This is a genomic window from Muricoccus nepalensis, from assembly GCF_006438825.1.
In the GTDB taxonomy this organism is placed as follows: Bacteria; Pseudomonadota; Alphaproteobacteria; order Acetobacterales; family Acetobacteraceae; genus Roseomonas; species Roseomonas nepalensis.
In genome coordinates, this window is record NZ_RCZP01000006.1 from 165,416 (window position 1) to 209,514 (window position 44,099).

Genomic DNA, 44,099 nt, shown 5'->3' on the forward strand with positions numbered 1-44,099 from the left:
GTTGGCCATGGTGATGAGGGCGAGGATGGCCATGGCCGCGGCCGCCAGCGCGCCCTCCACCGTGACGGGGATGCGCGGCGGGGCCTCCCCGAGCTGAAGGCCCGGGGACTGGATGTCGGCGTGTTCGGTCATGGGGCCTGTCTGGACGAGCGGGGCATGGGCGGCCCCGCTCATAAGGGTTCTAGCCCACGCGGGCGATGGCGGCCTCGGCCTGGCGAACGAGGTCGGCGCCGACGGTCGCCGCCCACTTGTCGAAGACCGGGCGGGTGGCCTGCGCGAAGGCGCGCTTCTCGGCGGGGGTGAGGTCCACCACCTCCACGCCCCGGCGGGCGCATTCGTCGAGGGAGGAGCGGTCGCCGTTGGCGCCGAGGCCCTTGCGGGCGGCGTTGTTGCCGGCCTGCCCGGCCTCGCGCGCGGCCTCCACCACGATCTCGCGGTCGCGCGGCTCGAGGCTGGCGAGCACGGGCTTGGACAGGGAGACGATTCCCGCGTCCGCGCAGTAGTTCCAGAGCGTGAGGTGCTTCTGGGCGAGGCTGTCCATGCGGAAGCCGAGGAAGAGGTTCACCGGGTTCTCCTGCCCGTCCACCGCGCCGGTCGAGAGCGCGGGCTGGAGGTCGGCGAAGGACATCTGCACGGGGTTGGCGCCCATGGCCGTGTAGATCTCGGAGAAGATGGCGCCGGCCGCGAAGCGGATCTTGAGGCCGCGGAGGTCCCCCGGCGCGCGGATGGCGCGCTTGGAGTTGCTGATCTCGCGGAAGCCGTTCTCGCCCCAGGCCAGCGGCTCGATGTCGCGCGCGGCGAGCGAGCGGAACAGCGCCTGCCCGACCTCCCCGCCCACCAGCGCGTCGAAGGCGGCCGTGTTGGGCATGAGGAAGGGAAGGGAGAAGAGGTTCATCTCCCGCACTTGGGGGGAGATGTTGATGGTGGAGAAGACGGCGCCGTCGATCACGCCCTGGCGGATCGCCACCAGCTCCCGCGTCTGGTCGCCGCCGACGAGGGAGGAGCCGGGGTAGACCTTGAAGTTCAGCCGCGCCTCGGAGCGCTGGTTCACGAGGTCCGCCCAGACGAAGGCCGATTCCGAGAGGGCGATGGGGCGGTTGCCGACGACGCTGATCTTGTATTCCGGCTTGTAGCGGGGCTGCGCCCGCGCGATCGTCGGCAGGGCGAGGGCGGGCAGGGCGGCGGCCGCGCCGAGCAGGCCGCGGCGGTTCAGGCGGGGGGGCATCGCTTCCTCACGAACTTGTTGCGCGCAGTTTGCGAGCGCGCGCGCCCAGCAGCAAGACCTGGCAGCAAGACCCGGCGGCCTGACCGGAAGGCCGGCTTGGCGCGGCGCCGCCCCGGGGCGACACTCCGGCATGACCGAACGCGAGAAGATGCTGGCGGGGCTGCCCTACAACGGCATGGACCCGGACCTCCTGGCGGCGCGCCGCCGCGCCCGCGCCCTGGTGCAGCGGATGGACGCCCTGCCGCCCGAGGACGAGGCCGCTCGGCGCGCGGTGCTGGAGGACCTGCTGGGCGCGATCGGGCGGGCGACCCAGGTGATGCCGGGGTTCCGCTGCGACTACGGGGGCAACATCCGCCTCGGCGCGGACAGCTACGTGAACTTCAACTGCGTCTTCCTCGACTGCGCGCCGATCACGCTCGGGGATTCCTGCCAGGTGGCGCCGGGCGTGCAGGTCCTGACCGCCACCCACCCGCTGGAGCCCGGGCCGCGCGCGGCGGGGATCGAGAGCGCGCATCCCGTGACGATCGGGCGCAACGTCTGGCTCGGCGCCGGCTGCCTCGTGCTGCCCGGCGTGACCATCGGGGACGACACGGTGGTGGGGGCGGGGGCGGTGGTGAACCGCGACCTGCCGGCGGGCGTGCTGGCGGTGGGGAACCCGGCGCGGGTGGTGCGCGCGCTGCGCTAGGCCTGTCTGTGGCTTTCGTCACGGAGCGGAGCCCGGGGGCTCCCTAGCGTCGCCTTGCCAAGGCACCGCGGCGGGGATGGGCCCCGCCGGACGGATTGCCCTGGGGAGGACCTTCGATGCCGCCCATGGTCAATGCCGCCGCCTACTGGACGGGCGTCGCGCTCGAGACGAACCGCCGCGACTTCAGCGTGGTCGAGGTGCCGCCCGGCGCGCCGCCGGTGCCCACCGAGCAGGGCGGGCCGACGCTCAGCGCCCGCGCGCTGGCCCTCGTGCACCTCGCGATGCACGACGCCTACTTCTCCGTGCTCGGCACGCAACCGGTGCCGGGGACGGACCTCACCTGGATGCCCGGCCTGGTGGTGCCGGCGGGCGCCACCAGCCCCGAGGGCGCCCTGGCGGCCGCGGCGGAGGCGATGCTGCGGCTCCTCTACCGGCACGCCCGGCACCAGGAGGCCTTCGACAAGGCCCGCGACGAGTTCGTGGCGGCGGCGCCCGCCTCGCCCGCGGACGAGGCCTGGGGGCGGGAGGTCGCGACCCGCATCCACGAGGACCGCAAGGACGACCTCGGCTTCGTGGCCACGCTGCAGGGGCCGAGCCCCGCGCGCTTCCGCCACCAGCCCGACCCGCGGCATCCCACCCAGGGGCTGCACGGGCAGCAATGGGGCAAGTGCCGCCCCTTCGTCGTGCCCCGGATGGACCTCGCGGCGCCCCCGGGTTGGCCCTCGGCCTTCGACACGGACCCCTACTACCTCGCGGAGCACGACGAGGTCCGCGAGAAGGGCGCCCTCGCCGGGCACACGCGCAGCGCCGACGAAACGGTGAGGGGCATCTTCTGGGCCTATGACGGCGCGGACCGGATCGGCACGCCGCCGCGCCTCTACTGCCAGATCGCGCTGCGCGTGATGGAAGGGCTGGCCGACGGGGCGCTGGACACCGCCGACCACGTCCGCCTCCTGGCGCTGATGACGACGGCGATGGCCGATGCCGGCATCCAGGCCTGGCACTGGAAGTACCACTACGACTTCTGGCGCCCGGTCATCGGCATCCGCCACTGGGACCCCAGCTTCGGGCCCGACACGACGACGGCGGGCACGGCGGCGAGGGCGCATCCCGACTGGCAGCCGCTCGGCGCGCCCGCGACCAACCGGGGGGACCGATTCACCCCGGGCTTCCCGGCTTATCCCTCGGGCCACGCGACCTTCGGGGCCGCCGCCTTCGGGGTGCTGCGCCGCTACCTCGAGGCGCGGGGGGCGGCGCCGGCCGCCGATCCCGGCGAGCCCGACGCGATCGCCTTCGACTTCGTGTCGGACGAGTACAACGGGCGGAACACCGATCCCGACGGCGGCCGGCGCCCGCGGCACCTCCGCCGCTTCGGCAGCCTGTGGGAGGCGACGGTGGAGAACTCGGTCAGCCGGGTCTTCCTCGGCGTCCACTGGCGCTTCGACGGGATCAGCGTGCAGGACCCGGACGGCACCGTGCGGACGGGAACCCCGGCGAGGCCGTCCGAGCTCGGCCCGATCGGCGGCGTCCGGCTGGGGCACGACATCGCGGAGGCGCTGATGGCCACGGGGCTGAAGCGCTTCGCCTGAGGGTGGCGGCGCCTGGTCCCGCGCGCCCCGCGGGATCAGGCGGTTTCGAGGTCCCGCGAGAGGCGGATGAGGTCCTGCGTGTGGGGGTGCACGGCCCGGCCGGTGCGCAGCGCGGCCTCGTCCAGCTCCTCCACCACGCGGCCGCCCTGCATCACCGCGAGGCGGCCGCAGAGGTGGGCGACCACCGCGAGGTTGTGCGAGACGAGGATGCAGGTGAGGCCGCGGGCGGCGCGCAGGTCCGCGAGCAGGTTCAGCACCTCCGCCTGCACGGAGACGTCGAGCGCGCTGGTGGGCTCGTCGAGCAGCAGCACGCGGGGATCGGCGATCAGGGCGCGGGCGATGGCGACGCGCTGGCGCTGGCCGCCCGAGAGCTGGTGCGGGTAGCGGAAGCGAGCGGCGCGGGGCAGGGCCACCTCCTCCAGCGCGCGGAGGATGCGGGCGTCGGCGTCCGCGAAGCCGTGGACGGCGAGCGGCTCGGACAGGATGCGGTCCACCGTCTGGCGCGGGTGCAGCGAGCCGTAGGGGTCTTGGAAGACCATCTGCACGAGGCGGAAGAAGGCGCGGTCGCGCTGGCGGCCGAGCGGCTTGCCGTCGACCGCGATCCGGCCGGTCCATTCGGTGACCAGCCCGGCGACGGCCCGCAGGACGGTGGACTTGCCGCTGCCGCTCTCCCCCACCAGGCCGAAGGTTTCGCCGGGGGCGACGCGGAAGGAGACGCCGCGCACCGCGTGGTTCGTCCCGAAGCGGACGTCGAGCTTGGCAATGTCGATCATGCGTGCGGCGCCAGCCAGCTCGGGTCGCGCCGGAGCGTCGCCAGGCGCTCGCGCTTGTGGTCCAGGCTGGGGAGGCATTCCAGCAGGCCGCGCGTGTAGGCGTGGGTGGCGCGGTGGAGGTCGGCGGCGGGCAGCTCCTCCATCACCTGGCCCGCGTACAGCACCGCCACGCGGTCGCAGAAGCGGGAGACGAGGGGGAGGTCGTGGCTGATCAGCATGAGCGCCATGCCGCGGCGGTCCACCAGCTCCTCGATCAGGCGGAGAATTTCCGCCTGGACGCTGGCGTCGAGGGCGGAGGTCGGCTCGTCCGCGATCAGCAGCTCGGGGTTGGGGGCCAGCATCATCGCGATCATCACGCGCTGGCCCATGCCGCCCGAGAGCTCGTGCGGGTAGGCGTCGGCCACGCGGCGGGGATCGCGGATCTGCACGGCTTCCAGCGCGGCGAGCGCGGCATCCCGCGCCTCGCGCCGGCCGAGGCGCGAATGGGCGCGGAGCGCCTCCGCGATCTGGGCGCCAGCGGTCATGACGGGGTTGAGGCTGTATTTCGGGTCCTGCAGGATCAGCCCGATGCGGCCGCCGCGGAGGGTGCGCATCTCGCGCTCGCTGGCGTGGAGGATGTCGGTGGTGCCGAAGCGCAGCACGTCGGCGCGCACCGTCGCGGAGCCCGGCAGCAGGCCCATCAGCGCGCGCCCCGTGACGGACTTGCCCGAGCCGCTCTCGCCGACGATGCCGAGCTTCTCCCGCCCGATGGCGAAGGAGACGCCGCGCACGGCCTGGGTGACGCCGGTGGCGGAGGGGAAGTCGACATGGAGGTTGCGGACGGCGACGAGCGGCTCGCCCGGGAGGTTGGGGGCGCTCATCGCTGCTTCGGGTCCAGCACGTCGCGGAGGCCGTCTCCGAGAAGGTTGAAGGCGAGGGAGGCCGCGAAGATCGCGATGCCCGGCATCACCGCGACCCACCACTGCTCCAGGATGAAGCGGCGGGCGGTCGCGATCATGGTGCCCCATTCCGGCAGGGGCGGCTGCGCGCCGAGGCCGAGGAAGCCGAGGCCCGCCGCGGTGAGGATGATGGAGGACATGTCCAGCGTCACGCGCACGACGAGGGAGGGCAGGCACATCGGCAGCACGTGGCGCAGCACGACGCGCGCGGGGGAGGCGCCGGTCATGCGCGCGGCGGCGACGTAGTCCGTGCGGCGGATGGTCAGCGTCTCGGCGCGGGCGAGGCGGGCGTAGGGGGGCCAGGCGGTGAGGGCGATGGCGATCACCGCGCTCTCCACGCCCGGGCCCATGGCGGCGACGAAGGCGAGCGCGAGGATGAGGCGGGGGAAGGCGAGGAAGACGTCCGTCACCCGCATCAGCAGCCGGTCCCACAGCCCGCCCGCGTAGCCCGCGACGCAGCCCACCAGCAGGCCGACGGGGGCCACCAGCAAGACGACGGCGACGACCATGCCGAGCGTGATCCGCCCGCCGTAGAGGAGCCGCGACCAGACGTCCCGGCCGAGCTCGTCCGTGCCGAGCCAATGGGCGGCGGATGGCGCCGCGAGGCGGTTGCCGAGTTCCTGGATGCCGGGGTCGTGGGTCGCGAGGAGCGGGGCCAGCAGGATCAGCAGCAGCATGATCAGGATGACGCCGAGGCCCGCCATGGCCAGCGGGTTGCGGCGGAAGGCGAGCCAGGCCTGGTAGCGGCGGCCCCAAGCGGCCTGGGAGCGGGACGCCGGCGCGTCGGTCAGCAGCCAGGCGCGGCGGCCGGAGGCGGCGCCCGCCTGCGGGGGCGGGGGAGCGCCGGCGGCCTCGGGCACCGCGTCCGGCGCGATGGGCTCGAGCGCGGCGGTGGCGGTGGCGGCGTCGGCGAGGGGGGAGGCGCGGTCGCTCATCGCGTGCGGGGATCCAGGAGGCGATAGAGCAGGTCGGCGAGAAGGTTCAGCACGACGTAGATGAGGCCGACCACGAGGGTCGCGCCCAGCACCGCGTTCATGTCGGCGTTCAGCAGCGAGACCGTGAGGTACTGCCCGAGGCCGGGCCAGGCGAAGATGGTCTCCGTCAGCACCGCGCCCTCCAGAAGGCCGGCATAGGTGAGGAAGATGACCGTCACCAGCGGCACGAGGGTGTTGCGGAAGGCGTGGCGCCAGACGATACGCGGCCAGGAGAGGCCCTTGGCGCGGGCGGTGGTCACGTATTCCGAGCGGAGCTCCGCCAGCATGAAGGCGCGCGTCATGCGGGCGATGTAGGCGAGGGAGAAGAAGGACAGCACGCCCGCGGGCTGGATCAGGTGCGCGACGGCGTCCTGGAAGGCCGGCCAGTCGCCCGCGAGCGCGGCGTCGAGCGTCATCAGCCCCGTGCGCGTCTCCACCATGTCCTGGAAGACGATGCCCTGCCGCCCGGGGCCGGGCAGCCAGCCGAGCCAGGCGTAGAAGACGAGGAGCGAGACGAGGGCGAGGACGAAGACCGGCAGGGAGTGGCCGGCGAGGCAGAAGACGCGCACCACCTGGTCCACCCAGCTTCCCTGCCGCGTGGCGGCGAGCACGCCGAGGCCGATGCCGAGGATGGCGGCGACGATGATGGCCAGCGTCGCCAGCTCGAAGGTGGCGGGGAAGTAGCGGGCGATGTCCTCCCAGACGGGGTTGGAGGTCATGACGGAGCGGCCGAGGTTGCCGGTGAGGATGTCCGTCAGGTAGCGCCAGAACTGCGCGTAGAGCGGCTGGTCGAGGCCGAGTTCCAGCCGCGCGCGCGCGACGACATCGGCCGGCGCGCGGTCGCCGACCACCGCCAGCACGGGGTCGATCGGCACCACGCGCCCGATGAAGAAGGTGACGAGGACGAGGCCGAAGAGGATGATGGGGATGCTGGCGGCGGTGGCCGCCAGCGCCCCGAGGCGGGCCTTCATCAGCCCTTGGCGAGCGGGGCGTACTGGGTGCGGTCGCTCAGCACGCCGATGTTGAGGCCCTTGAGGCTGTTGCGCGTGACCGCCACCTCCAGCTCCTGCAGCATCACCGCGAAGGGGCTCTGCTGCTGATGGTCGCGCTGGATGGCCTCGTACAGGGCCACGCGCTTCTCGGTGTCCGTCTCCTTCACGGCGGCGAGCGTGCGCGCCGTCAGCTCCGGGATGGCCCAGGCGGAGCGCCAGGCGAGGGTCTTGTTGCGCGCGTCGTCCCCGTTGTCGGGGTTCATGCTGAAGGCCTCGGCGTTGCTGTGCGGGTCGAAGTAGTCGGAGCCCCAGCGGAGCAGCGCGAGGTCGTGCTGGCGGGCGCGGGTCTTGGTGATGACCGAGCGCATCTCGCCGGGCAGCATGCGCGGGCGGATGCCGATGGCCGCGAGGTTGGCCTGGAGCGCCTGGGCGATGTCGCCGACGGGGGCGCCGGAGAAGAAGTCGAAGGCGCATTCGAAGCCGTCGGCGTGGCCGGCCTCGGCCAGCAGGTGCTTGGCGCCGGCCACGTCGAGCTTGAAGGGCTTCTCGGTCAGCGCGCCCGGCAGGCCCTCGGGCAGGAAGGCCTGGTGGACGGCGTAGTTGCTGGGGACGATGTTGCGCTGGATGCCCTCGTAGTCGATCGCCATCTTGATGGCCTGGCGCACCTGGGGCTTCGCCAGGATCGGGTTCTTCTGGTTCATCGCGACGTAGAGAAGGCTCGCCTTGCGCTGCGACACGACGCTGTAGCGGTTGTCGGTGCTGATGGTGCGGATCTGGTCGGAGGCGAGGTTGCGGGCGATGTCGTAGTCGCCGCGCTGCAGGCCGAGAAGCTGCGCGGAGGGATCGGCGACGTGGCGCATGATGATGCGGCGCGTGGACGGCGCCTGGGCGGCGTTGGGGTTGGCCTCCATGGTCACGGCCTCGCTCGCCCGCCAGGAGACGAGGCGGTAGGGGCCGGAGCCGGCGGAGTTGCCCTTCAGCCAGGCGTTGCCCCAGTCGTCCCCCTGGGCGCGGGCGGAGACGGTCGCCTTCTCCACGATGCTGCCGACGGCCGCCGAGAGGCAGTAGAGGAGGAAGGAGGTGGCGGTGGGCTCGGCGGTGGTCAGCACCACCGTGCGCGGGTCCGTGGCGCGGATCGTTTGCGCCATGTTGTCCTTGGTGAACCCGAACTGGTTGATGATGAAGGCCGGGCTCTTGTTCAGCGCCACCACGCGCTGGAGGGAGTAGGCCACGTCCTCCGCGGTCACCTCCTTGCCGCTGGCGAACTTCTGGGCGGGCTTGAGGCGGAAGGTGAAGGTGCGGGCGTCGTCGCTCGCGGTCCAGCTCTCGGCGAGGTCGCCCTCGATGCGGGAGGGGTTGCTGTTCGGGGTGGTGGTGAGCTTCTGGTAGACGTTGCCGCAGATCTCGCCGCCCGTGTACTCGAAGCTCTCGGCGGGATCGAGCGTGATGATGTCGTCGATCTGCTTGGCCATGACGATGACCCCGGGAGGCGTCTGGGCGTGGGCCGCGCGGATCACCGCGTCCCAGGAGAGGAAGGCGGCGCCGGAGGCGGCGAGGAGGCTGCGGCGGGGGATCATGCTCTGTCTCCGGTTCGAAGGCGGGCGATGCCCGAGGCGTGCCCGTTCCGCAAGGCTTGGATCGCGGCTGGACGGCCTGGATAGCGGCTGGACGCCGCGCAACCCCCGTGCCAATCGCGCCGGCATGGAGTTCTGGCAGAGATTTGAACCCGCGCCCGACGCGCCGCCCCACGGGGACAGCGCGGCGCTGCCCATGCCCGACGGCAGCGCGCTGCGCCTGCCGCTGCGCGACTACGGGGAGGTGGCGGTCACGGGGCTGATCGCCAACCAGGCCTCCTTCGCCGTGCTGCGGCGGCTCGCGGGCTGGATGGCGGAGGCGGCGCGGCCGCTGGGGGCGGAGGTGGTCTGCGGGCTGCCGACCCTCGGCCACGCCCTCGCGCCGCTCGTCGCGGAGGCGCTGGGCCACGAGAACTGGGTCGCGGCCGGCTATTCCCGCAAGCGCTGGTACGAGGAGGGGCTCTCGGTGCCCGTCTCCTCCTCCACGACGCCCGGGGAGCGGCGGGTATGGCTCGACCCGCGCACCCTGCCGCGGCTCGAGGGACGGCGCGTGCTGCTGGTGGACGACGTGATCAGCACCGGCACCTCGGCGCTGGCGGGGCTCGCGCTGCTCGGCCGGGCGGGGGTGAGCCCGGTCGGGCTCCTCGTCGCCATGGCGCAGGGAGATCGCTGGGTGGCGTCCTGGCCTGACGAGGTGCCGGTCCTCGCCGCCTTCGCCGCGCCGCTGCTGCGCCGGGTGCCCGGCGGCTGGGCGCCGGACGAGGCGACGCGCCCCGCCGTCCGCCTGCCGCCGGCCGGGGGCGGGGGCTGACGAAAAGCGTTGCGCCGGCCGCCGCCGCGCTGGTCTGATCCCCCGATCAAGGTGCGGAGGGGCGGGCTCATGCGGCGGCGGTCCATTCTGGCGGCGGGCGGCGCCGCGGCTCTTCCCTTGGGTTTCCCCGCCGCGGCGCGGGCAGAGGAGGCGGTGGACCTCCTCCTCGTGCTGGCCGTGGACGTCTCCCGCTCCATCGACGACGACGAAGCGCGGCTGCAGCGCGAGGGCTACCGCAGCGCGGTGACCGACGCGCGCGTGGTGGAGGCCATCCGCTCGGGCATGACGGGGTCGATCGCGATCGCCTATGTCGAGTGGGCAGGGGCGGACTACCAGCGGCTGGTGATCCCCTGGACGCGGATCGGCAGCCAGGCCGAGGCCGACGCCTGGGCCGATGCCCTCAACCGCGCGCCGCGCGTGGCGCTGTCCTGGACGTCGATCTCGGGCGGGCTGGACTTCTCGATGCGCACCCTTCTCGAATCCCCCTTCGAGGGGACGCGGCGGGTGGTCGATGTCTCCGGCGACGGCGTGAACAACAGCGGCATGCCCGTGGAGGGCCTGCGCGACCGGCTGGTGGCGGAGGGGATCACCATCAACGGCCTGCCGATCATGAACGACCGCCCGACCTTCGGGCGGCCGTCCCCCATTCCGCTGGACCAGTACTACCGGGATTCCGTCATCGGCGGCGACGGCGCCTTCCTCATCGCCGCCGAGGACTTCGAGGCCTTCGGCAACGCCGTGCGGCGCAAGCTGGTGCGGGAGATCGCGGGGCTGCCCGGGCCGGTCTTCGGGTAGCGCGCCTTCCGCTAGCGCTCGATCTCCTCGACCACGATGCCGAAGGCGGCGAGGCCCTCGGCCAGGAGGTCGCCGAGGAGGTCGAGGCTGGCGAGGTAGCCGGCCGGGTCGGCCTCGTGCCGCTCGCGGGCGAGGTTCAGCGCCTCCTCCCACTCGTCGGGCTCGTAGTCGCCGCGGCCGACCCAGGCGAGGGCGATGAGCGAGGCCTGCTCGTCCTCGTTCAGCGCCTCGATCTGCGTGGGCAGGTCCTCGCCGTCGAAGTCGGCCTTGCCCACGGGGTCGGTGTCCGCGTCGTCGTCGTCGTCTCCCTCCTCGGAGGCGCGGGCGGCGTCGATGATGTTGGCCACGGCCGGAAGGGCGATGCCGAGATCGACCTCGCCGTCCTCATCCTCCGGGGGGCCTGGGATTCCGCCGGGTTTGTCGCTCATGGAAAGGGTCCCGCTCGCCGTTTGGTGTTGCTGCCGCCGGCCCAACGCTTGACCCGCCGTTAGGCTGCGCGAAACCCGAGGTCCCGACTCCGCGTTCATTCCGCGAGCTTGATTCAACTCCCTTTAATAACTCTCTGAAATGGTTGAGTTAAGGGGTTCGGCGATGATGAAGATCGGCGCGACGGCATTCTTCGGCTTCCTGGCGCTCTCCCCCGCCGCGCGAGCGGTCGAGGCGCCGGCCTTCGTCAACGCGGCGATGTGCGAGGCCGCGGCCCCGTTCACCGCCGCCACCGCCTTCCTCCGGCGGCAGGTGCGGGCCGAGCGCCCGGTCGCGCGGCGCCCGGCGGCCGTGCGGCCTTCCGCCGTCCGGGCCCATCGCGACGCCGGGCGTTCCCTGCCGCGCCCGCAGCCGCGCCCGGTGGACGAGGCGCCCGCGCTCGACGGCGAGGCGGTGCTGCGGCCGGCGGTGCACTTCTGCGTGACGCCCGCCAACACGGCGGCGGCCGTCCGCTACACCTGACCCAAGGAGGGCGGCCGGAGGAGGCTTCCCGCCGGCCGCGCGCTCAGGCGGCCCAGTCGGGGGCGAAGGCCGGGCTCACGAAGCGCTGGTCCTTCGGCAGGGCGTCGATCTCCGCGACATCCGCTTCCGTCAGCCGTCCCGCGAGGGCGAGGGCCTCGAGGTTGGCCTTCTGCGTCTCGGCGCGGGAAGCCTTGGGGATGGCGTTCACCCCGTCCTGCCGCAGCAGCCAGGCGAGGGCGACCTGGGCGGCGGTGGCGCCGTGGCGGGCCGCGATGGCCTGGACGCGCTCGTCCGAGGCGAGGCGCCCCTGGGCGAGGGGGGCGTAGGCGGTGAGCACGATGCCGTTCGCGCGCGTGACCTCGAGCAGGCGGTCCTGCGACAGCAGCGCGTGGTACTCGACCTGGTTGGCGGCGATCGGCACGCCGGTCTCGAGCGCGCGCTTCAGCATGCCCGCGGGGAAGTTCGCGACGCCGATGGCGCGCGCCAGGCCCTCCTCCCGCAGCCGCGCGAGATCGTGCAGGGCGCGCGGCAGGTCCATGTCGGGCGCGGGCCAGTGGATGAGGTATAGGTCGAGGTGGTCCGTGCCGAGCCGCGACAGCGAGGCCTCGCAGTGCTGGCGGATGCGGCCGAGGTTCTCCCACCAGACCTTGCTGGTGAGGAAGACCTCTTCGCGCGGCAGGCCGGACGCCTTGATGCCGGCGCCGACGGGCTCCTCGTTCTTGTACATCTCCGCGGTGTCCACGGCGCGGTAGCCGAGGGAGAGGGCGGATTCGACGGCGGCCTGGCACTCGGCGCCGGAGAGGCGCCAGGTGCCGAAGCCCAGGCGCGGGATGGAGAGGCGGGGTGTGGTGATGCGATCGCTCATGGCGGGCAAGCTTGGGGACGCGTCAGCGTTTCGCCAAGTCCAGCAGCCCCGCGAAGCCCGTCTCCGTGCCGAAGACGAGCTGCGTGCCGGCCGCGTTCCAGGCCAGCGCGGACACGGGGCCGCGGCCGGGGGCGGCGACGGGCACCACCTTGCCCGAGGCGATCTCGGCCATCAGCACGAGGCCGTCCGCGAAGCCCGCGACGACCACCTCGTGCTGCGGGTGGCAGGCGACACGGGTGCAGATCACGCCGTCGCCGCCCGCGATCTCGGTCGGCGCCTTGCCCATGGGGCCGCCGCCGAAGAAGGGCCAGAGGACGACAGAATCCGCGCCCGACGAGGCGAGCCAGCGGCCCTTGGCGGTGAAGGCGATGGAGGCCGTCTTCGCGGGGTAGCCGGACATGCGCATGTGCTGGCTGTCGGACAGGCGCCAGCCGTGCAGCGCGTTCTCCTGCATGGCCGTCACCACCGCCTGGCCGTCGGGCGCGACCGCGATCGCGTGGTGGCTGCCCTTCCACTCCAGCACGCGCGGCTTGGCCTCCTTCGCCGCGACGAACCAGGCGGAAACGCCGTTGTAGTGCGAGGCGAAGACGCGCTTGCCCTTCGCGTCGAAGGCGATGCCGCCGACGGTGGAGGGGTGCGGGCCGAGGGTCTTGAGCGCCGCGCCGGCGCCGTCGAGCAGGTGGAGGTTCTTGCCGACCGCCGCGGCGCGCAGGCCCGAGGGATGGGTGGTGACGTGGTCCACCCACTTCATCGCGCCGAAACCGGCGACCCTCTCCGTCGCGCCGTCGGGCGCGATGCGCAGGAGCGCGCCGTCGTCGCCGCCGGACAGCAGGCCCTGCGCGACGTCGGGCGCGAGCGACAGGGCGGCGCCGTCATGCGCCTCGATCCGTGTCCAGGCCGCCGCGTGGTCGGCGGTGGCGGCGAGGTGGACGGTGCCGTCCGAGAGGGCGAAGCCGGCGGAGCGGCCCTCGCGCCCGAAGGCCGCGCCCACCACCCAGGCGCCGAGCTCGCGGCCGGTGCCGCGCTGCTCGAGGAGGAAGTCCGCTTCCGCGACGCCGGACATGCTAGGCGGCCACCGTGGATTCGAAGCCGCGGCGCAGCTTCGGGCGGTTGAGGTCGCGGCCGATGAAGACGATGCGCGACTTGCGCGGGTCGCCCTCCTTCCAGGGGCCGATGTAGTCGCCGTCGGCGATCATGTGCACGGCCTGGAAGGCGAAGCGGCGGTCCTCGCCCTGGTAGTGCAGGATGCCCTTCGTGCGCAGCAGGTCCTGGCCCTTGGTCTGCAGGAGCTCGCCGATCCAGGCGTTGAACTTCTCGGCGTCGATGGGCTTCTCCACCTCGAAGGAGACGGACTGCACGGCGCTGTCGTGGGTGTGGTTGTCGTCGCCGGACAGGAACTCGGGCTCGCGCGCCAGGATGCGGTCGAGGCTGAAGGCGTCGCGGCCGATGACGGCGTCGAGCGGCACGTCGGACTTGGTGGCGCGGCGGATCTCGACGGTGGGGTTGATGGCGCGGATGCGGCGCTCGACCTCGTCGGCCTCTCCGGGCGTCACGAGGTCCATCTTGTTGAGCACGATGACGTCGGCGAAGGCCACCTGCTCCTCGGCTTCGGGGCTGTCGCCGAGGCGGGTCAGGAGGTGCTTGGCGTCGACCACGGTGACGATGGCGTCGAGGCGCGTCGCGCGCTTCACGTCCTCGTCCACGAAGAAGGTCTGGGCGACGGGGGCGGGGTTCGCGAGGCCCGTGGTCTCGACGATGATGCCGTCGAAGCGGTCCTTGCGGCGCATGAGGCCGCCGAGGATGCGGATGAGGTCGCCGCGCACGGTGCAGCAGATGCACCCGTTGTTCATCTCGAAGACCTCCTCGTCGGCGTCGATGACGAGGTCCTGGTCCACGCCCATCTCGCCGAACTCGTTGATCACCACCGCGAACTTGCGGCCGTGCTGCTCGGTGAGGATGCGGTTGAGGAGGGTGGTCTTGCCGGCGCCGAGATAGCCGGTGAGGACGGTGACGGGGACGGGCACCGGGGTGGAAGGGGTGTCGGACATGGTGGGGAGCCTCGGGAAGGGGGAGGTCGTGACCTGGCGGCGTTATATAGTAGCGCGGGGGGCGCCGGGCCATGGGGGGGCGAAGGGCCTCCCGGGGGTGCCAAACCGGCGGCGGGTTCGCGCGTTGTTCCCGGCGCCATCCCGCGAGAGGAGCGCCCGATGCCCCGTGGCGACAAGTCCGCCTATACCGACAAGCAGAAGCGCATGGCCGCCCATATCGAGGAGGGCTACGAGAAGCGCGGCGTCCCCGAGGCGGAGGCCGAGGCGCGGGCCTGGGCCACCGTCAACAAGGAGACGGGCGGCGGGAAGAAGAGCGGCTCGGGCCGCGGCAAGCCGCTGAACACCGGGCCCTCGAAGACCGGCGGGGCGCGCGGCGGCGCGGCCTCGGCGGCCCGGCCGGCGGCGATGCGATCCACCTCGGCCAAGAAGGCCGCCTCCTCCCGCACGCCGGAGGAGCGCTCGGCCTCCGCGCGGAAGGCGGCGGCCACGCGGAAGCGGAACGCCGCGGCGAAGGGCTGAGGAGGCCTCCCTCCCGGCGCGGGGACGACGCGGCTAGCGCCGGCCCTCGCCGATGTCCCACCACAGCCCGGCCATCAGGCCCAGCCCCTCGCGGAAGAGGCTACCCAGCCCGTGCTCGTCCGGCCCGTGCTGGCCGCAGCCGCCGTAGGAGTGGGGGATCCAGATCACCGGGACGCCGAGTTCCTGCTTGAAGAACTCCGAGGGGCCGGAGGCGCCGATGGTGGGGATGACGTTCGGCTGGCGGCCCACCGTGCGGGCGAAGGAGTCCTCCACCGCCCGCACCCAGGGGTCGTCCGGGTCGGTGCGGGAGGCGAGGAACATGTCCCGCTCGGTGACCGGGACCACCTCCACCTCGTGGAAGCCCCCCGCGGCCAGGTGGGCGCGGAGGGCGGGCACGACTTGCGCGCCGTCCACGTCCACGGTGTGGCGGAGCTGGAGGCGGGCGCGGGCGGTGCCGCCGACGGCGTTCACCGGGCCTTCGGGCTGGCCGGAGACGCTGGCGAGGACGATGGCGCTGCTCCAGGCGTAGATGCGCTCGGCGTTGGAGAGGCCGGGCTCGCCCCAGTCCTGCTCCGGCACGGGGGCGCCGGGCTGGGGCTCGCTGACGACGGCGCGCGCGGCGGCGGTGACGGCCTCCGGCACCTGGACGGGCGTCCAGCCGGGGACGAGGATGCGGCCGTCCCGGGAGATGATGGAGGCGATGGCGTGGGCCAGGATCACGCCGGGGTCCTTCAGCAGCCCGCCCCAGTGCCCAGAATGGTGCCCGCCCTCCCGCAGCGAGACCACGAGGTCCATGGCGATGCCGCCGCGGGTGCCGAGCATGATGTCGGGCACGACGCGGGAGACGCGGGGGCCGTCGAGGGCGATGAAGACATCGGCCGCCAGCAACTCGCGGTGGGCGCGGATGAAGGGCAGCAGGCCGGGGGAGCCCGCCTCCTCGCCGGTCTCGACCATGATCGTCGCGTTGAAGCCGAGGCGGCCGCCGCGCTCGGCCATGACGGCGGCCATGGCGTCGATGCCGAGCAAGTGCTGGCCCTTGTTGTCCACGGTGCCGCGGCCGTAGATCCGGTCGCCCTCCACGGTCAGCGTCCAGGGGTCGAGGCCGGGCCGCCAGCGCTCGGGCATGGCGCGCACGACGTCGCCGTGGCCGTAGAAGAGCACGGTGGGGAGGGCGGGGTCCTCGAGGCGGGTCGCGACCAGCACGGGGCCGTGGACGGGGTCCGGGTTGTCCAGCACCCGCGTCTCGAAGCCCAGCGCCGCGACCATGGGGCCGAGCACCGCGTGGCAGTAGCGCTCCAGCTCCGACTTCCGCTCGGGCGGGTGGCTCTCGGTCTGGACCGCGACCAGCCGGGCCAGCCGGTCGAGGAAGATACCGTCGTCGTAGCCGCCCTGCGCGCGCGCGATGGCGCCGTCCCTCGTTCCCGTCACGTCCGTTCCTCCTGGGATGGCGCCTAGGGCGCGGGCCGCACGGCGGAGACGCTGAGCATCTCGTCCACGCGCGGCTCGAAGGCGAGCCCCCGCCGGGCGGCGAAGGTGGCCTTCTGGATGTAGAGCGGGACGATGGCGACGTCCTCCATCGCCATCCGCACCGCCCGCTGCAGCAGCGGCTCGCGCGCGGCGGGGTCGGGGGTGCGCCCGGCTTCGTCCAGCACGGCCTCGAAGGCGGGGTTGTCGTAGCGCCGGTTGGCCCGCGCCTCGTCCCGCAGGTTGAGGATGGAGCGCAGCGGGTAGGAGGCCTCGCTGGTGACGGCCGTGCCGCCCATGAGCGAGGCCGTGAACTCCTGCCGGCCCTGGCGCGCGGAGTAGGTGGTCCAGGGCTGGGCGTCGACGACGGTCTGCACGCCAGCGCGCTGCCACATCTGGCCGATGGCCTGCAGCACGCGGGCGTCGTTGGGGTAGCGGTCGTTGGGGCCGTGCAGGGTCAGGCGGAAGCCCCCGGGGAAGCCGGCCTCGGCCAGCAGGCGGCGCGCGGCGGCGAGGTCGTGGACGGGCAGCAGGCCGGGCACGTGGCCGCTCAGCCCCTCCCGTACCACCTGGGCGGAGGGGACGGCGGAGCCCTCCATCACGCGCTCCGCGAGGGCGTTGCGGTCGATGGCGAGGGAGAGCGCGCGGCGCACGCGGGGGTCGCGCAGCGGGTTGGCGGCCAGCTTCTCCCCGCCGGGGCCGGCGGCGAAGGGCGTCTCGTCGCGCCGGCTGTCGAGGTGGAGGAAGACGATCCGGAGGCCGACCGTCTCCTCGACCAGGAGGCGCGGGTCGGCGCGGAGCCGGGCGAGGTCGGCGGTGGGCACGCCGTTGATCACGTCCACGTCGCCGGAGAGCAGGGCGGCCGAGCGGGCGGCGGCGTTGCGGATGGTGCGGTTCACCGCCCGCTCCCAGTGCGGGCGCGGGCCCCAGTAGGCCTCGTTCCGCGCCAGCTCCACCCGCTCCCCCGGGGTGAAGGAGACGAGGCGGTAGGGGCCGGTGCCGATGGCGAGCCGGCCCTCGTTGAAGCCCGCGGTCGTCGCGCCCTCGTGCAGGCGGCGGCTGAGCATGCCGACCCAGGCGAGGTTCGCGGGCACCAGCGGGTCCGGGCCGCGGGTGTGGAGGCGGACGACCAGCGGGCTGACCACCTCCACCCGCGCGATGCTGGCGGTGAAGATCACGAGCGAGCCCGGGGAGTTGGGCACGGTCGGCACGCGCGCGAGGGTGAAGGCCACGTCCTCGGCGGTAAACGGCGTGCCGTCCTGGAAGGTGACGCCGGGGCGGAGGCGGAACTCCCAGGTGTTGGGCGCGACGGGCTCCCAGGATTCCGCCAGGGCCGGGCCGGTGCTGCCGTCGGCCCGCATGGCGGTGAGGCCGTCGAAGATCTCCCGCGTCACCTCGATGATCGGCGTCGCCGTGTAGAAATGCGGGTCGATGCTGGTGACGGTGGCGTTGTTGCCGAAGGCGAGGGTCTGCGCGCGGGCGGGGCCGGCCAGGAGCGCGAGCCCCGCGATCGCCGCCCGCCACGCCGCCCGGCGCATCCCCCTTCCCCGGCTCGCTGCGCCCCCCTCAGGCGATCGCGTGGATCGCGTCGGAGAGGGTGCCGATCAGCCGGTCCACGTGCGGCTTCTCGATGATCAGCGGGGGCGAGAGGGCGACGATGTCGCCGGTCACGCGGACGAGCACGCCGTCGTCGAAGCAGCGGCGGAAGACGTCCATGGCGCGGGCGCCCGGCTTGCCCTCGCGCGGGGCAAGCTCGATGCCGGCGATGAGGCCGAGGTTGCGGATGTCGACCACGCCCGGCGCGGCGCGGAGCGAGTGGGCCGCCTCCTCCCAGTAGGGCTCGATGGCCCGCGCCCGGCCGGGCAGGTCCTCCTCGCGGTGGAGCGCCAGCGTCGCGATGGCGGCGGCGGAGGCGAGGGGGTGGCCCGAGTAGGTGTAGCCGTGGAAGAGCTCGATGCCGGCCGGCGATCCCTCCACCACCGCCTCGTAGACGGCGTTGGAGCAGGCGACGGCGCCCATGGGCACGGCGGCGTTGGTGAGGCCCTTGGCCATGGTCATGATGTCCGGCACGACGCCCAGGCGCTCGGCCCCGAAATCGGTGCCGAGCCGCCCGAAGCCGGTGATGACCTCGTCGTAGATGAGGAGGATGCCGTGCTTGTCGCAGATCTCGCGCAGGCGCTTGAGGTAGCCCACCGGCGGCACGAGCACGCCGGTGGAGCCGGCCACGGGCTCGACCATGACCGCCGCGATGGTGTCGCCGTGGAGGGCGACGAGGTCCTCGAGCTTGTTCGCGAGTTCCACGCCGTGCTCCGGCATGCCCTTGGTGAAGGCGTTGCGGGCGGGGTCGTGGGTGTGGGGCAGGTGGTCCACGTAGGGGAGCATGGCGCCGAACTGCTTGCGGTTGGTGCCGATGCCGCCGACCGACATGCCGCCGAAGCCGACGCCGTGGTAGCCGCGCTCCCGCCCGATGAGGCGCACGCGCTGAGACTGGCCGCGGGCCTTCTGGTAGGCGAGCGCGATCTTGAGCGCCGTGTCCGCGCTCTCGCTGCCGGAGTTGGTGAAGAAGACGCGGTCGATGCCGTCCGGCGTCATCTCGGCCACGCGCGCCGCGGCCTCGAAGGCGATGGGGTGGCCGAGCTGGAAGGTGGGCGCGAAGTCCATGATCGCGGCCTGCTTCTGGATCGCCTCCACGATCTCCCGCCGGCCGTGGCCCGCGTTGCAGCACCACAGGCCCGCCGTGCCGTCCAGGATCTCCCGCCCCTCGGGGGTGAAGTAGGACATGCCCTCGGCGCGGGCGAGCATGCGCGGGTTGGTCTTGAAGTAGCGGTTGTCGGAATAGGGCATCCAGAACGAGTCGAGGTCGTTCGGGCGGGGCGGGGACATGTCGTTCATGGGGGCACCTTCGGGCGTCGGGCGACTTTGGCCCAGGCGGGAGGGCCGAAACAAGGCGCGCGGGGTGAAAAGGCTTGATTTCCTAATATAGGATGGAATACGTTCCTGTCTCGTTCCGACGTCTCGGGTCCGGCAGGAGCATCGCATGGGTCTTCCCCTCATCACCGTGGCAGCCTCCCATTTCCCGGGCATCCTGGGCCCGGTGACGGGGGACCGGACGGGAGCCGTGGCGGCCGCTGTCGCCGAGGCCGTGCGGGAGGTGGCCGGCGCGGCGGACGCCGCCGGGGCCCGCGCCGCGCTCGCGGCCGACGCCGAGAGGGCCGCCCGGCTCCGCGACCGCCTGGCGGGCCTCGCCGCCGGCCTCGCGGCGCCGCCGCCTTCCGGGTGGGGGAGGGGCGGGGAGGCGCCCGCCCTCTCCGAGGGCGTCGCCGGCCCGGCGGGGGGCGGGGGCCTCGCCTGGGGGCCGGCGCTTGTCTCGAGCCTGGTCGTGCTCGGCTTCTTCGGGGTGCTGGGCCTGCTGGTGACGCTCGGCGCGCGGCCCGAGGGCGCCTCCTTCGACCCGCAGGTGGCGAGCGTGATCAACATCACCGTCGGCACGCTCGGCGCCGCCTTCGCGGCCGTGGTGAACTTCTGGATCGGCTCCTCCCAGTCGTCCCGCAGCAAGGACGCGATCGTCGGGCGGCTGCAGGAGGCGCGGATGCAGGGATTGGTGGGGGCGATCCCCGCGGGACCGCCGGCGCCGCTTCCGCGCGTCGCGGCCTTCCCGGCGGCCTCGCGCCGGGCGGAGGAGCGGTTCGAGGCCTGCCTGGACCACGTGCTGGCGGCCGAGGGCGGCTTTGTGAACCACCCCGCCGATCCCGGCGGGGCGACCAACCTCGGCATCACCCGGCGCACGCTCTCCGAGTTCCGCGACGCCGAGGCCAGCGAGGACGACGTGCGCGGGCTGACCCGGGCGGAGGCGCGCGAGATCTACCGCGCTCGCTTCTGGACCCCGATGCGCTGCGCCGAGCTTCCCCCGGGCGTGGACCTCATGGTCTTCGACTTCGGCGTGAACGCGGGGCCGGGGCGGAGCCTGCGGCTTCTCCAGGCGAGCGTCGGGGTAAGGGCGGATGGGTCGATCGGTCCCGTCACCCTGGCGGCCGCGCGGGCTTGCCGGCCGGCGGAGCTGATCGAGCGGCTGGCCGAGGGCCGGATCGCCTACTACCGCGGGCTGCCGAGTTTCGCGACCTTTGGGCGGGGGTGGACGCGCCGGGTGGACACGGTCCGGCAGGCCGCGCTGGTGGCGGCCGCCGAGCCGGCGCGCGACGCGCTGGCGGCTTGAGGGGGGCGGGGGGCGGAGCTTTCGCGCGGGGGCTTCCGTCCTGTCGCCTCAGCGGCTACAAGGGCGGCCGGCGAGGACCCGTAGCTCAGCTGGATAGAGCGTTGCCCTCCGAAGGCAAAGGTCGCACGTTCGAATCGTGTCGGGTCCGCCATATTTTTCAGTGGTTTATTGTAGGTGTCGCTGGCAAGTGGCTGGCGTGGGGTTCCACCTGGGTTCCACCAGGACCGGAATCTTTGGTGCTTACCCTCCTACAGCGACGTGGAAGCAGGGTTAGTAGCGTTTTCGGCGGAGCCGCCCTAAGCAGCTATTCCATTGATCCGATATCAAGCATGACGCCGGAAGATCTCGCCTACCAACAACTCGTTGCGGCTTGGGTATCGGCTGGGGCAGCCGTAGTCCAGGCAATCGGGGCAGTGGCTGCCATCATCTCTGCCGTTCACCTTGCCCGCTCGGCCGAACGACGGGCGTCAGAAGTTCAACTGAATTCTTTGAAGAGAGAGCGCGAGGCGGAAATCGCTCGCACGAATGAGCCGATCCGTTTAGCAATCCGGCTACTGGGGAACATTGAAAGAGAACTCGTCAACCAGATCGCAAACTTATCCGCGATGAATTTGGATGAGTTACCAAATTATTCGTATAACTCTCGTGCTGTCGCGCATGCTCAAGAAATGTTAACCGATCTCTCGAAGAAAATTTTCAACGCTGAGGCATCGCTGGTCCTGGCGCAATCAAGTGAGAGGTTGAGAGCGCTTACTGCGAACCCGGAATTCGCCAGCCCACCTTTGGTAATTCGACGCCTCAGCCGTTACCTGAACGAATTTAATGATCTTTCGGCTAAACTGAGTGAACTTGTTGCATCCTAGGACAATTATACAAACGGCCTTCGGCCATGCTGGCGGCTAGCGCTGAGCCTAACTCGGGTCCGGGCAGATGCCGACACGTGAGCGCCTCTTACCTCCCTGCTTACGTTCTAGACTAAGAAGGGAGACGCGCCCTCAATGCTGCAAGGTTAGTGCGATAGTTAACGACGTACCGTCCCCAAGGGTGTGACATCGCGGTGCCGTTTCGGGTCCAGGTATCGAACTTCCACCCAGCTTCAATGAACTCCGAGGCCGCAAAGACAAATTCAAGTGTATCAGTTAAGAAATGAACAACAGGATGAAAGCACTCCGAGTAGTTGATTTTGGTGTAGCTGCCATGAACGTAATGGTTTCTGCAGTTGACCGCCTCATCAACCACCAGTTCGAGATCAGCAAAGTGTCCTGAAGCGGCGGCGTTAACTATCCCGGCTCTATAGCGCACCTTCTGCTTTAGGCTGTTGCGCCCAAGTCGTCCAAGAGCACTAAGGGCGCTATCCCGCTCTGGACTGTTAGGAAGGTGCTTGAAAAGCTGCTTTGCGTTCTCCCTGGCACTTCGGAGTTCAGGTGTCAGCGAAACCACCTGAGGAACAGCCTCGTCGGGCAAAATGTCAAACATGTTCGCTGCGCCTACAAGGCGATCAATGTCATACGCATGTCCCTTCAAAAAAATGCCCGTAAACCTTTCTCGTGCGTCGCGACGGCTCTGATCCATACCTACCCAGCGGGTGAGCACCAGGGCGAAACCCTCTGGATCTAACCCTCCGTTCAAGGGGAGATCCTTCGCACTAGGGGCCTTACTTTCCGCAGTTCGGCCGGGCCGCATGCATAAATATATATCCAGTGCTTTGGGTGTAAGTCCAGGAATGAAAACTTGTGCTTCAAGGATGTTTTGCCTGCGCCCAGCAACGATCTCTAGGAAGCGCAGAAGCATATGAGTATAGGTGATCACTTCCGGAAGTGGAATAGCCGTCCCGAAGTCAACAATGGAAATGATCTCAGTGTTAATGGACACTCCAACGGGAGTGCCGAATGAGTAGCTTATCCTGTGCGATGCGGAGACAGTCCCAACGTCTGAAGGGCTGGAGAAAATTTCGTATTTACCTGTAAAATAAGCGATCGCGGGATCAACGTCGGGCAAGATCGTATCTTGGCCGGGTTCCTGATCGGTGATGAGAATTGACTGAATATGCTGCTCCGGATGTTTCGCGTAACCAAAGGCGCGAGTGTCGTGGAAAATTGTGGCGGCGTCGTCAACGAGCAGGCGGGCTGATGTAAATGCGGTCTTTTCGTTACAATGTGCGTTTCCCAACAAAACATAGCGCGGTCTAAATTCAATGTAGTGCATCACTCCCTCGGCGCGAAAATGTTTGCCACGTAAGCGAGGGCTGTTTTCAATAAATGAAACCTTTGTTCCATCAGGAATGGTCCCTAACAAACACTTCTGTAGGGCAGTCCAATCTTTGAACTCTACAGTCGAGTACAACCGTACATAACTTTCTGCGCCTTTCAATGTAAATTCACCGTTCAACTTTGTGCTGTCCAATATTTCGAATTGCGCAAAATGTTTGGTGCCTTCGAGATCGACCATTTGCATCTTTTTTGCCTCGCGTTATGGCAGTGCTGGAGAGCCGGCGTGGTGCACATACTGCCGTGTTCCAACCGTATTCTTCTGAAAGGAGAGGGATAATGGCGCGCCAACTCGCCCAATATTTTTGAGCAAAGTTGGCTACAGCACTTCGGCAGGTATCGGCCCGGCTGCTCCTATTTCACATGATTGCCCTCAGTCACGACCGTTCGGTCGCAACTCTACCCGTTCCGCTCCATTCACGGGCCTTCGCATCACGTTGCCTTAGCAGCAATCGAAGGATCCGTGCCGCCAAGTCGTGCTGCGTCAATTGCAGTCGCCTAGAATGCGGCCGCGATCGGCTTAGATGCGATTTCAATGGGGAAGCACCCGAACCGGAGCAAGGACTGGGTACTCTGCAAAATGCAACCATTGGTGAAGGCTGCGCTAGCATGGTTTCGGTGTTTGGAGGCGAGGCGTTGCCACCCTCAGGATCGGCACGCCACAGCGCGCGCCCAGAGAGGATACATTGCCCCGCTCAGGCACTGCGCGGCGCACCCCGAGGGTGTAAGGGGTCACAGGTCTGCCTTCCGACTTGTGCAGCCCTGGCAGCGGTAACGTTGGATCGCACCAGACCGACCTTTCTGGTCGTACGCCGCCCCGTCGGGCAAAATCTGGGCGCGGACCGCCCGCGCGACCTATGCGCAGGACTGGCGATGTCGGACCGCCGGACACTGCAGGTCATAACTTTCTGTGCCTTCCAAGTAAGAGCATCGGGATCAAGTAACCGGCGTCAGGCGTAGGTCAGGATGCTCTGGGTTCGAGGTGCCTGTTCAACCTCAGACCGTATCGGCAGCCGTCCACAACGAACTCTAGTTTAGCCCAGTCAAACTTGGTCGACGGCGCATGGGCGAGAGCGTGCCAGTCCGGACTGAGCGACATCATATTGGAATGGTGGTCGGCGCCGCCCTGATATAAGAAGTCGATGTGGTGGATCTGAGTTAAATTCCCACCGATCCCGCCGAGAACGGGCTCACCTGTGACTTGGCAAAGACCACCGTACATCTTGCGGACATGCGCGACATGTCCGGTGTTGCGCGCAAACACCTCACTTCTGAGTTCCTTGCGCCTTGCAGGAAGAGGCGGTGCCCAGTCCAGTGAGGGAGGGCTGACAAGTGCCAGCGCTTGGCTGCCTTCCGGCACATAGCGAAACGGAACCGGAAGATTATTCAAGCCAACAGCGGTGAGTGGGACAGGAGGGTCGAAAGTGGTGAAGTTGGAGAGAACCACGTTGCCGATACTCGTGTCACCGAATGTTGTCTTGCGGCGTGCAGCGGTGATGTCTGCAACAAGGTCAGCCAAGCTGCCGGCGCCACTCGCGAGACCAAAGCGTTCCCATATTGCGGAAGGGGTTGTGGTCTCGTACTCGACATAGCGTCCATATCCCAGAAGCTGCGGCGCACCCCACTCCTTGAAGAGCCACGGCTCGCCAGCGCTGATCCTTTGTGCCTGCACGTCGCTTGGGCGCCAGAAAGCCACTTCAGTAGGCGTAATGCTAAGTGCACGAAGGCTCGCGAACCATGTGGGTGAGGTGGAGGCGTAGACAGAGGTCATCTCGTATCCTGATGCAGTGCTGGACTTACCACCGAGCAAAAACGTGAGTGGCCGTTCAAGGTAGTGTAAGCAGTCTGCATGTCGGTTACGATCTGCCGGCGCTGACACCGAGCCATGGCCAGCGTGCGGGACCATTATGCTCTCTTCGATGGCAGTTTGGGCAAAGAGCGATCGCATTCTCAACGCAATCGGCGCCTCCAGCTGCGAGGGGTCGCCGATGGTGAACTTCCAAGTAGGGCGTTCCATCCGAATTGCGCGTAAATGGGGCCTCGCTTCCACAGCCGCCACAAATTCCCGCCGCTTGCGCTAAAACTTCAGCAACTACGTCTGCATTCCTTTCAAAGTTGTACGAAACAATCATCCTTCGCTTCGGTTTTTTTGGCGCCGCCGCGAGACGTCTCGCGCGCTCTTCGCTTGAAGATGCCGAAGCAATGGCGACAAGCTGATCGAAAGACCTGAAGTATTGGTCTTCCGAGGTAAGTATCTCGTGTCCCGCCACGTCGCTTCTGTGGAGTTCGAACCATTTGGACTGATCCGGATCGATATGGATCCTCACGCTCTTAAAAATGCCGGAAAACTTGAAGTTATCGTCTTTCTTATTGCGGGTGAACGCGTATATCGGAATGTCGGGATACTTGGATATGGACTGATTGTCCTGATAATGATCTCCAAAGTTGCCTTGGATGCTCTTAAGATAGTATTTGAGCGAAGTTCCGTCGGGCAGCCAAGTGTTGTTGTATTTGCCACCTGTCATTGTCGCTTTGATAAATACTGCCCTATGTGTTCCTACTTTCCCAATCGGAAGTATCCCACCAGCGCGACTATCATATACCCCGGCAAATGCGAGTATGCTTCGCGGTGAATATATCTGCCCCACAACAAAATCATCTAATCTTGTGCAGTCCGAGCGCCAAGGTTCGAATTTTTCATAAAATTCAGGCAGCACATCTTCAAACGTAGACAGTCCAGCTTGGCGTAAGGCTATGAAGGCTTTGCTCGTGCCCTCACCTTTGAACCTGTCAAAGTATTGAAGAAGGTCACCGACCCTGCGAAACTGGTTAACCCAGCTTCGAGAGTTTCTGACGACCGCTTTTACTTCACCACTGATGACTTGGCTGTTCAGCGCTGGAGAAAAAACTCGCTGATCAATAAAGGCTTTGGCGTCCATTATCATTGATGAACGTTCGATCGAAGCCGCATTCATAACATTGTCCCTCCTCTAAGATGGCATCATGCTGCGATCTACGGCCAAGTTCATCTCAGCGCATCCCGAAGCCTAGACGGTGCGGCGGCCCGGAGGCCTATTGTCGCGCCCTCTAGATCTTGATCAAACAAGCTTCGTGCCAGATTGTGGGCCGGCGCCTCTTGCGAATGCTCTCCGGAACCAAGCCGGCTCATTTTCGATTTGTGACTCTAGAATGTTCTCGGGTACGTCGCGCCAAAAGTCGGTTATCGCCGTTGAAAAACGGTCCAAATCGGCATCAGTAATTTTCAAGTAAGTATAATCTGGCTCAAGAAAGACATGCGGCGGCACGTTAAAGCTAGGACGCACAAACTTAGGCGCAATCCTTCGCAACGAATCGAATGATGTGCCTGCTCCATGTTTGTATACGTTAACTACAAGTTGGCAGTGGCAAAGATCGCGATAATAGGGCTGCGATCTGATTAGCCATTTGCAGCATTCAAAAAGGTCGAGCAGCCTCTCGATTGGCTGCCGCCAAATTGCTTGCTGAACACCTTCGTCGGCACTAAAGCGTCCGATCTCCGTCGCACACCAGCGGCGGAATTGCTTTTCCCATTCGTGGTACATGCTTGCCACGATGCTCAGCCGCGTGGTGTCCCAAAGTTCTTTGAGGCGGAGGTAATAATTAACATTTTCGGAGTTGGCTTGCTCGTAGATCGATCCTTCGTCGTCCCAGTCCGGATCAAAATGCAACCCCTTTCGCGCCAGCCAGTCGTTACTGTAGCGTTCAGCATCTGCCTCCATGCCGGCCTCGTTAAACTGATCAAGTAGCCGCTTCTTGGCTTCGGCGACAAAGAATTGATGGCCTTCTATCAAGCTATCACGGATGGGACGCCACATGTGGAAAATGGCACGGTCAACCATTACGAAGTTCCAAACCCCGTAGTTTGGTTCGCCGCTCTGGAAGAGGGGAAATAGCTATGTGACTGGGGCGTCGGGTTCCGGTGCGAGATCTCACAGACTCCGTGTTCCGGGTTCTTTCTTGTTGCTGCAAGTTATCGTTCACGGCAGCCAACCGAAGGTGGTGCGACGTATGCAAACCATGGGCGTCGAACTTGTGTTTAGATGGAAGCGAAAAACTCAGTGTCGATGCTGACCTCCTCCACACGAACCTCACGCACCTGAACACCAAGTCCGAGATCCTTCATCAACGTACAGAGCGCTTCTCCATCGATCAGATCGATAGCAGGCGCTCCATCACGAGTAGCCTCTTTCCGGGCTTCACTAGTGAAAGTGCCGGTTGTAATGACGAGGCCTTTATCTGCGCGACCTTGCATGGCGCCGCGAAAGTTACGGACTACCTCGGAGCCGACGGATCCCTTCCAACGTTTGCACTGAAACAGAACCTGAAAGGAAATCAGGTTAACGCGCAAAACGCCCACGCCATCGATGCCTCCGTCGCCCGACTTTCCGCTCACCTCGACACGGGTGAAGCCACTCTCTCGCAGAAGGCGCTGGCACAGCCGCTCAAACGCCGTCGGATCGATTGTTTGAACGCGTTGCAGTAGCTGATCGGACCAGCCCTCCGCGCCCTCACCAGCGTCCTGCCCACCTTGGCCCCCGCTAGATGTTTGAGCATCTTTCTTTGCCGCAATGGCCGCTTTATTGGCAGCGCTGATTATCTGCTTCAACTCGCTATTTGACTTGCTAGCCGCAGTGCGACCTTCTTCGGTCAGAACCCATACACCTCGCTTGGGATTTTCCACAAATCCTGCAAGCTTGAGAAAGCTGCGTGCCCATGACATCCGGTCAGTAAGGACCGGCGCGCCGCTTTTTGGGTACGTGACATCAAGTTGCTCCTGTGACGCGCCTATAGCCGCAATAAGCGCTTCATCAAGTTCTTCGATGGACCCTGAGCCGCCTAGCTTTATCAGTACCTCTAGGGTTGTCTTGAACAAGTCGTCGTACTTCGGAAGTGCAACCGCCTTGGTCATTTACATCCCTTTTGTGTGGCACAAGAATGGTCTGCGACTGACGTTGCAGCACTCTTAAGCACGGACGCAGTTTCGAATTATTGATCCCAGCTTAAAGCTTGCCGCACGGTTGGCAATCTGGCGGGCACCTTCAAACGAGCCGTGGCGGAGCGAGGAAGGGTAGTTAGGTGCGGTGGTGTCCAAGCTGCACTGCTCACCTAGTGTCAAATGGCTTCCGCAGCTGCCCGAGGATCGCGGCCCGCACGCCGCGCTTCATCTATCGCGAGAGCCAACGCGTGAAGTTCGACTGCAAGTTCCCAGAACCCCACCCTCACGGCGCATGCGGTGGCAGAGGGGCGATCACCGGGGCTGGGATACCGTTCGACCAAAGGTGACGGCTGGGCCAACATCGTGTCGATGATCGGAGACGAGGCATAAGCCGCTTCAACGTCCGCCCGCCACATAGCCTGATCAGAGGGCACGCTGCGCCGCTCAAGGGTGGCAAGGCGGGCGTGGAGGGTACGGAGAGGTCACGCGCGTGCCCTCCGGCGTGTACAAGCTTCTCTGTGGCTGTGGCGGGGCAGTTTCGGTGTGCTCACCTCTTGCCTGCCGCGATGCTGCGCCTGGGCGGCCATACTCGCGAATGTGGCATCGCACCCGAGGATCATAGTACGGGGCACGTAAGTGCGTCTGCGCCGGGTGCATGATCGGGTCATACGCTGCCCTCCAACGCGGCGAGCCGCGCTTGCAAGTCCGCTACCTCCGCCGCCTCTTGCGGGCAGCGACAAGGCGGCCGATGGCCTTACCTTCGTCCGAGGTGAGAGCGCCAGCTTGGGCGCTCGCGAGGATGGCCGCGAAGTCAGCAGCGGCCTCTTCGGCAAGCCTGTTGGGGCAGCCAGGGACGGATCTGCACGGCGGAGACTATTCGCGCTGGCGGCGAGGGTGTCTGCCGTTCTCGCTTGGAAAGGCTGGGCGCTTCGGCGCCGGTTGAGGTTGTTCCCACAAATGTCCTTACAGGACACCTGCCGCTGCACTTAGGCGAGTTCATGTTGAGCGGCCAGTCGATGCGCCCAAGGTGATGGTTATCACGGATGCAGAAAGTTAGCCTTAGCGTCTGCCTACCCCCCCCCTCGCGTTTCGAACGGCAGAATTACTGTTGCTAAATCGACACATGATTTGCTTTCCGGCTCCCTTCGCTAACCGACTGGCGAGCCGCCCTCTCAGCTTGATGCGAAACCGTATAAAACCAAGCGCAACGACCTAACGCCATGGGAGCGCACATGCGGTTCGTAACTTGCTTGACTTTGCTAAGCTTGCTTTCCGCGTGCGCCAGCAACAGTGTTCCAAGGCTTACGCCCGAAGAAGCGCAACGTGCTCAGGTCTCGCGGCAGCACGAGAATGCACGGTTTGCGGATAGATTCCAGCGCCGTAATGCGGTGGACGACCGAGTTAGGCGCCGTGAGATCCGCACTGATACTCAGCTACAGACTGCAATTGCTGAAGCTGCAGCTGCTCACGTTAGTTTCGTTTACACCAACGGCCATGCCGACGAAAAATACGGCTCAGATGACGCGGGCAGAGCGGCGTACACCACGCAAACTGTAAGTTACATGACGGAAAGTATGCGGAACTCACTACAGAGCGCCCGAAATCTGTCTAGTGATGACGTCACAGCAATACTTAAAGACCCGTCTCCCAGGTCGTCAATCCGCCGACTGGCCGAACAGCGCCTGTCAAACGAAGATCTTCCGAGGGGTGCGCGGGAGCGGCGCGAGGCAGTCCTGGCGGAGGAAAAGTCGATTGTGGAGCAGGTTGAGCGTCACATAGTGGAGAGTGCAAAAAGCCAACGTCAAACGAAGGTGCGGGAAATCGGCCGTCTCTCTCGCACTAACCTCGCTGACATCCCTCGTGAAATCGCCACGGTTGCTCAGGAACTTGCTCTAGCAGCAAGACCTCTAGCTGCCCGCGAACGGAATAGCCGACCCGTCACACCAGATACAATTCGCGCTGAAGAGGTTGCTCTCCGAGAGGCTGTTGAGCAGGAGCAAAAAAACATCATGGCGGCTGAGGCGAGTGCTGCGGCCGAGGCGCAGCGTTCGAGCATCATAGCGATCTGTAACGCTCAAGCCGCGGCGGTGGGTGCGAACACGTACACACCTTACAGCCGCCGTGCTGGGATTTTGGGTTCAGCTTTGGTCGGTGCAATTAATTCCAGCGCTGCGGAAGAGCGGGCGCGTGGCGATTGCTACCGTATGAACGGCATATGAGTTTAGTGCATTCACCAGCGGCTTTCTAAGAGTGCTGTGGCAGCGCATGCTCATAGTACGCAACGTGCCTCGGATGCTGTTGCTCCCGAGGCAGTGAAGCCGCGATCGTAGACCTGAGTAATTTCAACGCAGTCCTGGGTTCTCCAATGCACATGCGGCTCCTACCTACAAGACGAAGCTGGATCGCTGCCTGCGCAGCCTTCTTAGCGGGCTGCGGCGGAACGCGAGTTTCCAGTATTCCCGTTGCGTCAGGACCAACCCACGCAGTGCGCTCTATCGCCATAGCGCCAGGAGGTGGACTACTTGCGGACGCCATCGCCGTCGAGTTGAGCGCCAGAGGGTTTGTCGTGACCGACGGTTCAGAGACTGCGCAAATGATCATGCGGCTTAATCTGAACGAACTTCAGATCGCTCGACCAGAGAATTTGGCTCGGATGAGAGAGCAAGGGATAGACGGACTGTTGAGTGTTCGCGGAATTACTAGCTACGATGGCCAGCCTCAGACCGTGACTGCCAGAGTGAACAGCACCCACACAGGGCGCCTTCTGGCCGGGGTGTCTTGGCAGAATGCTTGGGGCGGACAGATGGGTTCAATGGCTGACCGCACCATGCGTCGGACGTTTGCACAAGCAGCCGAGGAAATCGTGACTAATCTTAAGTTGAGCCCCGAGCCGGCTTAGGGGCGTTTGAGGCGGGGAGCGCTGCTTCTCCCCACCTCTTGCTTAGTTCTAAAGCGAAGCAGAGTTTCGGCTAGGAGCCAGGGCCGATGACCCTTTGCAGTCGAGCCGCTGACGGGCCAGGGATCGCCGTGGTCTGCTCCGACGAGAGCGGTGCCGGGACAACTGGCTGCGGCTGCTGCACCATCACTAGACGTACATCTGCAGGATAGCGGCTGTTCGCTCCGCTCGCGGCGTCGACAGCAACCCCAACGAAGCCACCGAGGAAGATGTTGGCGACCGTTGTTCCAGTGAAGCTTGCAGAGGCGGCGGTGGTGGCTGGCTCGTAGCCTTCCCGGGAACAAGCGACCTGCAGATCGTGGCGAGACTTGCTAATCCTGATACTGCCGGGCGTCGGAGAAACGGCTCCGACCCGCTCCCCCTCCCGCTCTACCACACAGCTAGCCCCGGCCGGCTCGGTGCTGACTGTGACGGTGTCACTCGTTCCCTCAATGATGGTCGCGCAGGCAGGTAGCAGCGTCACCATTCCAAGCGCCAGTAGGCGGCAAGATGTTTTCTTGTTCATGGGGCTCCGTGAGGCTCGTCCAGCAGCAACATTACGCAACGTTCCGATGTAACAACAAGCCTCAATCGGTGGCATCCTCGGATTTTCTCCTATGGGTGCCGAAGCGTGACGATGCACTGCTCTTCTAGCGGCCATCAGGCCGGCCCACGCTCCTAAGACACCCCTATCGCATGGTGCAGGCTAAGCAGCATCGAGCCGTTCTCGCCGCGCTCACGGACCGACCTGCGGCTTCCCCCATCGGTTCTATTTATCTCTGCGTAGGGACAAGGACCAAGGTGCGAGGATCTTTGCCTTCTTGCCTCGCCTCATCAATGGCGAGAGCAAGCGTGTGAAGTTCGGCGTTTAGTTCCCAGAACCCCAGTGCCACAGGGCAGGCGTCCGGATGTGGGGGCGGGCCGGGGTCCGGATACTCGCCAACTAAGGGAGAGGGTTTGGCCAACATCGTGTCGATGATCGGAGACGAGGCATAAGCCGCTTCAACATCCGCCCGCCACATAGCCTGATCAGAGGGCACGCTGCGCCGCTCAAGGGCGGCAAGGCGGGCGCGGAGGGTACGAGAGGTCACGCGCTTGCTCTCCCGCGTGTACGGGCTCGTCCGTGGCTGTGGCGGGGTGGTCTCTGTGTCAGCACCTCCTGCTCAATGCGATCCTCTGCCCGAACGGCCATCCCGGCGAACGCGGTCCCGCATCGGAGGGCCATGGAACGGGGTGCGGAAGCATGTCTGCGGGGGCGAGATCGGTTCATACGCTTCCCTCCAGGGCGACAAGGCGGGCGTGCAGATCGGCAACCTCAACCGCCTGCAAGCGGGCCGCAACGATGCGGGACAATGCCTCACCCTCGTCGGTGGTAATGGCCCCAACCTGAATACCCGCCAGGATCGCCGAGAACGCGGCAGCAGGGTCAGCCGGGACCGGCGGGCACGTGGTCAACGGGCGACCGCGACGGGGCGGCCATAGGCGTCGGAGAACCTCGCTGGCAGCCGACATGTCACCCGCCTTCGCTGCCGTCAGCACGCTTCGCAAGACCTCAGCAGCCTCATTCTCGGCAAGCCGATCCAAGCGCAGCAGGGAGGCCGGACGCGAGCCCGTGCGGCCGCCGCCCGGCTGGCCCGATGTGCCCGCCCGCCAGCGGCCATTGCGTGCGCGGCCTGCATTCTCAGGATCAGGTGCGCCCGGAGCATCGTTGGGCAAGTTCGTGCCATTGTCGATCACGTTGGAACCCCTCGTGCATGGTTACAGGTGCCTGCGTCACCCACGTCACCCACCCTACGGGTGTGGGTGACGTGGGTGACGCGACATGGCGTTCCCCGCTATGATGGGTGACGCGAGGTGACGTAGGGTGACGCGGTCCATCACAGCAGCCACACCAGGGTATCCGTCATACCGATCCACCCCTTATCCCTCAGGGTATTCAGCATTTTGTAGAGGGCGTTTCGCTGGGCTGGGGACAGCTTCGCGTCACCCGCCACGTCACCCAACCTGCCCCGGCGGCGGTACCCCTCGCGCACCTGCTCGCGGGTGAGCGTCGCCCATGGCCTCATGCCCGGCACGGGCACCCGCTCCACCGTCATCCCGGGCTCCGCGAAGGTGGCGGTCAGGTCATTCAGCCACCCGCGCTGCGTTTCCGAGAGGGGGCGGCCCCTGGGCTTCTCCATCTCGTCCGGTCCGACTTCCTCCGCGATGCAGGTCAGGCGCGGCGTGCCATCCACCGGTGGCAGATCCGCCGCACGGAGGCAGAAGGGCATCGCAGTGCCGCAGGCATCGTCTTTCGCGTGGGTGACTTCGGCTTTGCGCGGCTCATCCAGGCCAGGGCCGCCGGTGATCCGCACGGCAAGGTCCACCGCCCCGGGCAGCACGGTGCTGCCGCGCCCCCACTCGGCGTCCGGACGGCCGTGATGGACCAGGGCGACATGGGCACCCGTCTCCATCCGGATGCGGTCACAGTTCTGGACGAACAGCCCCATGTCGCGCTGCGAGTTCTCATCGGCGCCCGGGATGACGCGGCTCACGGTGTCGAGCACGACCAGCTTCGCGCCGGTGGCGCGCGCAGCAGCGATGATCTCTCTGGTGTCCGCGTGGGGATCGAACAAGTCTGCGGACTGGCCGATCCAGGAGAAGGCGCTGGAATGGCCCATCTTCTCAGCAATGGCGCGAATGCGCTGCCCGAAGCCCAACTGGCCCTCGGCCGCGACGTAGACGATCGGCGTCCGTACGGCAGCCCGGCCCCACATCCCAAGGCCAAGCGAAAGCCCATAGGTGAGGCGCAGCATCAGAAAGGACTTTCCGCATTTCGGCGGGCCCCACCACACCGACAGTTCACCCTCTGCGAGCAGACCATGCAGCAGATAGGCGCGCGGGCGCATCATGAACGCGTCGTCGACGCCCAGCAGGCGCAGTCGCCCGAAGCATTGGCCCGGAGCATCCTCGATCGGCGTCCCCGCGCCGCAGGGCATTGTCGCTGCATACAAGTCCATCACATCACGCGGCACGACAGCGATCCTGTATTGGATAGTTTCGCAGCCACCATGCAGTCTCCTCGTCGACGATTTCCTGTACCTCGCGCGTCATCAGCGGCCCGATGTGCCGGTCGGGAAAACCGAAGCCCTCATTCATTTCGTGCGCCACGCGCGTGATCGTGGCGGCGGGTGCCCACCGCGCCAGAAGCCGAGCAAGCCTTTTCCGGATCGCAGTGTCGGCGTCCCTTCGGCCACGCTGCCAGGACCAGATGTGCCGGTCCAAAGCCATCCCGAGATCGCACGCTAAGGGGGAACCGACATGAGCAACCTCGGGGTGCAGGGCTGCCACCACCTGCTTTACCGCTGCAAGCGCGTCACTGCGCTCCAGCCCGCCCTGGGCGACCAGCAAACCGTACGTAGCGCACACCCGATCCATCCTCTCGCCGGGGGCGAACGGATTAGGCCATGCGGAGGGGCGAGGCGGGCCCACCATATCAGGCGGCCTTGCTCGACGCGGCGGCGGTACGGCGGCGGGCTGTGGGCTGCGGCACGGCCAAGCGCCCTTGGGCCCAGGCCAGCGCATCGCCCCAGGTATACACCGCGCGGCGTCCCCAGATTGAAAAGGGCGGGCCACCGCCGCGCGTTGCCTTGGTTGCCAGCGTTTCGGGGCTGATGGTGAACCCGGCGTGGGTCAGCGCCTCGGCGGTTTGGGCACGACCAAGCCGGGTGTCTAGGGAGATCAAGGGCGCGATGATCTCAGTGAAATCGGCCATTCGGAGGCTCCTTCTGCGAGGAATTGCAGAAGGGGGTTCTGGCTTGTCTGGCGGGGACTGTTCGCGGGACGAATTAGGCTGCCGTGCTTGTCCCCCCACGGCGCAGCCGCTTGGTTCGCTGTGCGATCGCGTCGGCCGTAAACCCGATCTCGCCTGTGATGTGCGGCCATGCTGCCAAGATGGCACGGTTGGCCCCAGCGACTGTCGGACAAACGCCGGAGAAGCCCCTCCACAAAGCAGCGAACGTGGCGTGGCGCGCGTCGCGTTCCGATGCGAGTGCTTTCGCACCTAGACCGACACACACCTCTTCCAGCCCATCGGCTAGGGCTGTCAGGCGATCTTGGACCAGTCCCACCACGAGGGGATCTGTCAGGTGCCGTCGTAGCGCCGCCTGGGCCTCGCGCAGCAGCTTCACGTCGCGGTCATGCTGCACATCTTCTGCTTGGGCCAGGATAACCTTACGAGCCTGCCGAACTCGCTCTAGCCATGCGGCGAAAGAAGCTAACGCAGCCCCTTGCGGCACCGGCGCGCCACCGGCAGCCAGCACACGCGCAGCGCATGCCGGTGTGATGGCTTCCTTCGCGCCAGTCATGCCGCGCCCGCATGCGGGAACCGCATCACTGCCCCGGTTGGCTGCGCGTCGCCCATGCGCTCCGCGACAGACGCGGCAATGGCGTCTGCAGTCTTTAGCGTTATGGCATCGGCCGCGTGGATATAGCGGCTTGTCACAGTGCCGCTGCGGTGGCCGAGTACGGCACCGATGGCGAGGTCGGAGAGGCCCAGGTCACCACCCACACTGGCTGCGCTGTGGCGTAACGTATGGGCCGTCACGTCAGCTGGCAGTGTGGCCTTGGCCGTGATGCGGGCTAGCGCCTTCGGGAAGCCGGTCATCGCTCCTTCGCCTCGGGCGGGCGGGAACACGCGATTGTCAGGCTCGTGCGGCACAAGCATACGTTGGCGCATCAGCACGTTCAGCGCCGCCCAAGCCAGTGGGCGGACCGAGGCCCCTGTCTTTGTGTCGCTCAGCCGTGCGGTGCGGGTGGTGAGGTCAACGTGCTGCCAGCGCAGATCCAGCGCTTCGCCCAAGCGCCAACCGGTCAGGGCCAGAAACCGGGCCGCCGCCACCGCGTGCGGCCACACCTCGGCACGCTTTGGCTTCCCGTCCTTCCGGGGCGCAAGTGCCTCGACCAGTTCCCGCAAGACGGCGCCCAGCGCAGCGTACTCCGCATCGGACAGGCGTCGGTCCCGCTTGCCGTCAGCCGGTCGCACGATGCCTCGCACTGGGTTGTCAGCCCGGATGCCCTGCTCCACCGCATAGGCAAAGATCGCGCCCAACAACCCCATGGTTCGAGCCGCAGCGCCCGAGCCGCCCCGCACGTAAGACAGACCTCGCAGCTTGCCAGTGGTGACGCGCCGGGCGCCCCGGCCTGCCATGACGGCAGCCATGAAGGCGCGCGTGTCCTTAGCTGTGACAGCGGCGGCCTTCATGGCCCCCAGGTGCGGGCGAATATGTGAGTCGATGCGAGACCGATCTGTGACCAGGGTTGATGCTTTCTTTGGCTTCCCTCTCCGGGTCAGCAGCGTGCCAGCCTCAGCGTCACGCAGATAGGCGTCGCACACCTCGGACACCGTGGGCGCCTCGCGCCATGCCTGCTTCGCCCCAGCCGGATCTTCCCCCTTGGCGACCAGGGACAGGACGCGCCTTGCTTCGGCTCGTGCCGTCTCAGGCACCCAGGGAGAGCCGTGCTTCCCGATGGTGTAGCGGCGCTTCCGGCCATCGGCGTTCCGGTAGAGCAGGACAAAGGACACGTCCTGCCCAGCCCGGCGACGTGCCCCGAAACCAGCCACGCTGGGGCACCAAATCGTTTGGTTTGGCGCAAGCGTCTCGACTTCCCGAATCCCTAATTTCCGCTGCTTCTCGGCCACCTGCATGCCTTTGTCCGGGGTTCCACCAGGGTTCCACCGTAGTGCAAAAGGCCTCAAACACAAGGCAAGGGTCGCAATGCTAAACCAATGAAAACACTTAGAGAGGCATGGTCGAACTCGCTTTCGCAAACACACGCAACCCTTAGGAGTTGCCCTCCGAAGGCAAAGGTCGCACGTTCGAATCGTGTCGGGTCCGCCATCTTCTACAAATGGGTTAGATTACCCTGATGCTCGCGGCCAAAAGCCCTGTGAGCATTGTGATGGCGTCTGCTCCTCGCGGGCTGGTGGCAGGCAAGCGCGACGGTGCTTGTTCTCCTACCATCCCGGAATTTGGCGGCTGCTTCACAGCACTGGGGCGGGGCGCGACTGCGCCGGCTCTTCGCGTCCGCCGTGCCAGATCCGAACCTAGGGCCGCGCACCGGGCAATCGCTTCGTCGCGAGGCACCCTTCCGGCCGGGACGCTCCCGCGCCCCGCGCCGGCCCCGCGGTCGGCCTCAGGCCGGGGCGAGGATGTGCCGGCGCGACCGCATCAGGGGCTGGATGCGCATCCCGAAGTTCTCGATGCCCTCGACGAAGTCGTCGAAGGTGAGCATGACCCCCTTCAGCCCCGGGATGTCCTCCATCTCGTCCATCATTCGGGCCACGGACGCGTAGGAGCCGACCAGGGTTCCCATGTTGAAGTTCACCATCGACACCGGGTTGGTCATCTTCTTGGCCGTGGAGTTGAGGTCGGCCCTGTCGTCGTTGCCGGCCTGCACGCCCAGCCAGCTCAGCGCGGCCATATCCTTGCCCTCCTTGTAGAGCTCCCACTTGGCCTGGGCCGCCTCGTCCGTCTCGTCGGCGATGATCATGAAGAGCACGTAGGAGCCCACGTCCCGGCCGGTGGCCTTCGACTCCTCGACAAGTCGGGCGATGCTCGGCGCGAAGGCCGTCGGCGTGTTGACGCCGGCGCCAAGGCAGAAGTTGTAGTCGGCGAACCTTGCGGCGAAGGCGACGCCCGCGTCGCTCTGGCCCGCCACGACCAGCGGCACAGGGTTCTCGGGGCGCGGGCTGAGCTTGCAGTCGGTCATCTGGAAGTAGTCGCCCCTGAAGTCCGAGGTGCCCCGCTCCCAGAGGTCCTTCAGGACGGTGACGTACTCGGTGCAGTACTGGTAGCGCTTCGCGTAGTGCTCCTTGCCGGGCCAGAGCCCCATCTGGCTGTACTCCGCCTCCTGCCAGCCGGAGACGATGTTCACGCCGATCCGCCCCGGCGCGACGCTGTCGATGGTCGAGACCATGCGGGCGACGATTGCGGGCGGCAGCGTCAGCACCGCGCTCGAGGCGTAGAGGCGGATCTTGCTGGTGACCGCGGCGAGGGCGGACATGAGGGTGAAGCTTTCCAGCGCGTGGTCCCAGAACTCGCTCTCGCCGCCGAAGCCGCGGAGCTTGATCATGGACAGCGCGAACTCGAAGCCGTGCTTCTCGGCCCGCTGCACGACCTCGCGGTTCAGGTCGAAGCTCGGCCGGTAGCGGGGCGCGGTGGTGGAGATCAGCCAGCCGTTGCTTCCGATGGGGATGAAGACGCCGATGTCCATGATGCGCTCTCTCTGATCGGGCCGCGGAAACGGCCGGGTGGAAGAAGGACGGCGGGCGGGTCAGTGCCGCTCGAGCAGCGCGCCCCAGCCCGGGACGCGGTCCGGGATGCCGGCGGTGCGAAGCGCGTGCCAGTAGATGGCGGCGTTGATGGCGAGGACGGGCTTGCCGAGCCAGCGCTCCGCCTCCGGCGCGAGGCGGGCCATGGCGAGGTTCGTGCCGACCTGCACGATGGCGTCGACGTCGTTGCCGTCGATCGCGCGCAGCGCGGCCATGAGCTCCGCCTCCGTCACGCGCGCGATCGCGACGGGGCTCGGGCAGGACAGGCCGTGGACGCGCGCCACGGCGTAGCCGCTCTCCTCGAAGAAGCGCGCCACGTAGCGGTCGCCGATGGGAAAGTAGGGCGTGAGCACCGCGATGCGCCGCGCGCCCAGCCGCTCCAGGGCGGCGTGGCACGCGTCGGCGCCCATCGAGACGGGAAGGCCGGTCGTCTCCTCCAGCCGCCGGCGCAGGTCGCGGCTCGCGGCCAGGCCGTCCCAGAAGGTCTCGGCGGAGATGCCGAGGACGAGGTGGTCGGGCTCGCAGCTCATCACGCTCTCCACCGCCTCGTCCTGGGCGGCGACGATCAGCGCGATGAGGCGGCTGAAGTCCTCGTCGCTGGCGAGCGGGATGTTGGGGATGCGGATGCGGCTGATGTGGTTCGTGACCCCGTGCGGGCGCATGGCGTCGAATTCCGGCTGCACCGAGGTGTTGGTGGAGGGAACCAGGATCCCGTAGGTCCGGCGCCAGCCCAGCGCGTCCGTCATGTCGCGATCCTCGTCCGGTGGTGGCCGCGGGGAACGGCGGCGAGCAGCCGCCGCGTGTAGTCGTGCCGCGGCCGGTGAAGGACCTCGGCCGGCGATCCCGCCTCCACGATGCGGCCCGCGCTCATCACCGCGACGCGGTTGCAGAGGTGGTGCACCAGCGCGAGGTCGTGGCTGATGAACACCATGGTGAGGCCGAGCCGGTCGCGCAGCGCCATCAGCAGCATCAGGATCTGCGCCTGGAGCGAGACGTCGAGCGCCGAGACGGGCTCGTCCAGGACCAGCAGGTCCGGCCCCATCGCGAGGGCGCGCGCGATGGCCAGACGCTGCTTCTGGCCGCCCGACAGCTCGTGCGGGTAGCGCGCGAGGAGACCGGCATCGAGGCCGACCTGCCGCAGGAGCTCGGCGGCCCGCGCCGTATGGTCCCGCCGGGGGAGGCCGGCCAGGCCGAGCGCCTCGCCGACGAGGGTGGCGCCGGTCTTGCGGGGGTTGAGGGAGGCGCCGGCGTCCTGGAACACCATCTGCACGCGCCGGCGGTGGGGCCGGAGCGCCGCGCCGCGGAGGGCGGTGAGGTCGGTACCGTCCAGCACGACGCGTCCTTCCGTGGGATCCTCGAGGCGCAGCATGATCTTCGCGAGCGTCGACTTGCCGCAGCCGCTCTCCCCGACGAGGCCGAGCACGTCGCCCCGCTCCACGGCGAGGCTCACGCCGTCCACCGCGAGGTGCGGGCGGCGCCGGCCGAGGAGGCGCGGCAGGACGCGCCGCTCCAGCTCGTAGCGCTTCGTGATCCCCCCCAGCGCCAGCAGCGCGGTCACGACGCCGCCGCCCAGCAGGCGACCCGGTGGTCGCCGCGCCGTTGCTCCGGCGGGCGCTCCGCGGCGCAGCGGTCGAGCGCCACGCCGCAGCGGGGCTCGAAGGGGCAGCCGGGGCCGAGCCGGCCCGGCACGGGGGAGGCGCCCTCGATGGGGCGGAGGCTCCCGGCGCGGTCCCCGAGGCGGGGCACGCATTCGAGCAGGGCGCGGCTATAGGGCTGGAGCGGGGCGGCGAAGAGCGCGCCGACCGGGGCGTCCTCCATCATCATGCCGCCGTAGAGGACGACGGCGCGGTCGCAGATCTCGGCCATCAGGTCGAGGTTGTGCGTGATGAACAGCAGGGCGAGGCCGAGGCGGGCGCGCAGGTCGTGCAGGAGCGCGACGATTTGCGCCTGCACCGTCACGTCGAGCGCGGTGGTCGGCTCGTCGGCGATGAGCAGCTTCGGGCGGCAGGCGACCGCCATGGCGATGAGCACGCGCTGGCGCATGCCGCCGGAGAACTGGTGCGGGTACTGGCCGAGCCGCCCGGCGGCGTCGCGGATGCCGACGAGCCCGAGCGCCTCCACCGCCGCGTCCCGCGCCGCGCGGCGGGAGAGGCCGCGATGGGCCATGATCACGTCGGTGAGCTGCGTGCCGATGGGAAAGACCGGGTTCAGGCCGGAGAGCGCGTCCTGGAAGACGATCGAGAGGCTGCTGCCGCGGAGGGAGCGCATCGCCGCCTCGCTCGCCGTGGTCAGCTCGCGCCCCTCGAAGCGCACGCTGCCGCGGGTGACGCGGCCGGGGTGGCGGAGGAGGCGGAGGATGGCGAGGGCGGTCTGGCTCTTGCCCGACCCGCTCTCCCCAACCAGGCCGAGCGCCTCGCCCGCCTCGATCGAGAAGGTGACGCCGCGCACCACCTCCACCATCCGCCCCGCGACGGGGAAGCCGACATGCAGGTCCCGCACCTCCAGCAGCGCCATGTCAGGCCACCACCCGGACGGTGCCGGAGGCCTTGCGCGGGTCCAGCGTGTCCCGCAGCGCGTCGCCGAGAAGGTTGAAGCCAATGACTGTGATGGAGATGGCCAGGCCGGGGAAGAGGTAGGTCCACCATTCCCCCGAGAAGATGTAGCGGCGGGCGTCGGCGAGCATCCCGCCCCAGCTCGGCGCCGGCGGCTCCACGCCCAGGCCGACGAAGGAGAGGGAGGCCTCCACGACGATGCCGACGGCGATCAGCAGCGTCGCCTGCACGACGACGGGCGAGAGGCAGTTGGGGAGGACGTCACCGAGCATGATCGGCAGGGTGCCCGCGCCCTGCAGCCGGCGGGCCTGCACGTAGTCCGCGCGCGCCTCCAGCAGCGCGCCGCCATGGGCGACGCGGGCGAGCGGGGGCATGTAGAGCACGCCCACCAGAAGCACGATCTTGCTCTCGTTGGGGAGCTGGAAGGGGCCGAGCGGCACCGGGCCGACGCCGATGATGCCGACGATGGCGATCGCCCAGATGAGGAGCGGGATGGAGGCCAGCGCGTCCATGCCGCGCATCGCGACCGCCTCCCACCAGCCCCGCGCCATGGCGGCGGTGACGCCGAGGGTGACGCCGCCCAGCGTGCCGATCACGACCGCGAGCAGCCCCACCGCGAGCGAGGGCCGGGCGCCCCAGATCAGCCGGCTGAGGACGTCGCGCCCGGTCTGGTCCGTGCCCAGCCAGTGGCCCGGGCCCGGCGGCCGGAGCTTGCGGGCGAGGTCGAGGGCCAGCGGGTCGTGCGGCGCGAGGAGCGGGGCCGCGAGGGCGACGAGGGCGACCGCGGCGACGATCGCCGCGCCGGCCGCGCCGGCCGGGCGCCGGAGGAGGGAGCGCAGGGCGGCGCTCACTCGGCGATCCTCGGGTCGAGCAGCCGGTAGAGGAGGTCGGCCACGATGTTCGCCGCCAGGAAGAAGGCGGTGATGATCAGCACCACGTCGAGGATGACGATGTAGTCGCGCCGGAAGATCGCGTTCAGCAGGGCGCGCGACATGCCCGGCAGGGTGAAGACCTGCTCCACGATCAGGGCCCAGCCGAACATGTAGCCGAAGGACATGGCGGCGACGGTGACGATGGGGCTGAGCGCGTTGCGGAGGATGTAGACCATGATCCGCCCGCGCCCGAGGCCCATGGCGCGGGAGACGCGGACGTGGTCCGCCATCATCACGTCCGCGACCGCCGAGCGCGTCATGCGGCTGATGATGGCGACGTAGTAGAGGCCGAGCGCCATGGCCGGCAGGACCATGGAGCGGAGATGGGGCAGGGCGCCCTCCGTCCAGGGGACGTAGCCGCCGGCGGGGAACCAGCCGAGCCCGACCGCGCCCCAGGCGATGAGCATCAGCCCCAGCCAGAAGCCGGGGATGGAGACGCCGACCGTGGCCAGGGCGCGCGCCAGGTGGTCCACCCAGCGGTCCTCGTGGAGGGCGGAGACGATCCCGAGCGGGATGGCGAGGACGAGGGCCAGCAGGAAGGCCCAGAGGACGAGTTCCACCGTGACCGGCATCGTCTGCGCGATGGTGCGGCTGATCGAGGTGTCGTCCACGAGCGAGCGCCCGAACTCGCCGCGAAGCGAGCGGGAGGCCCAGGCGAGGTACTGCTCCGCCACCGGTCGGTCGAGGCCGTTGTCGGCGTCGAACTGCGCGATGTCCTCCTCCGACGCGTCGTTGCCGAGCACCACGCGCGCGGGCGAGACGGGATTCGCGTGGATGAGCGCGAACAGCACGAGGCTGACGGCGACCAGCACGGCGGCGGAGCCGAGGAGGCGGCTGAGCAGGGCCCACATCGCCGCGCGTCAGCCCAGCTTCACGTCGCGCAGCCACATGGAGAGGCCGGTGTTCGGGCGGAAGCCCGTGACCTCGCTCCGCCAGGCGTTGGCGACGCCGACGAAGCCGAGCCAGATGTTCGGGCAGTCCTCCGCCAGGATGTCCTGGATCCTCTTCAGCACGGGGTCGAGCCGCGCGCTGTCGGTGTAGCGGTAGCTCTCCTGGATCGCGGCATCGAGCGCGGGGCTGGTGTAGCCCGAGGACTTCGACATGATCTGGTCGGCCGTGTAGCAGATCTGGATGATGAAGGTGGGGTCGCTCGGCGCCATCAGCGGGAGAAGGCACGCGACCTGCGTCCCCGCGATGGCGCGCGTCAGGATCTGCGGCTGCTCCATGAGGGTGATCTTCATGGTGATCCCCACGGCCGCGAGCTGGGACTGCATGACCACCGCGCTGTCCTTGGCGTCGAACAGGTAGGGGATGGAGGGGACCAGCAGCTCGAACTCCGGGCGGGAGGCGTGCTTCGAGCGCGCCAGGTGGTCCTTCGCGCGCGCCGGGTTGTAGCCGAGCGCCTCGTCCGCCTTAGCGTTGTGGTAGGAGGTCGCGGTCGGCGCCGGCGTCGCGGTGGGGTCGAGCAGGCCGTAGAGCACGTCCTGCGCGATGGCCTTGCGGTCGATCGCGCAGGAGACCGCCTTGCGGAAGTTCACGTCGTCGAAGGGCGCGCGGCGGGTGTTGGTCTGCATGAACCACATGCCGCCGAGCGCCACCTTGCTGCCGGTCTGGATGCCGGGCGTGGTCCGCAGGCGCGCGAAGTCCCGCGGCGGCGGCGCGCTGATGATCTGGGCCTGGCCGGTCATGAGGTAGGCGAGCCGGGTCGCGTCCTCCGGCACGATCTTGGCCACCACGCGGTCCCAGTCGGGCACGCCGCGGCGCCAGTAGTTGGCGTTCTTGCGCAGGACGATCTGCGTGTCGGGCTGCCACTCGACGAAGACGCCCGGGCCGGTGCCGAGGTTGGCCGGCGCCGACTTGAAGGCGTCGTCCCCCGCCGCCTCGCGCGAGCCCTTGGGGAAGATGCCCATGAACTTCGTCATGTACTGCAGCCAGGGACGGTAGGGGTGCTTCAGCCGGAACACGACGCGGGTCGGGCTCTCGATCGTGATCCGCTCGATCGGCGAGAAGAGGGTGCGCCGGACGGAGCGGTTCTTCGGGTCCAGCATGTACTCGTAGGAGTACTTCACGTCCTCGGCGGTGAACTTCTGGCCGTTCTGGAAGACCACGTCGTCGCGCAGGTCGAAGGTGAAGGTCAGCGCGTCGTCGGAGATGGCGGGCATGGCGCGGGCGAGGCAGGGCACGGGCTCGCCGTCGAGGTTCACCTCCAGCAGGTTCTCGAAGACGGCGTTGGTGATCGCCATGGCGTCGTGGTTGGAGATCTGGATCGGGTCCAGCGTGGTCGGGTTGTTCGGCAGGGCGATGGTGAGCGTCTTGTCGGCGCCCAGCGCCAGGTGGGGGCTCAGCAGCCCCAGGCCCGCGGCGGTGCCGGTGCGGAAGAGCGTGCGGCGGTTCAGGCGCATGGCGGGGGGCCTCCTAGGTGTTTGATCCCAGGGTTTGATGGTGCAGTCTTCTCCCCTGAGCGGAAGGACGCACTATGGGCCAGGTTCTCCATGGCAGCGCCACAACGACGGAGGCAATCCGTCGAGCGATACAGCATAGTCAAGAGAGCCTGAGAGGGCTGGCCAAGCGCTATGGAGTGAACCCGAAAACGGTCGCCAAGTGGAAGGCGCGTGGGTCTGTCACCGATCTGCCGACTGGCCCGAAGGAGCCAAAGTCCACGGTTCTCTCGGTCGAGGAGGAGGCGATCATCGTCGCCTTCCGCCGGCACACC

40 protein-coding genes, 1 tRNA gene and 1 pseudogene (1 of these 42 cut by a window edge) are annotated in these 44,099 nt (G+C 67.8%); 11 read left to right on the forward strand and 31 right to left on the reverse strand.

What is annotated here, in order from left to right; all coding sequences use genetic code 11:
- Together EAH89_RS09375 and dctP are read right to left on the reverse strand one after the other, a co-directional pair.
- Window positions 1-132 carry the 5' end (the start) of a TRAP transporter small permease gene (locus EAH89_RS09375; protein WP_140882539.1) on the reverse strand. 381 nt of this gene lie to the left of the window's left edge, so the window shows 132 of its 513 coding nt (coding positions 1-132); its start codon is at window positions 130-132; the stop codon falls past the left edge of the window.
- Window positions 133-181: 49 nt separating this feature from the next.
- Window positions 182-1,225 (reverse strand): TRAP transporter substrate-binding protein DctP, encoded by a 1,044-nt coding sequence (gene dctP, locus EAH89_RS09380; RefSeq protein WP_140882540.1) that lies wholly within the window; start codon window positions 1,223-1,225, stop codon window positions 182-184.
- 130 nt (window positions 1,226-1,355) lie between these two features.
- Between dctP and EAH89_RS09385 the strand changes: the two genes are divergently transcribed.
- Together EAH89_RS09385 and EAH89_RS09390 are read left to right on the forward strand one after the other, a co-directional pair.
- On the forward strand, window positions 1,356-1,910 hold the full coding sequence (locus EAH89_RS09385) for a sugar O-acetyltransferase (RefSeq protein WP_140882541.1): 555 nt from the start codon (window positions 1,356-1,358) through the stop codon (window positions 1,908-1,910).
- A 116-nt stretch (window positions 1,911-2,026) separates the two neighbouring features.
- Entirely contained in the window at window positions 2,027-3,499 is a 1,473-nt protein-coding gene (locus tag EAH89_RS09390; RefSeq protein ID WP_140882542.1) for a vanadium-dependent haloperoxidase, read from the forward strand.
- Between the two features lie 35 nt (window positions 3,500-3,534).
- Here EAH89_RS09390 and EAH89_RS09395 read toward each other — a convergent pair whose 3' ends face one another.
- From EAH89_RS09395 to EAH89_RS09415, 5 genes are read right to left on the reverse strand one after another with little or no spacing between them, the layout of a single operon-like run.
- Window positions 3,535-4,272 carry an ABC transporter ATP-binding protein gene (locus tag EAH89_RS09395; RefSeq protein ID WP_140882543.1) on the reverse strand — a complete coding sequence of 246 codons (738 nt, stop codon included), beginning with the start codon at window positions 4,270-4,272 and terminating at the stop codon, window positions 3,535-3,537.
- On the reverse strand, window positions 4,269-5,132 hold the full coding sequence (locus EAH89_RS09400; RefSeq protein ID WP_140882544.1) for an ABC transporter ATP-binding protein: 864 nt from the start codon (window positions 5,130-5,132) through the stop codon (window positions 4,269-4,271). The genes EAH89_RS09395 and EAH89_RS09400 overlap by 4 nt, the downstream gene beginning before the upstream one ends.
- Window positions 5,129-6,145, reverse strand: a complete 1,017-nt coding sequence (locus EAH89_RS09405) for an ABC transporter permease (RefSeq protein WP_140882545.1) — start codon at window positions 6,143-6,145, stop codon at window positions 5,129-5,131. Before EAH89_RS09405 ends, EAH89_RS09400 begins: the two co-directional genes overlap by 4 nt.
- A complete protein-coding gene (locus EAH89_RS09410; protein WP_140882546.1) occupies window positions 6,142-7,155 on the reverse strand; it encodes an ABC transporter permease in 1,014 nt (337 codons plus the stop codon). The genes EAH89_RS09405 and EAH89_RS09410 overlap by 4 nt, the downstream gene beginning before the upstream one ends.
- The gene (locus tag EAH89_RS09415) at window positions 7,155-8,753 is read right to left on the reverse strand and encodes an ABC transporter substrate-binding protein (RefSeq protein WP_140882547.1); all 1,599 of its coding nucleotides are present in this window, start codon (window positions 8,751-8,753) and stop codon (window positions 7,155-7,157) included. Before EAH89_RS09415 ends, EAH89_RS09410 begins: the two co-directional genes overlap by 1 nt.
- Before the next feature lie 124 nt (window positions 8,754-8,877).
- On the opposite strand from EAH89_RS09415, the gene EAH89_RS09420 reads away from it, so the two are divergent.
- Entirely contained in the window at window positions 8,878-9,561 is a 684-nt protein-coding gene (locus tag EAH89_RS09420) for a phosphoribosyltransferase (RefSeq protein WP_140882548.1), read from the forward strand.
- Window positions 9,562-9,678: 117 nt separating this feature from the next.
- Window positions 9,679-10,356 carry a DUF1194 domain-containing protein gene (locus tag EAH89_RS09425; protein WP_338325523.1) on the forward strand — a complete coding sequence of 226 codons (678 nt, stop codon included), beginning with the start codon at window positions 9,679-9,681 and terminating at the stop codon, window positions 10,354-10,356.
- Between the two features lie 11 nt (window positions 10,357-10,367).
- On the opposite strand, the gene EAH89_RS09430 is transcribed toward EAH89_RS09425, so the two are convergent.
- A complete protein-coding gene (locus tag EAH89_RS09430; RefSeq protein WP_140882550.1) occupies window positions 10,368-10,784 on the reverse strand; it encodes a DUF3775 domain-containing protein in 417 nt (138 codons plus the stop codon).
- Between the two features lie 163 nt (window positions 10,785-10,947).
- On the opposite strand from EAH89_RS09430, the gene EAH89_RS09435 reads away from it, so the two are divergent.
- Window positions 10,948-11,304, forward strand: coding sequence for a hypothetical protein (locus EAH89_RS09435; RefSeq protein ID WP_140882551.1), 357 nt, complete (start codon window positions 10,948-10,950; stop codon window positions 11,302-11,304).
- Window positions 11,305-11,347: 43 nt separating this feature from the next.
- Here EAH89_RS09435 and EAH89_RS09440 read toward each other — a convergent pair whose 3' ends face one another.
- The 3 genes from EAH89_RS09440 to EAH89_RS09450 are packed head-to-tail and all read right to left on the reverse strand — an operon-like array spanning window position 11,348 to window position 14,217.
- A complete protein-coding gene (locus tag EAH89_RS09440; protein ID WP_140882552.1) occupies window positions 11,348-12,169 on the reverse strand; it encodes an aldo/keto reductase in 822 nt (273 codons plus the stop codon).
- 22 nt (window positions 12,170-12,191) lie between these two features.
- Window positions 12,192-13,232 carry a WD40 repeat domain-containing protein gene (locus EAH89_RS09445; protein ID WP_140882553.1) on the reverse strand — a complete coding sequence of 347 codons (1,041 nt, stop codon included), beginning with the start codon at window positions 13,230-13,232 and terminating at the stop codon, window positions 12,192-12,194.
- A gap of 1 nt (window position 13,233) precedes the next feature.
- A complete protein-coding gene (locus EAH89_RS09450) occupies window positions 13,234-14,217 on the reverse strand; it encodes a CobW family GTP-binding protein (RefSeq protein ID WP_140882554.1) in 984 nt (327 codons plus the stop codon).
- A gap of 159 nt (window positions 14,218-14,376) precedes the next feature.
- On the opposite strand from EAH89_RS09450, the gene EAH89_RS09455 reads away from it, so the two are divergent.
- A complete protein-coding gene (locus tag EAH89_RS09455) occupies window positions 14,377-14,736 on the forward strand; it encodes a plasmid stabilization protein (protein ID WP_140882555.1) in 360 nt (119 codons plus the stop codon).
- Window positions 14,737-14,769: 33 nt separating this feature from the next.
- On the opposite strand, the gene EAH89_RS09460 is transcribed toward EAH89_RS09455, so the two are convergent.
- From EAH89_RS09460 to EAH89_RS09470, 3 genes are read right to left on the reverse strand one after another with little or no spacing between them, the layout of a single operon-like run.
- On the reverse strand, window positions 14,770-16,164 hold the full coding sequence (locus tag EAH89_RS09460) for a M20/M25/M40 family metallo-hydrolase (RefSeq protein WP_140882556.1): 1,395 nt from the start codon (window positions 16,162-16,164) through the stop codon (window positions 14,770-14,772).
- A gap of 23 nt (window positions 16,165-16,187) precedes the next feature.
- On the reverse strand, window positions 16,188-17,738 hold the full coding sequence (locus tag EAH89_RS09465; protein ID WP_140882557.1) for an ABC transporter substrate-binding protein: 1,551 nt from the start codon (window positions 17,736-17,738) through the stop codon (window positions 16,188-16,190).
- Between the two features lie 28 nt (window positions 17,739-17,766).
- The gene (locus tag EAH89_RS09470) at window positions 17,767-19,092 is read right to left on the reverse strand and encodes an aspartate aminotransferase family protein (RefSeq protein WP_170182839.1); all 1,326 of its coding nucleotides are present in this window, start codon (window positions 19,090-19,092) and stop codon (window positions 17,767-17,769) included.
- Between the two features lie 145 nt (window positions 19,093-19,237).
- Here EAH89_RS09470 and EAH89_RS09475 point away from each other — a divergent pair, with 145 nt between their 5' ends.
- The 3 genes from EAH89_RS09475 (at window position 19,238) to EAH89_RS09485 (ending at window position 21,276) form a co-directional block, all read left to right on the forward strand.
- Complete coding sequence (locus EAH89_RS09475) at window positions 19,238-20,413, forward strand: glycoside hydrolase family 108 protein (RefSeq protein WP_140882558.1); 1,176 nt, start codon at window positions 19,238-19,240, stop codon at window positions 20,411-20,413.
- Between the two features lie 74 nt (window positions 20,414-20,487).
- Window positions 20,488-20,564, forward strand: a tRNA-Arg gene (locus EAH89_RS09480).
- Between the two features lie 178 nt (window positions 20,565-20,742).
- Window positions 20,743-21,276 (forward strand): hypothetical protein, encoded by a 534-nt coding sequence (locus tag EAH89_RS09485; RefSeq protein WP_140882559.1) that lies wholly within the window; start codon window positions 20,743-20,745, stop codon window positions 21,274-21,276.
- 112 nt (window positions 21,277-21,388) lie between these two features.
- Here EAH89_RS09485 and EAH89_RS09490 read toward each other — a convergent pair whose 3' ends face one another.
- The 5 genes from EAH89_RS09490 to EAH89_RS09510 form a co-directional block, all read right to left on the reverse strand.
- Window positions 21,389-22,867: a HEPN domain-containing protein gene (locus tag EAH89_RS09490; protein WP_140882560.1), complete on the reverse strand. Its 1,479-nt coding sequence runs from the start codon at window positions 22,865-22,867 to the stop codon at window positions 21,389-21,391.
- Between the two features lie 774 nt (window positions 22,868-23,641).
- A complete protein-coding gene (locus EAH89_RS09495; RefSeq protein WP_140882561.1) occupies window positions 23,642-24,451 on the reverse strand; it encodes an HNH endonuclease signature motif containing protein in 810 nt (269 codons plus the stop codon).
- A gap of 85 nt (window positions 24,452-24,536) precedes the next feature.
- Window positions 24,537-25,619 carry an HNH endonuclease gene (locus EAH89_RS09500; protein ID WP_241666928.1) on the reverse strand — a complete coding sequence of 361 codons (1,083 nt, stop codon included), beginning with the start codon at window positions 25,617-25,619 and terminating at the stop codon, window positions 24,537-24,539.
- Between the two features lie 159 nt (window positions 25,620-25,778).
- On the reverse strand, window positions 25,779-26,558 hold the full coding sequence (locus tag EAH89_RS09505; protein WP_140882563.1) for a hypothetical protein: 780 nt from the start codon (window positions 26,556-26,558) through the stop codon (window positions 25,779-25,781).
- 197 nt (window positions 26,559-26,755) lie between these two features.
- Window positions 26,756-27,628 (reverse strand): restriction endonuclease, encoded by an 873-nt coding sequence (locus EAH89_RS09510; protein ID WP_140882564.1) that lies wholly within the window; start codon window positions 27,626-27,628, stop codon window positions 26,756-26,758.
- Window positions 27,629-29,409: 1,781 nt separating this feature from the next.
- On the opposite strand from EAH89_RS09510, the gene EAH89_RS09515 reads away from it, so the two are divergent.
- Complete coding sequence (locus EAH89_RS09515; protein ID WP_140882565.1) at window positions 29,410-29,874, forward strand: hypothetical protein; 465 nt, start codon at window positions 29,410-29,412, stop codon at window positions 29,872-29,874.
- A 1,982-nt stretch (window positions 29,875-31,856) separates the two neighbouring features.
- Here the strand turns inward: EAH89_RS09515 and EAH89_RS09520 are convergent.
- The 12 genes from EAH89_RS09520 to EAH89_RS09575 all read right to left on the reverse strand — a co-directional run bounded on the left by EAH89_RS09520 (window position 31,857) and on the right by EAH89_RS09575 (window position 43,788).
- Window positions 31,857-32,327, reverse strand: coding sequence for a hypothetical protein (locus EAH89_RS09520; protein WP_140882566.1), 471 nt, complete (start codon window positions 32,325-32,327; stop codon window positions 31,857-31,859).
- Window positions 32,328-32,467: 140 nt separating this feature from the next.
- Window positions 32,468-33,604 carry an AAA family ATPase gene (locus EAH89_RS09525; protein ID WP_140882567.1) on the reverse strand — a complete coding sequence of 379 codons (1,137 nt, stop codon included), beginning with the start codon at window positions 33,602-33,604 and terminating at the stop codon, window positions 32,468-32,470.
- Window positions 33,594-33,998, reverse strand: coding sequence for a hypothetical protein (locus EAH89_RS09530; protein WP_140882568.1), 405 nt, complete (start codon window positions 33,996-33,998; stop codon window positions 33,594-33,596). Before EAH89_RS09530 ends, EAH89_RS09525 begins: the two co-directional genes overlap by 11 nt.
- Window positions 33,999-34,065: 67 nt before the next feature.
- Entirely contained in the window at window positions 34,066-34,344 is a 279-nt protein-coding gene (locus EAH89_RS09535; protein WP_140882569.1) for a DNA-binding protein, read from the reverse strand.
- A 588-nt stretch (window positions 34,345-34,932) separates the two neighbouring features.
- Window positions 34,933-36,276, reverse strand: a complete 1,344-nt coding sequence (locus EAH89_RS09540; protein ID WP_140882570.1) for a tyrosine-type recombinase/integrase — start codon at window positions 36,274-36,276, stop codon at window positions 34,933-34,935.
- Window positions 36,277-36,764: 488 nt separating this feature from the next.
- Window positions 36,765-37,844 carry a pyrimidine utilization protein A gene (gene rutA / locus EAH89_RS09545; protein ID WP_140882571.1) on the reverse strand — a complete coding sequence of 360 codons (1,080 nt, stop codon included), beginning with the start codon at window positions 37,842-37,844 and terminating at the stop codon, window positions 36,765-36,767.
- A 60-nt stretch (window positions 37,845-37,904) separates the two neighbouring features.
- Window positions 37,905-38,648, reverse strand: coding sequence for a maleate cis-trans isomerase family protein (locus tag EAH89_RS09550; protein ID WP_140882572.1), 744 nt, complete (start codon window positions 38,646-38,648; stop codon window positions 37,905-37,907).
- Window positions 38,645-39,460 (reverse strand): ATP-binding cassette domain-containing protein, encoded by an 816-nt coding sequence (locus tag EAH89_RS09555; RefSeq protein WP_161993525.1) that lies wholly within the window; start codon window positions 39,458-39,460, stop codon window positions 38,645-38,647. The genes EAH89_RS09550 and EAH89_RS09555 overlap by 4 nt, the downstream gene beginning before the upstream one ends.
- Window positions 39,457-40,416 (reverse strand): ABC transporter ATP-binding protein, encoded by a 960-nt coding sequence (locus EAH89_RS09560; protein WP_140882594.1) that lies wholly within the window; start codon window positions 40,414-40,416, stop codon window positions 39,457-39,459. Before EAH89_RS09560 ends, EAH89_RS09555 begins: the two co-directional genes overlap by 4 nt.
- Before the next feature lies 1 nt (window position 40,417).
- Window positions 40,418-41,305 carry an ABC transporter permease gene (locus EAH89_RS09565; RefSeq protein WP_140882574.1) on the reverse strand — a complete coding sequence of 296 codons (888 nt, stop codon included), beginning with the start codon at window positions 41,303-41,305 and terminating at the stop codon, window positions 40,418-40,420.
- Window positions 41,302-42,237, reverse strand: coding sequence for an ABC transporter permease (locus EAH89_RS09570; RefSeq protein WP_140882575.1), 936 nt, complete (start codon window positions 42,235-42,237; stop codon window positions 41,302-41,304). Before EAH89_RS09570 ends, EAH89_RS09565 begins: the two co-directional genes overlap by 4 nt.
- A 9-nt stretch (window positions 42,238-42,246) precedes the next feature.
- Entirely contained in the window at window positions 42,247-43,788 is a 1,542-nt protein-coding gene (locus EAH89_RS09575) for an ABC transporter substrate-binding protein (RefSeq protein ID WP_140882576.1), read from the reverse strand.
- A 74-nt stretch (window positions 43,789-43,862) separates the two neighbouring features.
- Here EAH89_RS09575 and EAH89_RS09580 point away from each other — a divergent pair.
- Window positions 43,863-44,099, forward strand: a pseudogene (locus tag EAH89_RS09580) (IS481 family transposase); the annotation flags it as partial.

What these genes read in the sequence shown, in the direction of transcription:
- dctP (WP_140882540.1), bottom strand. Translation starts at nt 1,225, where the DNA reads ATGCCCCCCCGCCTGAACCGCCGCGGCCTGCTCGGCGCGGCCGCCGCC.
- EAH89_RS09385 (WP_140882541.1), top strand. Translation starts at nt 1,356, where the DNA reads ATGACCGAACGCGAGAAGATGCTGGCGGGGCTGCCCTACAACGGCATG.
- EAH89_RS09390 (WP_140882542.1), top strand. Translation starts at nt 2,027, where the DNA reads ATGCCGCCCATGGTCAATGCCGCCGCCTACTGGACGGGCGTCGCGCTC.
- EAH89_RS09395 (WP_140882543.1), bottom strand. Translation starts at nt 4,272, where the DNA reads ATGATCGACATTGCCAAGCTCGACGTCCGCTTCGGGACGAACCACGCG.
- EAH89_RS09400 (WP_140882544.1), bottom strand. Translation starts at nt 5,132, where the DNA reads ATGAGCGCCCCCAACCTCCCGGGCGAGCCGCTCGTCGCCGTCCGCAAC.
- EAH89_RS09405 (WP_140882545.1), bottom strand. Translation starts at nt 6,145, where the DNA reads ATGAGCGACCGCGCCTCCCCCCTCGCCGACGCCGCCACCGCCACCGCC.
- EAH89_RS09410 (WP_140882546.1), bottom strand. Translation starts at nt 7,155, where the DNA reads ATGAAGGCCCGCCTCGGGGCGCTGGCGGCCACCGCCGCCAGCATCCCC.
- EAH89_RS09415 (WP_140882547.1), bottom strand. Translation starts at nt 8,753, where the DNA reads ATGATCCCCCGCCGCAGCCTCCTCGCCGCCTCCGGCGCCGCCTTCCTC.
- EAH89_RS09420 (WP_140882548.1), top strand. Translation starts at nt 8,878, where the DNA reads ATGGAGTTCTGGCAGAGATTTGAACCCGCGCCCGACGCGCCGCCCCAC.
- EAH89_RS09430 (WP_140882550.1), bottom strand. Translation starts at nt 10,784, where the DNA reads ATGAGCGACAAACCCGGCGGAATCCCAGGCCCCCCGGAGGATGAGGAC.
- EAH89_RS09435 (WP_140882551.1), top strand. Translation starts at nt 10,948, where the DNA reads ATGATGAAGATCGGCGCGACGGCATTCTTCGGCTTCCTGGCGCTCTCC.
- EAH89_RS09440 (WP_140882552.1), bottom strand. Translation starts at nt 12,169, where the DNA reads ATGAGCGATCGCATCACCACACCCCGCCTCTCCATCCCGCGCCTGGGC.
- EAH89_RS09445 (WP_140882553.1), bottom strand. Translation starts at nt 13,232, where the DNA reads ATGTCCGGCGTCGCGGAAGCGGACTTCCTCCTCGAGCAGCGCGGCACC.
- EAH89_RS09450 (WP_140882554.1), bottom strand. Translation starts at nt 14,217, where the DNA reads ATGTCCGACACCCCTTCCACCCCGGTGCCCGTCCCCGTCACCGTCCTC.
- EAH89_RS09455 (WP_140882555.1), top strand. Translation starts at nt 14,377, where the DNA reads ATGCCCCGTGGCGACAAGTCCGCCTATACCGACAAGCAGAAGCGCATG.
- EAH89_RS09465 (WP_140882557.1), bottom strand. Translation starts at nt 17,738, where the DNA reads ATGCGCCGGGCGGCGTGGCGGGCGGCGATCGCGGGGCTCGCGCTCCTG.
- EAH89_RS09470 (WP_170182839.1), bottom strand. Translation starts at nt 19,092, where the DNA reads ATGAACGACATGTCCCCGCCCCGCCCGAACGACCTCGACTCGTTCTGG.
- EAH89_RS09475 (WP_140882558.1), top strand. Translation starts at nt 19,238, where the DNA reads ATGGGTCTTCCCCTCATCACCGTGGCAGCCTCCCATTTCCCGGGCATC.
- EAH89_RS09485 (WP_140882559.1), top strand. Translation starts at nt 20,743, where the DNA reads ATGACGCCGGAAGATCTCGCCTACCAACAACTCGTTGCGGCTTGGGTA.
- EAH89_RS09490 (WP_140882560.1), bottom strand. Translation starts at nt 22,867, where the DNA reads ATGCAAATGGTCGATCTCGAAGGCACCAAACATTTTGCGCAATTCGAA.
- EAH89_RS09495 (WP_140882561.1), bottom strand. Translation starts at nt 24,451, where the DNA reads ATGACCTCTGTCTACGCCTCCACCTCACCCACATGGTTCGCGAGCCTT.
- EAH89_RS09500 (WP_241666928.1), bottom strand. Translation starts at nt 25,619, where the DNA reads ATGGACGCCAAAGCCTTTATTGATCAGCGAGTTTTTTCTCCAGCGCTG.
- EAH89_RS09505 (WP_140882563.1), bottom strand. Translation starts at nt 26,558, where the DNA reads ATGGTTGACCGTGCCATTTTCCACATGTGGCGTCCCATCCGTGATAGC.
- EAH89_RS09510 (WP_140882564.1), bottom strand. Translation starts at nt 27,628, where the DNA reads ATGACCAAGGCGGTTGCACTTCCGAAGTACGACGACTTGTTCAAGACA.
- EAH89_RS09535 (WP_140882569.1), bottom strand. Translation starts at nt 34,344, where the DNA reads ATGGCCGATTTCACTGAGATCATCGCGCCCTTGATCTCCCTAGACACC.
- EAH89_RS09540 (WP_140882570.1), bottom strand. Translation starts at nt 36,276, where the DNA reads ATGCAGGTGGCCGAGAAGCAGCGGAAATTAGGGATTCGGGAAGTCGAG.
- rutA (WP_140882571.1), bottom strand. Translation starts at nt 37,844, where the DNA reads ATGGACATCGGCGTCTTCATCCCCATCGGAAGCAACGGCTGGCTGATC.
- EAH89_RS09550 (WP_140882572.1), bottom strand. Translation starts at nt 38,648, where the DNA reads ATGACGGACGCGCTGGGCTGGCGCCGGACCTACGGGATCCTGGTTCCC.
- EAH89_RS09560 (WP_140882594.1), bottom strand. Translation starts at nt 40,416, where the DNA reads ATGGCGCTGCTGGAGGTGCGGGACCTGCATGTCGGCTTCCCCGTCGCG.
- EAH89_RS09570 (WP_140882575.1), bottom strand. Translation starts at nt 42,237, where the DNA reads ATGTGGGCCCTGCTCAGCCGCCTCCTCGGCTCCGCCGCCGTGCTGGTC.
- EAH89_RS09575 (WP_140882576.1), bottom strand. Translation starts at nt 43,788, where the DNA reads ATGCGCCTGAACCGCCGCACGCTCTTCCGCACCGGCACCGCCGCGGGC.